Below are 56,554 nucleotides of genomic sequence, written 5' to 3' on the forward strand. Positions count from 1 at the left end.
TCGAGACGCTGCACAAAGAGGCCCTCACCCGAGAGCCCGCACCCACAAAGTAGCGGCAGAGAACCTGGGCCGATTCAGACCGACACCAGCGCCGATGCGGGCGATAGTGGTTCCGGCGGTTCGGATCAGGCGTGCATGTCCGCTGCGTCGGCGAGCGAGGACGCGATCGGGTTGCTGTGCCTGCTGGGCTGGGCACCGGAGACCGCGCGGGCGTCGGTGGAGCATGTCTGTGGGGCGCTGATGCGGGCCGGTACCCGGCAGAGCGCTTACGAGGCGTTGCGGCGAGACCGGCACGCCCGCGCCCTACTCGACCTGCCCCGCGCCTCGTGGACCGTGCTGCTACGGGCACTGCTCGGCAACCCCCACCCCGCCTACGCCGCCACCAGTGCCGGCAAGGGGGTGCTGTTGCGGCTGCTGATCGGCGAGACGCTGCCGGTGCTGCTGCGCGACGACGACCTCGTGCTCTCCCTCTCCCTGGCCGCCCCACGGCGCCGTCCCGCCGGGGGTGAGGCGCAGTGAGTTTCGATCCGGGACACATCGAGCTGGAGTGGACGGTCGAGTCCATCCGGGTCGGCCGGCGGCACCGCACCGAGCTGGGCGACATCGACGAACTCGCCGCCTCCATCGAACGCGACGGACTGCTGCAACCCATCACCGTCACCCCGGACGGCGTGCTCGTCTGCGGAGCGCGTCGGCTCGCGGCGATCAAGCGGCTTGGGGAGAAGAAGGTCAACGTGTGGGTCCGTTCCGGACTCTCCGACCGACTCGGACAGCTCCTGGCCGAACAGGACGACAACATGCTCCACAAACCGCTCACCCAGCGCGAGGCCGCCGCCCTGTACCGGGAGCTGAAGCAGGTCATGGCCGAAGACGCCGCCCGCCGCAAGGTCTCCACGCAGTTCAGCAGCGACTACCAGCCGGGGAGTGACGGTCCCGCAAATTTTGCGGGACCGTCAACCGCTTTGGGGGACTCGCGTGAACAGGCGGCGGCGATGGTCCCCGGCGGCGCCTCGCACACGACCCTAGAGAAGATCGGCTACCTCGAACATCTCGCCGCCGACCCCGCCCAACCCGAGAGCCTGCGCGCTGAGGCACAGGCGGGGCTGGAGCGGATCGAGGCCGGAGCCCCGGTGCATCCCATCTACCTGGCGGTTCGCGACGCGGCGATCGCTGCGCAGGGCGCGCGGGAGGCCGATCTACATCAGATGGCCGACGAGGCCGTCGCCCGCGCCACTGCCGCCAAGAAGCAGAAGGGCAAGCAGCCGGTGCCGCGCCCGGTGCCGCTGACCGGTGTCGATGGGGAGCCGGTGCGGTATCCGGTGCGGGCGTTCATCCACACCTGGGGCGAGCTGACCGAGTGGTGGACCCACTACGACCCCGACCAGCTCGCCGCCGAACTCACCGACGAGCAGATCGCGGGCTTCCTGGACACCGCCGAAGGCACCAGCCGGTTCGCCGAGGAGCTGCGCGCCGCCCGCGACCGCCGGGCAGCCGACGATGCCCCCGCGGCGCGGGGGCATCTGCGCGCCCTCTGACCGGGCCGTGCGCCATCGCCGTCCTCGGGTTCCTCCGTCTGGTCAGGGTGGGCGCACCTGCCGGGTATGAAGACCCCATTCGCCTCGTCTGATCCTCGTTCCCGTCACCGACTCATCGCACTCATCGCCGCGCTCGTGGCGATCGTGGTGCTCGCCGGGATCGGGGTCTACGGCCTGCTGGCCGGGCGACCGAAGCCCGATACACCCGGCGGGGACAGCGGGACGCGGCCGGGGCCGGTGGTCACCTCACCTGGCGAACCCGGCCCGACCGGAACACCGACTCTGCCTGCGCTGCCGGAGGTCGAGGCGTCCGATGACCCGGAGACCTTCGCCGGCAACGTCGCCGAGGCGTTGTTCGCCTGGGACACCGGCAGCGGGTTGATGCCGCTGGACTACAGCTCGGTGATCCTCGCCGTGGGCGACCCCTCGGGTGCGGAGCAGGCCGGGCTCGCCTCCGACGTCGCCGCATACCTCCCGTCGCGGGAAGCCTGGCTGGAGCTTCGTCAGTACACCACCGCCCAGCACCTGACCATCGAGGACGCCTATGTGCCGGAGGCGTGGGGTGAGGCGGTCGAGCAGGCCCAGCCGGGCCAGCTCGCGCCCGGCACCATCGCGTACACGATCGAGGGCACCCGCCACCGCACCGGGGTCTGGAACGACGAGCAAGTCGCCTCGGAGCATGCGGTGGCGTTCACGGTGTTCATCGTCTGCGCACCGACCTACGACACCTGCCACCTGCTGCGGCTGTCCCAGCTCGACAACCCCCTCCAGTAGCCAGGGGGTTGATCGGTCGTGTTGAAGAAGCTCGCCATCGCCACCCTCGCGGTGCTCTTCCTCGCCCCCTCCCTGATCCTGGTCGGGATCGGCGTGGTGATGAACCCCGCCCTCACCGCCACCGGCGCCTGCGTCGTCCCCGGCGGGACGAACCTCACCGTTGGCGACGTCCCCGACGAGCTGGAGGTCACCACCGCGAACGGTGAGACCTTCACCCTGAACCGGACCCAGCTCACCCACGCCGCGACGATCATCGAGACCGGCTCCGGGATCGACGGCGTGAGTCGCGACGGGCTGGTCATCGCGTTGATGGCCGCACTCACCGAATCCACCCTGCGGATGCTCTCCAACACCAGCGCCTACCCCGAGAGCGCGAACTACCCCAACGACGGCGACGGCGGAGACCACGACTCGTTGGGCCTGTTCCAGATGCGGCCACAGTCCGGGTGGGGAACCGTCGCCGAGCTGATGGACCCCGTCTATCAGGCGGAGGCGTTCTTCGGCGGACCCACCGGTCCGAACCACCCCTCGCCGCGGGGCCTGTTGGACATTCCCGGCTGGGAGGACATGGACAAGGGCGAGGCCGCCCAAGCCGTCGAAGTCTCCGCCTACCCCGACCGGTACCGCAACTACGAGCCGGTCGCGGAGGCCATCCTGTCCACCCTCACCACCACGACGGCCGCGGGTGGCGACGCGGTTCCGGTCGTACAGGCTGCCCGGCCGGAGTCCTCGCGGGTGGTGTTCCCGGTCCCGGAGGGCACCTGGGTCCTCACCTCCGAGTACGGGCCGCGGGTGCACCCGATCACCGGCGAGGACTCCTTCCACACCGGGACCGACTTCGCCGCCCCGGACGGCACCCCGCTGCTCGCGGCAGCCGATGGCGCCGTCACGGTGGCGGAGTTCTCCGGCGGCTACGGCGGGCTCATCGTCATCGAGCACACCATCGGCGGTCAGACGGTCGCGACCGCGTATGCGCACATGTGGGAGCACGGCATCCACGTCGCGCCCGGAGACCAGGTGGTCGCCGGGCAGCACATCGGCGACATCGGCAGTTCCGGCAACTCCACGGGTCCGCACTTGCATTTCGAGGTCCGCATCGGCGGCACGAACGGTGAGCACACCGACCCCGCCGCCTGGCTCAACTCCCATGACGCGGCCGACCTGCCCGAACCTGAGACCGGCCCCGGCACCCCCGGCGAGGACTGCGACCCTGAGAATGGCAGCGCTCCCGGTGGGTCGCCGGAGCCGTTCGAGGGCGACCCGAACCGCATGGTCGACGACCCCACGTCGGATGGGCAGATCACCGCGCGGATGCTGCACCTGTATCAGCAGACGATCGTCGCGTTCCCCGACACGAGCTGGGCCTGCTACTCACCCCGCCCCGGCTCCGTCTCCGAACACCCCCTCGGCCGCGCCTGTGACGGCACGTTCGGCAACGCCATCGGCCAGCGCCCGACCCCGGCGCAGCGCGAGCTCGGCTGGGACGTGACGAACTGGATGAAGACCCATGCCGAAGCCCTGGGCGTGGAGTACCTGATCTGGGACGGAAAAATCTGGTCTCTCGCCCGCGACGCCGAGGGCTGGCGTCCCTACGACGGCGGCGGCATGCACGACCCCGACAGCATCACCGGATCGCACGCCGACCACGTCCATGTCTCCGTACGAGCCGGGAGCTGAGCGGTCATGGACGTGTTCCCGGACTTCGACGGGCTCGGCGGCATCGGTGACCTCCGTGCGGTGATCGGTGCGCTGTTGACGTTCGTGCTGATCGTCGCGGTGCTCATGCTGATCGTGTCCGCGATCGTGTGGGCGATCGCCGCCGCAAACGGCAACCACGCCATCGCGAGCAAGGGCCGCACCGGTGTCCTCGTCGCCCTGGGCGCCGCGGTACTGGCCGGCGGCGGGGTCGCGTGGATGAACTGGCTCATCGCCCTCGGCGACCAGCTCTGACACCCCGCACGCCGCCGCCGTCATCCATCGTCGCGCCACGGATGCCGTCTCGCCCTGCCGGGGTGGGGCGGCATCCGTCTGTTGCGCCTCTCGGTGGTCGGACTCGGACACGTGGAGGTGGGGCGCACCTGATGCGTGAACCCCGTCCGTGTTCCCCGCCGTCTCTGGCGGGCTGTTCCTGTCAGGAGCCCATCGTGTTCGACCTCGCCACCACCGTCCTCGCCGCACCGCTCGTGGTGCCGATGGACATCAACATCGACCCCAACAGCGACGGCCTGCCCGGCATCGCGCAGCTGCGCACCATCGTCGGCGCCGTCATGACCGTCGGCCTGATCCTCTCCGTCCTGGCACTCATCATCAGCGCGATCGTGTGGGGCTTCGGCGCCAACTCCTCCAACCCCCACCTCGCGGGCAGGGGCAAGATCGGCGTCCTCGTCTCCTGCGGCGCCGCGGTGATCTGCGGGGCGTCGGTCACGCTCATCAACTTCTTCTGGAACGTCGGCCAGCAGGTCTGACCGCCCTACTCGACCCTGGCGTGAAGGAGTGATCTGCGGTGGGTGTGTGCGATATCCCCCTCGTCTCGACCGTCTGCGACACCGCCGGTGAGGCCGCTGCCAGTCTGGTGTCGGCGCCGTTCGACTGGCTCGCCGGTGCGATGGGCGCCGCCGCCGGGTGGCTGTTCGAGGCCGTCTGGGCGGTGTTCGACACCACCACGCTCGTGGACGTCACCAGCCCGGAGTACGTGAGCGTCTACAACATCCTGTTCGGCATCGCGGTGTTCGTGATGCTGATCTTCTTCTGCCTCCAGCTCATCACCGGCCTCATCCGACGCGACCCCACCGCCTTGTCCCGTGCCGCACTCGGGCTCGCCAAGAGCGTGCTCGGCAGCTTCGTCGTCATCACCCTGACCGCATTGCTGCTGGAGATCGTCGACCAGCTCTGCATCGGGATCATCCAGGCCGCCGGGGAGACCACCGAGAGCATGGGCGACAAGATCGCCCTGCTCGCCGCCGGCCTGGTCGGCATCAACATCGCCGCCCCCGGCGTGGGCGCGATCATCACCATCTTCCTCGCCGGCCTCGCGATCGCCGCCGCCGCCATCGTCTGGCTCTCCCTGCTGGTCAGGAAGGCGCTGCTGCTGGTGGCCATCGTGTTCGCACCCCTCGCCTTCTCCGGGGCGTCGTGGGATGCCAGTCGGGGATGGATCAGCAAGTGGGCGATGTTCGTCATCGCACTGATCTGCTCCAAGCTCGTCCTGGTCGTGATGTTCCTCGTCGCCATCACCCAAGTCAGCGCACCCATCGACGGCGACCTGGCCTCGGTGGCCGATCCGATCGCCGGGATCGTGCTGATGGCGATGGCCGCGTTCGCCCCGTATCTGACCTACAAGTTCATCGCGTTCGTCGGGTTCGACATGTACCACGCCATCGGCTCCGAACAGGACGCAAAGAACGCCCTCAACAGTCCCGTCCCGGTCCCCTCCAAGCCCGGCGGCAACGGCGGCGGTGAGCCGAAGAAGGTCCTCGACGACAACGACGGTGGCGGTGGTGGCGGTGGGAAGAAGCCGCCGGAGCCGAAGAACCCCACACCAGCCTCTTCCAGCGGCACCGCTGGCGCGGGCAGCAAGGCGGCCGCCAGCAGCTCCGCAGGAGCAGGTGCGGGCGGTGGGGCTGGCGCGGGTGCGGCGGCTGGTCCGGCCGCAGCCGCTGTCGTGGCGGCGAAGGTCGCCAAGGACGCCGCCACCGCCGGACCCAAGGCGGGCGAGGCCATCGGCAACCAAGCCGACTCCACCGCCGACTCCGCGGGCCAGACGGGCACCACCCCGCCGCCCGCGCAGGCGCCCCCGCCGTCGACCCCGGCACCCAAGACGCCCGGCGCGGGACCCACGGCGGGGCCGTCCCAGCCGGAGGCACGTCCGCCGAAGCAGCCCCCGCCGCCGGCGCCGAAGCCGACCGGGAAGGAGTGAGCCGCCATGTCCGCGAAGCAGACCGAGCCCGCTGGGTCGTCGGGTGAGCTGGTGCCGGTGAAGTTCTCCCGCCTCACCCGCCGCGGCGTGTTGTTGGGACTGTCGTTGGCGCAGCTCATCACCCTCGCCACCGGCGTCCTCTCGGTCGTCGGTGCCCTCTACGCCGGGGGTGGCATCCTGCTCGCCTACACCGCCCCCATCTGGGTCATCGCCGCCGCCCTGACCTGGATACCGGTCGCCGGACGGCCGGCGGTGGAATGGCTGCCGGTCGCGTGCTGGTGGCTCTGGCGCACCACCGGCGGCCAACTCCTCTACCGCCGCCACGTCGTCAAGCCCCGACCAGTGGGAACACTCGCGTTGCCCGGCGACATGGCGCGACTCCGCGAGTACACCGACCCCGAAACGAACGCGGGGATGATCCACGACCCCACCGCCGCCACGCTGACGGTGGTCTGCGAGGTCACGCATCCGGCGTTCGTGCTCCTCGATCCGGGCGAGCAGGAACGGCGCGTCACCTCCTGGGGCCGTGTCCTGGCGACCGTGTGCCGCTCCGGCCGCATCGCCACCCTGCAAGTCCTGGAACGCACCCTGCCGGACTCCGGTACCGGCCTCGCGGAATGGTGGGAAGCGCACGGCACCGCCGACGACACCTGGGCCGCACAGACGTACGCCGAGCTGATCGACCGCGCAGGTCCCGCAGGCGAGAGGCACGCGACGACGCTGTCGCTGGCGTTGGACATGAACACGGCCGCGCGGCAGATCAGGACCGCCGGCGGCGGCCTGCGCGGCGCGGCCGCGGTCCTGCGCCAAGAGATGAACACCCTCGTCGCGGCGCTGCGCTCGGCCGACCTGGCACCCTCGGGATGGCTCACCCCAGGACAGATCGCAGTGATCCTCCGCTCGGCCTATGACCCGGCGATCGCCGCCACCCTCGAACGCCACGGACAGCTCGGCCAGTCCCTCGCCACCGCCGGGCCGGTCGCGGTCAACGAGTCCTGGTCGCGGCTGCGCACCGACTCGGCGCACCACGCGGTGCTGTGGGTCTCGGAGTGGCCCCGCTCGCTGGTCTATCCCGGCTTCCTGTCCCCGGTGCTGCTCTCGACCGGGATTCAGCGGAGCTTCTCGTTGCTGTGCACGCCGCTGCGCTCCGATGCCGCGGCCCGCGACATCCGGAAGAAGAAGGTCGAGCACATCTCCGACCAGGCTCAACGGGCGAAGATCGGGCAGATCGAGGACGCGGCGCAGACCGCGGAGTACCACGACGTGCTCCAACAGGAAGCCGACCTCACCGCCGGCCACGGCATCCTCCGCTACACCGGCCTCATCGCCGTCTCCGCACCCACCGTCGAGGAGCTGGACGCCGGGGTGGCGGCGATCGAGCAGGCCGCGATCCAAGCCTCCTGCGAGACCCGCCTCCTGGTCGGGCAGCAGGCCGCCGCGTTCACCGCCGCCGCCCTTCCACTCTGCCGCCGCGTATGAGCACGCCCGCAGTCAGGTCCGCTGGTCTGGGAGGGTGCCGTAGCTGTTGGCGTAGGTCTTGCCGGGCTTGGGGTGGGTGAACTTCAGTCCCGACCAGACCTCGTCGATACGCAGGCAGGTGCTCTCGACCATGTTCAGTTCGTAACCGATCGCGATCACCGACTTGATGGTCAGGTCGGTGCCGAGCTTGCCGCCCTTGGGCCACGAAACCCACAGCATCCCGCCCGGACGGAGTCGGTCACGCAGCTCGCCGAACTGCTCACGCAGCCGGTCCTGGGTAACGACGAACAGATGCAGGTAGTCCAACTCGCCCGTCAACGTCTCAGGAACGTCGAGGTCAGGAAGGCCCATCGCCGTGACAGCCGTCGCCGGCGCGTCGCGCAGATACGCACGCAGGCCGGGCTTGACGCCCATCTTCTGCGCGACAGTCCGCGTCTGCTGAATGCTCGTCATGTCATCGACCGTAGACGCCACCACGGACACCTCCTGTCCGCTATCAGTGGCTTCCGTCGATAAGGGACACCCCGCGCACCTGAGAGCACACGCCCTCAATCAGTCTGGGAGACCCCATCATGCCGACGTTCCGCGACCCGCTCACCGATGCCGCCGAGGCGTCCGAAGCGATGCGGGGTCTCGCCCACGCCTCCCGTGTGTTCGATGACCCGGCCGACACCTACACCGTGTTCGGTGACCTCACCGCGACCATGCGATCGCTGCGGCAGGTGCTAGACCAGCTCGCCAATACTCACCTCGCCCACCGGGACCGGGCACAGCACGATGACGGCGACCACCTCGCCGGGGACCGCTCCGCGCTCGCTGCCGCCGACGAGCTGCACCGAGCCGGGACCCTGCTCGACCAGGCCCACGACCACCTCAACACCGCGTTCTCCCACTCCGGGCGAATCGCGTGGCACCCCGAGCCAGTCGTGGATCGAGACGCTGCCCGTGAACGACTGGCCGCGCGCCTCGATGGCGACCCCGCGACCACGACCGTGCAGGCCGGGACACTCACGTTGACGGTGTGGCCCGATACGCCGGCGGGTGAGCATCAGCGCTATGCCTACCGGATCATCGACACCACTACGGGGCGGGAGCTGGAGGGTCGGGACCTGTTCACCGGCGCCGGCCAGCCCGTCGACCCCGACCATGCGATCCGCGACCTCGCCACGTTCCTTGGCGCCGCCGGCGAGGCCCGCCAGTACGCCCTCGACCATCCCGACAGCACGCCCGAGCACACAGGGTTGTTCCCGGAATGGGTGGCCGAGGCAGCCCGCACCAACGCCGACGCGCTCACCGAGCTGACCGAGCCCGCCGAGCCGGCCCCGGCAAGCGAAGCGTCCGGGACGGGCCGGCAGTGGATCAGCGTGGTGTTCCTCCAAGGCGAGGAAGCCGACCAGGTACTCGACGTGATCGACCGGGACGGCACCGCCGCGGCGCTCGAACACCTCGCTGGCTATGACTACGGGGACGAGACCACCCAGGCCGCACTGGAGAACGGCTACGTCTACGACAAGCCCCCGACCGGGCCGCTGGACCGGGTGATCACTGGCGAGGACGGCTACACCCTCACCTACAACCCGTTCGCCGGCCACGTCAGCCTTCTCCGCGAACACCACACCCCGCCCGCCGACGTCCTCGAAGACTCTGGTGTGGTGCCGGCGCGGGAGGCAATCGCCGGGATCGGCGCCCCCGAGCCGGAAGCGAGACAGGCGGCGTCCGTGCCGTCGCGGAGGGCGCCCGATCCGTCGTGGTTCGAGCATCCCGGTGTGGCTGCGGTGAAGCAGTCCCGAGGACTCTCGCTGTGAGCGCGAGTGAGCCCGAGCGGCTGCACACCTCGGTCTTGGTCGCTCCTGCCGCCGAGCGACGCCGGCTGCGCAAGCAACGCCGCCAGGCCGCCGCCCGCCTCCAGGCCGAGCAACGTCGGGCCGAGAAGCAGGCGGCGCGGGCGAAGGCCGAAGCTGAGAAGGCCGAGCGCCGGGCGACGACCTACCTGCCTGCCGTCGGCGAACCCGGACCCGCTGCGCTGAGGTCGCCGGGCCGGTTCCGGCTGCCCCGCCATCAGGACACGTCCGCGACGTTGGCGGGGGCGTATCCGTTCGTCGCCGAAGGCGGCCTCGGCTCCGATGGCGTGTTCGTCGGGCAAGACCTCTACTCCGGCGGGTCATTCGTGTACGACCCCTGGGTGTTGTATGCCCGCGGCATCATCACCGCGCCCAACATCGTCCTGGCCGGGATCGTCGGCTCCGGCAAGTCATCCCTCGCCAAGAGCCTCTACACCCGGTCCCTGCCGTTCGGCCGCCGCGTCTACGTGCCTGGCGACCCCAAGGGCGAGCACACCGCGGTCGCCGAAGCGGTCGGCGGCAGGGCGATCGTCCTCGGTCACGGGCTGCACACGAGACTGAACCCGCTCGATGAAGGCCACCGGCCCTCCGGCCTGTCGGATGAGCAGTGGGCCTCCACGGTCGCCTCCCGGCGTCGCGATCTGATCGGCGCCCTCGCCGAAACCGTGCTGGCGCGCGGGCTGACGCCGCTGGAGCACACCGCCATCGACCTCGCCTTGACCGCGACGGTGCGGGAGAACACGGTGCCGATCCTGCCGATGGTCGTGGACCGCATCCTGTCCCCATCCCAAGACAACGATGGGCGCCTCGGGGAGGATGGCCGGCTCGTCGGGCATGCCCTGCGTCGCCTGGTTGCCGGGGACCTCGGCGGGCTCTTCGACGGCCCCTCCACTGTGGCGTTCGATCCGTCGCTGCCGATGATCAGCCTCGACCTGTCGCGGGTGACGGAGAACTCCACCCTCATCTCGGTGCTGATGACGTGCTCCAGCGCATGGATGGAGTCCGCGCTCCTGGACCCGGCCGGCGGGCAACGGTGGGTGATCTACGACGAGGCCTGGCGGCTCATGTCCCACCCCGCGCTGCTGCGGCGGATGGACGCGCACTGGCGGCTGGCGCGCCATTACGGGATCGCGAACATGCTGATCTTCCACAAGCTCACCGACCTCGACAACGTCGGCGACCAAGGTTCCGCGATGCGGTCCCTCGCCAACTCCTTGTTGGCGAACGCCGAGACCCGGATCGTCTACCGGCAGGAGTCCGACCAGCTCGGCCCGACCGCCGCCGCGCTCGGGCTGACCGGGACCGAGCAGAAGCTCCTCCCCACCCTCGGCGTCGGACAGGGGCTGTGGAAGATCAAGTCCAGAAGCTTCATCTCGCAGCACCAGCTCCATCCCGTCGAGCTGGAACTGTTCCGGACCGATGCCCGCTACCTGGGCGGTCAGTCATGAAGGGCCGCAACCCGCTGCACCACACCCCGTCCCAGCAGCCCGACGAGACACCGGTGGCGCTGCCACACGTCGTCATCACTGTCACTGAGAACGGCGCCCTGAACGTCACCGTCGACGGCACGCCGTTCCCGTCACCTTCCGCGGGTTCGGAGTGGACACGGGGCACCTTCGGGCCGCTGCTGGACGCGGTAACCCACGATCGCACCGTAGCGGTGCGGATCGAGGTCCGCGAGGTCGACGGGACCGTGTTCACCGACCTCATCCGCGCCCGCAAACCCACCCCACCACCACCCGACGACGAACCGGCCGGGCCGGGGACGCAGCGTTCACGCCGCGCCAAGCACACCACGCAGCACGAGCCTCCGGTGCTGATTGAGGTCACCGGGGACGGGTTCGTGCCCGGTGAGGACATCGCCGTCGCCGTGATCGTCGCCCACACCGACGCCACCGGCACCGGGGCCGCCCGAGCCCTGCTCGACCAGCAACAGCTCGACGCCGCGCTGCCTGAGGGCGACGACGCGGGCGAGGCGGTGCTCTACGGGCGTATCTCCGGCACGATCGTGGTCAGGCGGGTGCCGTGAGCAGCCCGCAGGGCCGGCAGGCCGGGTCGTTCGGGGACGAGCTGACCAACGCCGCCCTGATCGGGCTGGTCGGCATGTTCGGCGTCGCGCTCATCCTGCGCGCATCAGGCAGCGTGGCCGCGTTCCTCACCGGCACCAACCAGCCCGCCGCGGGACCGGCGTCGGGGCTCGGGGTGCTGTTCAACCCCGCCGACCCCGCCGCCGCGCTCGACGCCGCAGGGTTGAACCCGGTCGTCTACTGGATCGTCACCGGCCTCCTGCTCGCGGGCCTGTGCGTCGGTGGCGGGTGGGTGTGGGTGTGGCTGCGCCGTCACACCCGCAAGACCGAGACCGACCCCCGCCGCCTGGCCGGCACCGCCACCGGCCACGAAGTCAGTCAAACCGCCTCCGGCAAGGCACTGCTGCGCCGCGCCGGCACACTGCGCCCCTCCGTGGAGCAACCCTCACCAGGCGATGTCGGGTACCTGCTCGGCACCAGCCACGGCAAACAGGTGTGGGCATCGGTGGAGGACTCGATCCTGCTGCTCGGCCCACCCCGGTCAGGCAAGGGCCTGCACGTGGTCATCAATGCCATCTTGGATGCGCCGGGAGCGGTCGTGACCACGTCAACGCGGCCGGACAACCTCACCGCCACCCTGAAAGCCCGAGCGCGGGACGGGCGGCCGGTGGGAGTGTTCGACCCCCAGCACCTCGCCGAAGGCGTCCCCGCCGGCCTGCGGTGGTCCCCGGTGCGGGGGTGTGAGGACCCGTTGACGGCGATGATCCGCGCCACCGGCCTCGCCGCCTCCACCGGCCTGTCTTACGGCGGTGTCGAGTCGGGCGGGTTCTGGGAAGGCAAGACCCGCACCGCTCTCCAAGCCCTGCTGCACGCCGCCGCTCTGGACGGCCGGCCGCCGGCCGAGCTGTTCCGGTGGACCCTGGACCCCTCCATCGCGGCCGAAGCCGTCGCCGTCCTCACGAACCACCCCGGCGCAGCCACCGGATGGGCCGACTCCCTCGGCGCGATGATCGACTCCGACCCCAAGACGCGCGACTCCATCTGGCAAGGCGTCTCCCTCGCCCTCTCAGCATTGGCCGACCCGCGCGTCCTCGACGCGGTGACTGCTCGCGAGGGCGAGGACTTCGACCCCGAAGCCTTCCTCCAACAGCGCGGGACCCTGTTTCTCTTGGCGACGGGTGCGGGTGCCGGGGCGTCCGCGTCCCTCGTGGCCGCGTTCGTGGAAGACCTCGTGGAAGCCGCCCGCCGCCTCGCCGCCCGCTCACCGGGTGCCCGGCTCGACCCGCCCCTGCTGCTCGCCCTGGACGAGATCGGCAACCTCAGCCCGTTGCCGTCGCTGCCGACGCTGATGGCCGAGGGCGGCGGCACCGGCATCACCTGCCTCCCCGTCTTGCAGTCCCTCGCACAAGCGCGGGAGAAGTGGGGCGACAACGCCGCCGGCGCGATCTGGGATGCCTCCATCGTCAAGATCATCCTCGGCGGCGCCTCCAACTCCCGCGACCTCCAAGACCTCTCCTCGCTGATCGGCGAACGGGACGAGTACACCGATTCGGTGACCCTCGGCGACCACGGCACCAGATCGAACCAACGCTCCATCAGAAGGGTGCCGATCCTCCCGCCCGACCGCATCCGCACCCTGCCCTTTGGCACCGGCGTCACCCTGCTGCGGTCCGCCCCGCCGATCGTGACCGGCCTGCGGCCCTGGCCGACACGCCCCAACTCCGCCCAGCTCGGCACGGACGGCGCGGCCATCGAGGCGCTGCTGCGTCGCCCCGCCGACACCTGACCTCCCTTGTCATCTGTGGGGCGCGTGGGTGCACCTGCCTGACACGAGCGGTTCCTAACGGGGGTCGCGTGAGTGTCAGGAGGAGAGTCCGATGGCTATCCAGACTCAGCAGTCGTTCTCGGGGTTTGTCGCGTCCGACCCGCAGCTCAGTCGCACGGAGAACGGTGATGCCCGGCTGTATATGAAGGTCGGCAAGGAGCACTACCGGCAAGAGCAGGACGGGTCGTTCACGCAGTTGGAGACCACCTTCCACAACCTGGTCGCGTTCAAGGCCGCCGCTGAGCAGGGCCACGAACGACTGGCCAAGGGCGACAAGGTCATTGCCGACGGCTATGTCCGCGAGTACAGCTATCAGCGCGACGGGCAGAACGTCGAAGGTGAGGAGTTCGTCGCCCGCCGCCTCGGCCACGACATGGCCCGCACCCGTTACGACGTCGACCGCACACCCCGCCGCAGCCCGCCCGAGCGCGACGCGACCGCGTTCACCGCACCTGAGCACCGCCCGGCCACCGCATCGCCCGCGGCCGTGAGCCTGTGACCGGAAGGGGCTGACGACGATGGATGAGTACACCCCTGAGCCTGACGAGCCCGACCACTTCGACCCGGACGACGGGCCCGACGCCGGAGCGGACGATGTGGCCGAGCCGCCGCACCCGGTGAACTGGAACCTGCTGTCCGCCGACGATCTGGAAGTCGAGTGGCTCGCGCTCAACGACTGGGTGGCGTGGCTGCGCCGCACCTACGGACTACCCGCCAGCGTGGTGCCTCCGTTCTGGCACCGCCACCCCGAGCTGGTGTGGGAGCTGTCGGCTCTGCATCTGCATTGGCTGGGCGCCTATGACCCCGAGCAGGCCGGGTCCGCGCCGTTCGGCTGGCATCGTGACTTCGCCGACGCCCGGAACCGGCTCCGCGAATGGGTCGCCGCCTCCGGCACCCGCCTGGACCGCGACCGACCCACCCGCCAGACCACCTGGCCCGGCGAAGACCCCGCACCGCCTGTGGAGGACGTGATCATCGCCGACCGCGGGGAGGACTTCGTACAGTTCGTCTTCGATCAGGTCGAAGCCCGCCGCGAGGCCGAGGAGGCGTTCTTCCGCAGCCTCGATGAGCGCACCGGAGAAGTCCCGTGACCGGCCGGGCTTCCCGCGACAGGGATGAGCGGCTGCCGGAGAGGATGCGGGATTACCGGATCGAGGCCGAGCCGCGGCAGAGCCCAGACCTGCACAAGCTCGTCCAACTGTTCATCGGCATGGCCCGCTCCCGCGCCGAGCAGGACCGCACCACGCCCGCGACGGACGCCGACACCGTCCTGCCGGCCTCAGAGCAATGTCGGGACGGCGAGGTAGAATCAGAAGCGCAAGAAGCCAACGGCTGAGCTTTCGGGCTTGGTCGTGGTGCGCAGTCCTGTTTGGCCTTCGTGGCTTACCCGGCCGGCTCCTTCGGAGCTGCCGGGTCGTGTTTCCCCATTACGAGTCGCACCGCACCAGCGGTAGCCGCCGCTCGTGCTGGCCCCGACCACCGGGGAAGGGAACACGACCCATGACCGCCACGACCACTGCACAGCAGCCACCCGCCGCCACCGCGCTCGATCGCATCGGCGAGACCACCACACTCGCCGTCTCCTACCTGCGCGTGTCAACCAAAGAGCAGGCCTCCAAGGGCGGACGGGACGAGGGCTTCTCGATCCCCGCTCAGCGCGAGGCGAACCTGCGCAAGGCCCGCGAGCTGAACGCGATCATCACCGAGGAGTTCGTCGACGCCGGCGAGTCCGCCCGCAAGGCCGACCGGCCCGAGCTGATGCGGATGATCGAGTACGTCAAGACCCACCAGGTCGCCTACTGCATTGTTCACAAGGTCGACCGGCTCGCCCGCAACCGCGCCGACGACGTGACCATCCACCTCGCCCTCAAAGAGGCCGGGGTCATGCTCGTCTCCGCGACCGAGAACATCGACGAGACCCCGTCCGGGATGCTGCTGCACGGCATCATGTCCACCATCGCGGAGTTCTACTCCCGGAACCTCGCCGGCGAGGTCTCCAAGGGCATGAACCAGAAAGCCCAGGGTGGCGGGACCAACGGCAAGGCCCCGATGGGCTACCTCAACGTCACCAAGCGTGACGAACTCGGCCGCGAGGTCCGCACCGTCGAAGTCGACCCCGACCGGGCACCACTGATCACGTGGGCCTTCGAGGCCTACGCCACCGGGAACTACTCCACGATCAGCCTGCGCGAGGAACTCATCGACCGGGGCCTGACCACCGTGCCGACCCCGAAGCGGCCCTCCAAGCCGCCGGTGCTGTCCACGATCCACAAGATGCTCACCAACCCCTACTACAAGGGCAGCGTCCGCTTCCGCGGTGCCAGCTACGACGGCCTGCACGAACCGCTGGTCGCGCCCGAGGTCTGGTACCGCGTCCAGGCGGTGCTCACCGCGCACCAGACCTCCGGGGAGAAGACCCAGTCCCATGACCACTACCTGAAAGGCAGCCTGTACTGCGGGCAGTGCGGGTCCCGGCTGACGCTGACCAACGCCAAGAGCCGCCGCGGCGTCATCTACCCGTACTTCATGTGCACCGGCCGGCACGCCCGCCGCACCAACTGCGAACGCAAGTCCATGTTCGTGCCCGACATCGAAGCCGCCGTCGAGGACTACTACCGCCACGTCCAGATACCCGAACACGTCGTCACCGCGCTGCGCGAGCTGGTCACCAGTGAGTTCGACCGACTGCACCAGGTCGCCAAGCACGAGGCCCAGGGGTACAAGGCAGAACGCGACGCGCTCCGTGACGAGCGCACCAAGCTCATGCAGGCTCATTACGCCGGAGCCGTGCCCCTCGACCTGCTCGGCACCGAGCAGGACCGCATCGCGCGGCGGCTCGCGTTCCTCGACGCGCAGATCAACGCCGGCGACATCGAGTACGACCAAGCCAAAGCCCACCTGGACGACTGCCTCGCCCTCGCCGGGGACATGCACGCCATCTACATGAGCATCGACGATTCGCTCCGCAGGATCGCCAACCAAGCCTTCTTCGACAAGCTCATCGTCACTGATGACGACGCCATCCACGGCGAACCCGGCGTCCCGTTCAACGTGTTCCTCGACCGCGACGTCCAGACCCTCGCCGTCCGCCAACAGGGACGGACGGCGGAATCTGGAACTCAAACCGGTGATGTCGTTGGTTTGAACAACGACCTTCTGGTGGAGCTAGGGGGATTCGAACCCCCGACCTTCTCATTGCGAACGAGACGCGCTACCAACTGCGCCATAGCCCCATGTCGCTCGGCGACCGCATCAGATTAGCACCCCACCAGGGATGCTGTCGCATCGAGGCGGGCCTCTTGACGAAGGTCACAGAGCGGACGCTCAGCTCCCGACCCGCAGAGCCTGCAGCTCGTCCTGCAGCGCATCGAGCACCTCGAGCCGCCCCTGGCCGGAGCAGGCGACGTAGGCGGGCTGGAGGTGGTCGGGACGCTCGGCGACCTCCTCACCGGGCCAGGTGCGCAGGGAGCCGCCGGCGCGGCGGACGATGTGGAAGCCTGCCGCGACGTCCCAGGAGTTGATCGCGGTCAGCGCGGTGGCGTCCGCCCATCCCGCGGCGACGTAGGCGAGCTCGAGCGCGGCGGAGCCCAGGTGGCGCACCGCGGAGACCGAGTCCTCGAGGGTGCGGACGGCACCGGCGGCGAACTCCGGGAAGCCGGAGCCCGTGCGCTGGCCGGGGTAGCCGGAGAGCACGAGGGCGTCGGGGGCCGGACGGGTCTCGCGCGGGGTGATCTCCCGGCCGTTCAGGGTCGCGGGCCCGTCGGCCGCGGCGAAGACCTGGCCGAGCACCGGCGTGTCGATCACGCCGGCGACCAGCTCGTCGCCGATCGTGACGCCGATCGAGATGCAGAACAGCGGCAGTCCGGCGGCGAAGTTGCTGGTGCCGTCGATCGGGTCGACGTAGAAGCTGACCTGCTCGGGACCGGAGGGCTCCGCGGCGGGGCGCTCCCCGCCCTCCTCGCCGACGATGCGGGCGCTGGGCAGCAGGCGGCGCAGCTCGGAGACGATGATCTCCTCGCTGCGGCGGTCGTGCTCGGTGACGATGTCGTGGCTGGAGGTCTTGTACTCGCGGGAGAGGTCGTCGCGGTCGAGGCCGCGGAGGTACTCGGCGGCGGCGTGCGCGGCGGTGAGGGCGTGCTCGAGCAGCTGGGCCGGGGACGGGGCGGAAGAAGCGGTGGTGTTCATCACCGCCAGGCTAGTCCGCCCTGGTCAGCCTCGGGGCGACGGACCGGGGCGCGGACTCCTGTCGGCCCGTGACCGGCCGCCCGAGACGCCGCCCGGTCACGTCCCGAGCAGATGGCGCAGCGCAGGGGTCATGAGCTGGCCGTCCGGGTCCGCGGCGCGGCGCACGGCGCGGAAGTCCTCGAAGCGCGGGTAGAGCCGGGAGAGCTCGCGGGCGCCCAGCCAGTGCATCTTGCCCCAGTGGGGCCTCGCCCCGAAGTCGGCGAGGGTGCGCTGGACGAGCAGCAGGTAGGGCCCGGCCTCCTCGCGGTGGTAGCGGTGCGCGGCGATGTACACGGTCTCCCGCTCGAACGCGGTGGAGAGCCAGACGTCGTCGGCCGCGGCCCGGCGGATCTCGAGGGGGAAGGTGACGCGCACGTCCTCGGCCGCGAAGTGGGCGCGCAGCGCCGCGAGCGCCGCCTCGAGGTGCTCGGCCGGCAGCGCCCACTCCGACTCGTGGAAGCGCACCCGGCGCGGCGCGGCGTACACCGCGGCGGAGTCGTCGACGGTGCGCGGCCCGGCGAAGACGTGGGAGGCGATCTCGGCGACGGGCCTCGACAGCGGCGGGGCGAGGGCGGCGGCGCGGCACAGCATCTCCCAGGCGCCGTTGCCGTGCACCTCGCGCTGCAGCAGCTCGGCGGCGCGCGGGGGCCGCTGCCGGGGCGCATCGGCCGGGAGACGGCGCATGGTGCGCACGGTCGCGCGGTCGGTGCGGGGGAACCAGAAGATCTCGTGGTGGTCCGCGCTCTCGCAGGTCGCGAGGAACTCGCCCGCCGCCTCGTCGAGGGGCCGGGTGGTCTCGACCAGCTCGAACCGGTATGCGGGCACGCACTGCAGGGTCACCTCGAGGATCACCCCGATCGTGCCGAGGCCGAGCCGCGCCGCCTCGAAGAGGCCCCGGTCCCGGGTCGGCGAGGTGTCGAGGACGGAGCCGTCGGGCAGAGCGATCCGCAGTGCGCGCACCGTGCCCGCGAAGCCGGTGAAGCGCGCGCCGGTGCCGTGGGTCCCGGTCTGGATCGCCCCGGCGATCGACTGGTGGTCGATGTCCCCCATCGTCTCCAGCGCCAGGCCGTGCGGGGCGAGGAGCTCGGCGACCGACCAGAGCCGGGTGCCGCCGCGCAGGGTGACCAGGCCGGTCGCCGGGTCGGCGCGGACCAGCCCCTGATAGCGGTCGAGGGTGAGGAGCAGCCCGTCGGTCGCCACCAGCGGGGAGAAGGAGTGACCGCCGCCGATCACGCGCAGCGGGAGGCCGCGGGAGCGTGCCTCCCGGAGCGCGGCGGTGACCTCCTCCTCGCTGGTGGGGGCGAGGATCTCGTGCGGGGTGAAGCGGACCGCGCCGGACCAGTTGCGGCGCGGCCGGGGGCGGCCTCATCGCCGACGGCGGCTCGGGCTCGTCGTCATCGACGGCTCCTTCCGGGACAGGGGCGGCGGGGCGCTGAGGGCCGGGGATCAGAGGAAGGTCCCACCCTCGCCGCGATAAGTGGGCATCGGATCCAGGACCTGCTCGCCCTGGACGGGCAGGTAGTGGGAGAAGTGCTCGGCGGGCTCGCCGGCCTTGGCGTGCCGCAGCCACACCGTGTCGCCGATGCGCAGGTCCTCGGCGGCAGGTCCGATCACGGGGGTCTGCACCTCGCCGGCCGCCTCCTGCCGGGCGAAGGCGAGTCCGGGCGGATGGGCGATGGTGGGCAGGCGGTCCGTGCCGGGCGGGCCGGAGGCGATCCACCCGCCGCCGAGCACGGTCGCGACGCCCGGTGCGGGGCGACGCACGACGGAGGTGCCCAGCCACAGCGCGGGCTGCGGGGTGAAGCCGCGGTAACGGTCGAACAGGCCCGGCCCGATCAGTCCCGAGCCGGCGGCGACCTCGGTGACGGCCTCCTCGGCGGCGCTGGACTCGAGCGAGCCGGTGCCGCCGGCGTTGACGAACTCGAGCGGGGCGAGCGCCCGGACGGCGGCAACGACCTCCGCGCGGCGTGCGGCGATCTCTGGGCGGGAGAGGCGCTTCATCGCCCGGACCGCGGCGCCGTAGGGGGTGGGGGCGGCGTCGGTGACCCCGGCGATGTGCCCCTCGTAGGCCATCAGGCCCACCAGCTGGAGCCGGGGCCGGGCGAGCGCCGCGCGGGCCAGGCGGGCGGCCTGGCCCGCCGTGCGCACCGGGGAGCGCAGGGCGCCGAAGCGGATCCCGGGCAGCGGGGCGTAGGAGACGTCGAGCTCGAGCGCCACGCGGATCCTGCGTCCGCCCGTGCGGGGCGTGAGGTCGGCGGTGGCGTCGAGGATCAGGTCCAGCTGCGCGGTCTCGTCGACCATGAGCGTGATCGCGTCCAGCGCCTCCGGCGAGGCGACGAGGCGGCGCAGCGCCCCGCGCTCCGCGGTCGGATAGGCGACCAGCACGTCCCGTGCCCCGTGGGCGACGAGCCACAGCGCCTCGGGGAGGGTGAAGGCGAGGATCCCGGCGATGCCGGGGCGGGCGAGGACCCGGTCGAGCAGTCCCCGCACCCGCAGCGACTTCGAGGCGATGCGCACCGGGGTGCCGCCGGCGCGGCGGAGGAGGTCGTCGGCGTTGGCGTCGACGGCGTCGAGGTCGAGGACCGCGAGGGGGCGCTCGGACCAGCCCGCACCGGCCAGCAGTCCGTCGACTACCGCGAGGTCGCGCACCGGGTCCGCCTCAGGCGCGGCGGCGGGCGAGGATCTCGTCGAGGTGGAGGTCCTGCGCGGGGGCGAAGCTCTCCTCGACCGCCTCCGCCTCCTCGACGTGCGCGCGCTCCAGCGGCACGGACTCGGGGAGCATGCTGCGGCGGTGGGCGGCGTGACGGCTGGCGAGGTCGTCGACCTCGCCGCGCAGGGCGTAGGTGGGCCGCGGCACCGGGCGGGGAGTCCACTCCCCCGGGCGCGTGACCTGCTCGGCCGCGCGCTCCGAGGCGGTCTCGAGCGCCGACGCGGAGGGAGCCTCGGCCTCCGCGGACACGGCGGGATGCTGCGTGGCGGAGACGGCCGACGGGGCGGGCAGCTCGCGGCCGGTGCTCGCGGGCGCCTGCTCGGCGCGTCGACGCGCCGTCTCGGCCTCGGCACGCTCCTGACGGGAGCGGGTCGCGGCGCGGGTGCGGCGGGCCCGACGCTCCAGCTCGGCGCGACGCAGCCCCACCAGGAACACGCCGAGCACGACCGCGCCGAGGACCGGCGGCCACCAGGGCAGCACGTTCGCGACCGCGCCGACGACCAGCGCGGCGGTGAGGACGATCAGCCCGATCAGCACCCCGCGCATGAGGCGGCGCGAACGGCCGCGCTCCTCGCCGAGGTCGACGCGGGTGCCGGGGTCGGTGTCGAAGCGGGGCCGACGGGTCGGGTCGGCGGGACGCATGAGCAGTCGGTCCTGGGGCATGGGGGTGGTCACCTCGGCAGACGAGCGGCGGGCGTGGACGGCCTCGGAGAGATCCCGGGCCTGCGGCGTCATCCCGGCCTCGTCCGCGGCGCGGGCGCGGCCCATCACCTCGCGACGGGCGGCGGTGCGCGGCAGCGCGTACACCAGCCACAGCAGCAGCAGACCGCCGAAGAGGACGGCACCGAGATTGATCGACTCCACACCACCACAGTAATGACACCTATGTGATTCGCCTGGTCACGGAGCGGGCGTGTCGGCGAGCAATTCCGTGCGCCGCGCCACCGCGGGGCTCAGCCGGTCCGTGCGGGGCTCGGATGCTCGCGATGCAGGCGGCGCAGGACCCCGTAGCCGGCGTGGTCGGTCGCGACCTCCTCGACGGTCAGCGCGAAGACGAGGTGGTCGCGCCAGCCTCCGTCGACGTGGATCGCCGCGCGGCGCAGTCCCTCGGGGCGCAGGTTCAGCTTCTGGACCACGCGCAGGCTCGGCGCGTTCTCGGGCCGCACGGTCACCTCGACCCGGTGCAGGCCGAGCTCGGCGAAGAGATGGTCGATCACCAGCGCCGCCGCGCGGGGCGCCAGCCCGCGGCCGGCCATCTCCCGGTCCACCCAGTAGCCCAGCACCGCCGAGCGCACCGCCCCGTACTGGATGGGGCCCGCGGTGATCTGCCCGATCACCCGTCCTCCCACGACCATGGCGAGCGGGAGGGAGGTCCCCAGCCGCGCCTGCTCGTCGGCCCAGCGGCGCAGGGTGCGGAAGTCCGCGGGCCCGCGCTCGCTCAGCGGGTCCGTCGCGTCCCACGGCCGCAGCCAGTCGGCGCTGCGGGCGCGCAGCCGCTCGAAGTCTCCGCGGTCGCGCCGTCGCAGCGGGCGCAGCGTCAGCTCCCCGTCGCGCAGGACCAGGGGCCACACGTGAACCATCGCGTCATCGTAGACGTCCGACGGACTCGCCTGCGCGTTCTCCCGCCCTGTGCGACTCTGGGCCCCGGACGCCCGGCCCCGGCCGATGCGCCGCCGCCCGGGGCCTCCCGCCCCCGGGTCGGCTCGCCGGGCGGAGAGCCGGCGCCTGCGCAGGCGCAGAGCGCGCAGGTGGAGAAGGAGGCACGCGTGGACGAGCAGCTCGTGGACAAGCAGTCGGTGAAGAAGGCGCTGCGCACGACGCTGCGCGCGGACCGGCGTGCCGTGTACGGCGAGGACCCCGCCCGGCGCTCCCGCGAGGCGGAGGCGATCCTCGCGCATGCCGCGGGGATCGTCGCGGACATCGAGGCGCTGGCCGCTCGTCGGGAGGAGGCTGGGGAACCGGTCCCTCGTGTCGCCGCCTTCCATCCCACCCCGACGGAGGCCGACGTGATGCCGCTGGCCTCCGCCCTCGCCGCGCGGGGCGCGGAGCTCGTGTTCCCCGCCGCCGCCGGGGCGGAGCTCGAGTGGATCCGCTGGGACGGGGTCTCCGACTTCACCGACTCCCCCGGCCGCGGCTTCGGGAAGGAGCCCCGGGGCGAGCGGCTCGGGTCCGATGCGCTCTCCGAGGCCGTGCTCGTGCTCGCCCCCGCTCTCTCCGTGGACCGCTCCGGCACCCGGATCGGGCACGGCGCCGGCTACTACGACAGGGCGCTGACCAGCCTTCCGGCCGAGGCGCGGGTGGTGGTCGTGACCCATCCGCACGAGCTGCTCGTCGCCGGGACCCTCCCTCGCGAGGAGCACGACGTGCCGATCCGCGAGGTGCTGACAGCCGACGGGATCGTCTCGCTGGTCACCTCCGATCCCGTCTGAGCGCCGCGCGGTCGTAGACTTTCTGCGGCCGCCCGTGCGCGGCCCGCACATCGACCATCCCGGAGGACCCGCGTGCCCACGTACGTCTATGCCTGCAAGAACTGCGGACATCGTTTCGAGCAGTACCAGAGCTTCAGCGAGGACTCGCTGACCACCTGCCCCGAGTGCACGCAGGAGACCCTGCGGAAGGTCTTCGACTCGGTCGGCATCGTCTTCAAGGGCTCCGGCTTCTACTCGACGGACTCGGCGACCTCGGGCGCCTCCACGATGGGCGGCAGCTTCTCCTCCGACGGCGCGAGCGGCTCCTCCTCGCCCTCCGAGGGCTCCGGCAGCTCCTCCTCGGCCGACTCCTCCGCGGGCGGCTCCTCGACGGGAACCGCCTCGCAGCCCGCCGCCGCGGCCTCCTGACCTCTCCTCCCCATCGCCCCGCCGTCCACTGCGGGGCGCGATCCGTCGCGCCGTCACAGGGTCGGCCCTAGCGTCGGGGCATGCTCACTCGACTGCTCCCCCACCTTCCCACCTGGCGCCGTGCCCTGCGCCGTCGGCGCCGCACCCTGGCCGTGCTCGTCGTGGCCGCCGCCGCGGTGCTGCTGGTGCCCTCGCTCGTGCCGGCCTCGGTGGCGGGGACGGAGGTGGTGGTCGCGGCCGAGGACCTGCAGCCCGGCACCGCCCTGGAGGCGGGGCAGATGCGCACCGTCGAAGTCGCGAGCTCGCTGGTGCCCTCCGGCGCCGCGACCGCGGTGGAGGATCTCGTGGGCGAGCGCCTCGCCGCCCCGGTCGCCGCGGACGGCCCGATCCTCGCCGGGGACCTCCTCGGCACCGGCGAGGACCCCTTCCCCGAGGGAACGGCGCTGCTGGCCGTCCCCGTGCCGGAGGTGCTGCTGCCGCATCTCCGATCGGGGACCCGCATCGAGCTGCTGATGAACGACCCCGTCGACGGGTCCGCGACCCGCATCCCCGCCCAGATCCGCTCCCTCTCCGCCGCCGCGACGGGCACGGGAGCGCTCGGCACGGGGTCCGACACCGGCGTCCAGGCGCTCGTGCTCGTGGACCGGCACCGGTCCGGAGAAGTCGCTCACGCTCTCGGCACGTCGAAGGTCACGGTGTCCGTGATCCGCTAGAGTCCGACCGGGCCGTGACTTCGGTTCTCCCTCATCCCCCATCTTGAGAAGGAACTCCCCATGAAGGGCTTCAAGGACTTCGTCATGCAGGGCAACGTCATCGACCTCGCGGTCGGTGTCGTGATCGGCGGCGCGTTCACCGCGCTGGTCGCCGCCTTCGTCGACAACCTCATCAACCCGGTCGTCGCCGCCGCGGGCGGCGCGGACAGCGTCGAGGGCTTCGGCTTCAAGATCTTCGAGAACAACGAGGCGACCTTCATCAACTTCGGTGCCGTGATCTCCGCGATCATCACCTTCCTGATCACTGCGGCCGTCGTCTACTTCGTCTTCGTGATGCCGATGACCAAGTCCCGCGAGGCGGCCAACCGTCGCAAGGGCGTCGAGGAGGAGGTCGAGGCGGCTCCCGAGGACATCGTGCTCCTCTCCGAGATCCGCGACCTGCTCAAGACCCAGAACCCCCAGGGCGGCAACCCCCAGGTCTGATCCTGGTCCGATCCACCCCGGCGCGGCATCGCCCGCGCACCCCACGACGGGGGCGGCACCGTGCGGTGCCGCCCCCGTCGTCGTTCCCGAGGCGGAGCTCGCTTCCCGGCCAGGACCCGCGCGCGAGACCGGCGCCCGCCGCGGCGCCGTGACAGGATGCGATACCGTCCCCCGGGTGACCCGCTCCCCCACCGCCCCGAAGGGCACGACCCGCCCCGCGGCGCCCGCCGTCCCGGGCACGGAGGACGAAGCCGCCGCGGCCGGTCCGGACCTCGAGGCGATGATCGAGGCGACGATCGCCTGGTACGCGGAGACCGCCCGCGACCTCCCCTGGCGCTCTCCCGACGCGACGGCCTGGGGGATCCTCGTCTCCGAGGTGATGCTGCAGCAGACCCCCGTGGTGCGCGTGCTGCCCCGCTGGCTGGAGTGGATGCAGCGCTGGCCCGAGCCGGCCGACCTCGCCGACGCCCCGACCTCCGAGGTGCTGCGCGCCTGGGATCGGCTCGGATATCCGCGCCGCGCGCTGCGCCTGCAGGAGTGCGCGCGCGAGATCGTGCGCGCGCACGGGGGCGTGGTCCCCCGCGGCGAGGAGCGGCTGCGATCGCTGCCCGGGATCGGCGAGTACACCGCCGCCGCGGTCACCGCCTTCGCCCACCACGACCGCGCCGTGGTCGTGGACACCAACATCCGGCGCGTCCTCGCCCGCGCCGTCCGCGGCAGGGCGCTGCCGGACCGTTCCTACTCCGCCGCCGAACGGGCGCTCGCCACGCACGCGCTGCCCGCGGAGCGTGAGCGGTCGGTGGCGTGGAACCAGGCCGTGATGGAGCTCGGCGCACTGGTGTGCACCGCGCGCACGCCCCGCTGCGCCCAGTGCCCCCTCGCGGGGATCGGCTGCGCGTGGGTCGCCGCGGGCCGCCCCGAGCCCGAGGAGGACACGCGACGCCGTCAGTCCTTCGAGGGGACGGACCGGCAGATGCGCGGGCGAATCATGGCGCTGCTGCGCGAGCAGGGCGCGGCCGCTCCTGCGATGCTCGCAGCGCTGGATCCCGAGGATCCGGTGCGGGTGGAGCGCTGCGTGCGCTCCCTCCTGGCCGACGGGCTCGCAGCGGTGGCGGACGAGGCGGGAGGGGCCGCCGCGGCGGGCGACGCCGGCGCGCGCCCCGGCCTGCGTCTGCCCTGAGGCACCGCGCATGCCCTGAAGCACGGCGCCGACGGGCTCAGGCGCTACGGTCCAGCTGCTTGATCATGCGGGTGTTGCCCAGGGTGTTGGGCTTGACCCGGGCGAGGTCCAGGAACTCCGCGATCCCCTCGTCCGGGGAGCGCAGCAGCTGGCTGTAGATCTCCGGGGCGACCGTCTCGGCCATCTCCTCGAAGCCGTGCCGTGCGAAGAACTCGACCTCGAAGGTCAGGCAGAACACGCGCTCGAGGCCGAGCTGCACGGCCCGGTCCAGCAGCGCCTCGAGCATCCGGTGGCCGAGGCCCGTGCCGCGCACCGTGTCGGACACAGCGAGGGTGCGCACCTCCGCGAGGTCCTCCCACATCACGTGCAGGGCGCCGCATCCCACCACCGTGCCGTCCTCGTCGACCGCGACGAGGAACTCCTGGACGGCCTCGTAGTAGGAGACGAGGTCCTTGCCCAGCAGGATCCCGGTGTGGGTCATCGGCTCGACGATCGCGTTGATGGCGCGGACGTCGGCCGGGAGCGCGGGACGGATGTGTGCGGCGGTGCCTGAGGTCATGCGGGGCTGTCCTCTCCGTGGACGGCGGTGGCGTCGGCCTCGGCGTCCGCGCCGGGGCCGGGGCCGCCGGCGGAACCGGCGCCGACGGCGGAACCGGCCCCGACGCCTGTGCCGGTCTCGACGGCGGAGCCGGCCGCCGCGTCGGCCACGGCATCGTCGCGCTCGGCATCGCGGCGCTCGGCGCGACGGTCGAGCCAGCGGTGCACGGCCGCGATGATCCGCTCGACCACCAGCGCCATCACGATCGCGGCGACGAGCGCCACGGTGATCGCGAGCAGGTGGTTGTTCTCGAACCAGGCGCCGGCGACCGCGCCGATCGCGCAGGAGTACACCGCCCACACGAAGGTGGACAGCACCGAGCGGGGCCAGAACAGGCGGTGCGGGTAGTGCACGGCACCCGCGACGAGGTTCACGGCAGTGCGGCCGAAGGGGATGTAGCGGGCCGTCATGAGGAAGACCAGGGCCCGCTTGCGCAGCCCGTTCTCCGCGGCCTCGACCGCGCGTCGACCCTTGCCCTCGCGCAGGAAGCGGAAGCGCTCCCAGCCGATCTTGTTGCCCAGGAGATAGCCGAGGTTGTCCCCGGTGAAGGCGCCGGCCCAGGCCGCCAGCCCGATCAGGATGATCGAGGGTCTTCCGGAGCTGGACCACAGCGAGGACAGGGACACGATCGTCGACTCGCTGGGGACGGTCGGGAAGAAGCCGTCCAGGGCGGCGAAGGCGTAGACGACGAGGTGGACCCACCAGGCGTCGCCGATCTGGAGGATCCAGTCCTCCAGGACGCCGGTCAGCGAGAGGAGACGATCGAGCAGTTCTCCCATGGGTCCTTCCGGTCAGGGGTCCCGCGGCCCCCGTGGGGGCCGCTGCGCTCCGGGACGTGATCCCGTGACCGGTGATCCCGGTCCGGGAGTGCTCCGCGCTCCGGCGAGCGACCGGAGGCGGGATCGGTCACGGCCCGGCCCCCGCGGACGGGGCCGGGCCGTGACCCGAGCTCAGGAGGCGCTGGCCTCCGCGCTGTCAGGCGTGCTGTCGGCGCCGTCCGCGCCGTCGGCGTGGGTGACGTCCTCGGCGCGGGCCTGGGTCATCGACTCCACGTCGACCACATCGGAGATCGGCTCCAGGGAGCCGTCCTCGGCGCGGCGGGCGAAGGTGAGATCGCCCAGCAGTCCCTCGCCCTCGGCGTCGACCACGATCTGGTCGCCGACCTGGACCTGGCCGAACAGGATCCGCTCGGAGAGCGAGTCCTCGATGTCGCGCTGGATGGTGCGGCGCAGCGGCCGCGCGCCCAGCACGGGGTCGTAGCCCTTCTCGGCCAGGAGGTCCTTGGCCGGCTGCGTGAGCTCGAGCGTCATGTCGCGATCCTGCAGGCGACGCGAGAGCTTCGCGACCTCGAGATCGACGATCTGGACGATCTCGGTCCTGGACAGCTGCGGGAAGACCACCACGTCGTCGACGCGGTTGAGGAACTCGGGCTTGAAGTGCTGCTTGAGCTCCTCGTGGACCTTCGACTTCATCCGCTCGTAGTCGGTGGAGAGGTCGCCGCCCGCGGTGAAGCCCATGGAGACGCCCTTGGCGATGTCCCGGGTGCCGAGGTTGGTGGTCATGATGATGATGGTGTTCTTGAAGTCCACCACGCGGCCCTGGGAGTCGGTCAGGCGACCGTCCTCCAGGATCTGCAGCAGCGAGTTGAAGATGTCCACGTGGGCCTTCTCCACCTCGTCGAACAGCACGACGGAGAACGGCTTGCGGCGCACCTTCTCGGTGAGCTGGCCGCCCTCGTCGTACCCGACGTAGCCGGGGGGCGAGCCGAACAGGCGCGAGGCGGTGTGCTTCTCGCCGAACTCCGACATGTCCAGCTGGATGAGCGCCTCCTCGTCGCCGAAGAGGAACTCGGCCAGGGCCTTGGCCAGCTCTGTCTTGCCGACGCCGGTCGGGCCGGCGAAGATGAACGAGCCGCCGGGACGCTTGGGGTCCTTCAGGCCCGCACGGGTGCGGCGGATCGCTCGGGAGACGGCCTTGATGGCCTCGTCCTGCCCGATGACGCGCTTGTGCAGCTCCTCCTCCATGTGCAGCAGGCGCGAGGACTCCTCCTCGGTCAGCTTCACGATCGGGATGCCGGTGGAGGCGGCGAGGACCTCGGCGATGACCTCCTCGGAGACCGTGGTCACCGCGTCGGACTCACCGTGGCGCCAGGCCTTCTCCTTCTCCTCGCGCTCGGACTTGAGCTTCTGCTCCTCGTCGCGGAGGTTCGCGGCGAGCTCGAAGTCCTGCCCGTCGATCGCCTCCTCCTTCTTCTTCCGCGCCTCCTCGATGCGGGAGTCGAACTCCTTGAGCTCCGGCGGGGCGGTGAGGCGACGGATGCGCAGGCGCGCGCCGGCCTCGTCGATCAGGTCGATCGCCTTGTCCGGCAGGAAGCGGTCGTTGACGTAGCGGTCGGCGAGGTTCGCCGCGGCGACGAGGGCGCTGTCGGTGATGGTCACCTTGTGGTGCGCCTCGTAGCGGTCGCGCAGGCCCTTGAGGATCTCGACCGTGTGCGCGACCGACGGCTCGTCGACCTGGATCGGCTGGAAGCGGCGCTCGAGCGCGGCGTCCTTCTCGATGTGCTTGCGGTACTCCTCGAGAGTGGTCGCACCGATCGTCTGCAGCTCGCCGCGGGCCAGCATGGGCTTGAGGATGCTGGCGGCGTCGATCGCGCCCTCGGCGGCACCGGCCCCGACGAGGGTGTGGATCTCGTCGATGAACAGGATGATGTCGCCGCGGGTGCGGATCTCCTTGAGCACCTTCTTCAGGCGCTCCTCGAAGTCACCGCGGTAGCGGGAGCCCGCGACCAGGGAGCCGAGGTCGAGGGTGTAGAGCTGCTTGTCCTTGAGCGTCTCCGGGACGTCCCCGGCGACGATCGACTGGGCGAGGCCCTCCACGACGGCGCTCTTGCCGACGCCGGGCTCGCCGATCAGGACGGGGTTGTTCTTCGTGCGGCGGCTGAGCACCTGCATGACCCGCTCGGCCTCGCCATCGCGCCCGATGACCGGGTCGAGCTTGCCGTCGCGGGCGGCCTGGGTGAGGTTACGGCCGAACTGGTCCAGCACGAGAGAGCCCGAGGGCTGGCCCTCGGAGGGGCCACCGGCGTTGGCCGGCTCCTTGCCCTGGTAGCCGGAGAGGCGCTCGATGACCTCCTGGCGCACGGCCGACGGCTCGGCCTTGAGGCGGGAGAGCACCTTGACGGCGGTGCCCTCGCCCTCGCGCAGCAGTCCGAGCAGGATGTGCTCGGTGCCGATGTAGTTGTGGCCGAGCTGGAGCGCTTCGCGGAGGCTCAGCTCGAGCACCTTCTTGGCGCGCGGGGTGAAGGGGATGTGGCCCGAGGGGGTCTGGTTGCCTTCGCCGATGATGTCGCGGACCTGCTCGCGCACTGCGTCGAGCGTCACGCCGAGGGCCTCGAGCGCCTTCGCGCCGACGCCCTCGTTCTCGTGGATCAGGCCGAGCAGGATGTGCTCGGTGCCGATGTAGTTGTGGTTGAGCAGGCGGGCCTCGTCCTGCGCCAGGACGACGACGCGACGCGCCCGGTCGGTGAACCGTTCGAACATGTTCCTCCCCCATTCGGTGGTGGTGATGGATCGAGAGTACGCGGAGCGGGCGGGGATTCCCCGTGTGTTCGCCGCTGGCGTGACGTCCGTTCGCCCGGGGCGATCACAGGCTCAGCGGCGTCGTCGGCGCTCGGCGCGCGCCGGTGAGATCCGGTGCCGATGCGGAGCTCGGACGATGCACGCGCACCGCCTCGATCACGACGCCCTCGCCCGCGGTCTCGAGGCGGAGGTGGCGAGGTAGAGCTCGTCGCAGTCGGCGCGATCCTCGTACCCGGGCGCGTGGCGGTCCCACGGGGAGAGGTAGGAGCCGAGCCCCAGGCCATGGTAGCGGCAGGCACCGGCGACCTCGGCGACGAGGTCGCCGTCCCCGCCGCGCCACCGGGAGGAGGAGACGGAGTAGTCGGTCGTCGACGTCGGCCACAGGCAGAACCCGTCGTGGTGCTTCGCGGTGAGCATCACGTACCGCGCACCGAGCTCCGCGCCCACCACGACGACGCCGGCCGCGGGCCCAGGAGCCGCCGCACCCCGCTGAGGGCGATAGTCTGACGGGCGAGATCGCCCGGAGGGTGGCCGCGGCCGACGCCGTCATCCCCCGAAGCGGCACCCGAGCCTCGCCCCGTGCGACGCCCGCACCGGCGCGAGGAAGCATTTCGAACGGAGAGACATGGCAGACCTGGACGTGACCCGCGCGGACGCGGTGCTGATCGGCGGCGGCATCGCCAGCGCGACCCTCGCCGCGATGCTCACCGAGCTCGAGCCGGACTGGGACATCGTGGTCCTCGAGCGCCTGGACTCCCTCGGCGCGGAGTCCAGCGACGCATGGAACAACGCCGGGACCGGGCACAGCGCGCTGTGCGAGCTGAACTACACCCCGCAGGACGTGGACGGCTCCGTCAGCCCCGCGAAGGCCATCGCGATCAACGAGCAGTTCCAGGTCTCGCGCCAGTTCTGGGCCCATCTCGTGGAGAACGACCGGATCGGCGCCCCCTCCCGATTCATCCACACCGTCCCGCACATGAGCTTCGTGCACGGGATGGAGAACGCGGACTACCTGCGACGGCGCCACGAGGCTCTGGTCGCCAACCCGCTCTTCGACCGCATGGAGTTCACCACCGAGCACGCCCGGCTCGCTGAGTGGGCGCCGCTGGTCTCCGAGGGCCGACCGGTCACCGAGACCATCGCCGCGACCTGGTCGCCCGACGGCACGGACGTCGACTTCGGGGCCCTGACCCGGGAGATGCTCGACTTCGCCTCCCGCGCCGGGACCACCGTCGCCACCGGCTCCGAGGTCGTGGACCTGCGCCGCATGGGCAACGACTGGGGCGTCATGGTGCGCAGCACGGCCGACGACTCCCTGCGCGTGGTGCGGGCGCCGTTCGTGTTCGTCGGCGCGGGCGGCTACGCCCTGCCGCTGCTGCAGAAGTCCGGGATCGAGGAGATCCGCGGCTTCGGCGGCTTCCCGATCTCGGGCCAGTGGCTGCGCTGCACCGACCCGGCCGTCATCGCGCGGCACGACGCGAAGGTGTACGGAAAGGCCGCCGTCGGCGCCCCGCCGATGAGCGTCCCGCACCTGGACACGCGGTACGTCGGCGGGAAGCGCTCGCTGATGTTCGGCCCGTACGCGGGCTGGTCGCCGAAGTTCCTCAAGTCCGGCTCCTACACGGACCTCTTCGAGTCGATCAAGCCCTCGAACCTCACCCAGATGATGGCGGTCGCGCCGCCGAACCTCGACCTCATGGTCTACCTCGGCTCGCAGCTCGCCGCGACCACCCACAAGCGCTTCGAGGCCCTGCTGGAGTACATGCCCGCCGCCGACATGTCCGACTGGGAGGAGGTCACCGCCGGGCAGCGCGTCCAGGTGATCGCCCCCGACAAGAAGAAGCACGGCGTGCTGCAGTTCGGCACCCAGCTGATCACCGCGGCCGACGGGTCGATCGGCGGCATGCTCGGCGCCTCCCCCGGCGCGTCGACCGCGACGAGCATCATGCTCACGATGCTCGAGAAGATGTTCCCCCAGCGCATCGAGGCGTGGCGACCCGCGCTGCAGCAGATGGTCCCCAGCTGGGGCACCCACCTCTCGGAGGACGCGGAGCTCGCGCACCGCACCCTCGAGCGGACCGCCGCCACCCTCGACCTCACCCACTGAGAGCCACCCGGCCTCGCCCACTGCGCGTCGACGACGACGCCTCGCCGCCCCAGGAGAGCTCATGCGGATCTCGCTGATGACCACCTGTCTCGTGGACGTGATGGCCCCGGACGTCGCCCGGGCCACCGTCACCCTCCTGGAGCGGCTGGGCCAGGAGGTGGTGTTCGACAGACGGCAGACCTGCTGCGGCCAGATGCACACCAACTCCGGCTACTACACCGAGGCCGCGCCGATCGTGCGCTCCTTCGTGGACACCTTCGAGCCGGCGCTCGAGGAGGTGGACGCGATCGTGATGCCCTCGGGCTCCTGCACCGGCTGCGTCCGCGACCAGCACGCGCTGGTCGCCCGGCACGAGGGCGACACGGCGCTGGAGGAGCGCGCCGCCGCGGTCGCCGCGAAGACCTACGAGCTCTCCGAGCTGCTGGTGGACGTGCTGAAGGTGACCGACGTGGGCGCGTACTTCCCCCATACGGTCACCTACCACCCCACCTGCCACTCGATGCGCTTCCTGAAGGTGGGGCCGCGCCCGCTGAAGCTGCTGCGCGCGGTCGAGGGCATCGAGGTGAAGAACCTGCCCGAGTCCGACACCTGCTGCGGCTTCGGCGGCACCTTCTCAGTGAAGAACGATGCCACCAGCGACGCGATGGTGACCGACAAGGCCGCGAACGTCGTCGCCTCCGGTGCGGAGTTCGTGGTCGGGGGCGATGCCTCGTGCCTGATGAACATCGCCGGGAAGCTGCACCGCACCGGGGCGGCGCCGAGGTCGGTGCATCTCGCGCAGATCCTCGCCTCGACGAAGGAGGACCCCTTCGTCCCGTCGGAGACGATCCTCGGGAGGGCGTCATGAGCACCTGGACCGGTCGACGAACTGCGAGGAACGAGCGGGAGGAGATGGTCGAGAACCGCTCCGCCGGTCGACGAACTGCGAGGAACGAGCGGGAGGAGACGGTCGAATGAGCACTGTCCAGCTGGGCATGCCGACCGTCCGCCCCCAGCACGCCTCGCCCGTCTCGACCCTGCGGGGCGAGCGCGGGTTCCCGGAGGCGGCGCGGGAGGCGCTGGGCGATGCGACCCTGCGCGCGAACATGCGCCACGCGACCTCGACGATCCAGGGCAAGCGCGCCGGGGCGGTGCGCGAGGTGCGCGACTGGCAGAAGCTCCGCAGCGCCGGCAGCGCCCTGAAGTGGCAAGTCACCGATCATCTCCCGGAGCTGCTCGAGCAGCTCGAGGAGTCGGTGGCAGCCGCCGGGGGTGTCGTGCACTGGGCCCGCGATGCCGAGGAGGCTTCCGAGATCGTCACCCGCCTCGCCCTCGAGCGCGATGCCCGGGAGGTGCTGAAGGTCAAGTCGATGGCGACCCAGGAGATCGGCCTGAACGAGGCGCTCGCGCATGCGGGCATCCGGGCGATCGAGTCCGATCTCGCCGAGCTCATCGTCCAGCTCGCGGACGACACCCCCTCCCACATCCTGGTCCCCGCGATCCACCGCAACCGCGCGGAGATCCGCGAGATCTTCCTGGCGGCGATGCCGGATCTCGATCCGTCGATCACCGACGACCCGGCCGAGCTCGCGGAGGCGGCGCGCCGCTTCCTGCGCGAGAAGTTCCTGGACATGCCCGGCTCGGTCGCGATCTGCGGGGCGAACTTCGCGGTCGCCGAGACGGGCACGCTGGTGGTCGTGGAGTCCGAGGGCAACGGGAGGATGTGCCTGACCCTGCCGCGGACCCTGATCTCCGTGGTCGGGATCGAGAAGATCGTCCCCACCTTCCAGGACCTCGAGGTGTTCCTGCAGCTGCTGCCCCGCTCCTCGACCGGGGAGCGGATGAACCCGTACACGACTCTTTTCACGGGCGTGCACGAGGGCGACGGCCCCGAGGAGTTCCACCTGGTGCTGCTGGACAACGGGCGATCGTCGGTGCTGGAGGACCCCGAGGGGCGCAGCGCCCTGCACTGCATCCGCTGCTCGGCCTGCCTGAACGTGTGCCCGGTCTATGCGCGCACGGGCGGCCACGCCTACGGCTCGACCTATCCCGGCCCGATCGGCGCGATCCTCTCCCCGCAGATGACGGGCATGAGCGGCACCGACGACCCGAACTCGACCCTCCCCTACGCCTCGAGCCTGTGCGGCGCCTGCTACGACGTGTGCCCGGTGAAGATCGACATCCCCGAGATCCTCGTGCACCTGCGTGCGAAGGACGTGGACCGGCGCCGCGAGGCGCGCGGCGAGTTCCACGGCAGCTGGGACCTGGCGCTGAAGGGCGCGAGCCGCCTGATGTCCTCCCCTCGCGCCTACGACCTCGCCGTCCGCTCGGCGAAGCCGCTGTCCTCGCTGCTGCCCGGCGCGAACATCGGACGGCTCCCGGGGGCGCTGCCGATCATCCCGGGCTGGACCGACCACCGCGATCTGCCCAGTCCCTCGCAGTCCTTCCGGTCCTGGTGGGACGAGCGCGAGAAGGAGCGCGTCGCTCGGGGCCCGGAGCGACCGGCGTCCGACGGGCCCGGCGAGAGGGGCCACGCGAGGTCGGTCGACGGCCCCGCCCCGGACGGTGATGCATCGCCCGTCGGCACCCCCGACGGGGAGGAGCAGCCGTGAACGACTGGACCGACGCCCGCCCCGCCCGCACGCCCGGGATGAGCGCGAAGGAGGAGATCCTCGCGCGCGTGCGCACCGCGCTCGCGGCCCCGCGCCGCGATGCGGTGACGGACGCCGAGGACGTGCCCCGCGACTACCAGCGCTCCGACGACAGGCAGGAGCTCGGCACCGCCCCGGAGAAGGTGCGCGACGTGCTCGTCCAGCGGCTTCAGGACTACACCGCGGTGGTGCACCGCACCACGGCGTCGGAGCTCCCGGCCGCGATCGCCGCGGCGCTCGGCGACGCCGCCTCGGCGGTGGTCCCCGCCGGTCTGCCGCCCCAGTGGATGCCGCCGCCCGGCGTCGCTGTCACCGTCGACGACGGCACCGCCTCGCCCCGCGAGCTCGACGGGATCGACGCCGTGCTCACCGGCTGCCACACCGCCATCGCGCTGACCGGCACGATCGTGCTGCGGGGCGACGCTCTCGGCGGCCGGCGCGCGATCTCGCTGGTCCCGGACCGGCACGTCGTGGTCGTCGAGGCCGAGCAGGTGGTGCTCGGGGTGCCGCGCGGCATCGAGCGCATGGCCGAGGATCCCCGTGCCGCGTGGACGATGATCTCCGGGCCGAGCGCGACCAGCGACATCGAGCTCGACCGGGTCGAGGGCGTGCACGGGCCGCGCCGTCTCGAGGTCGTGCTCGTCGAGCCCGAGCCGACGCCGACACCCGAGCCGGAGACGTCACCCGCACCGGAGCCCGGCCCCGACGCCCCCGCCCGCCCTCCGGCCGACAGCGGCCCCACCACCCCCACCTCCCAGGAGAGCAGCCGATGACCACTCCCCTCACGCCCGCCGACCTCGACGCCCCCGCCGACGCTCCCGGGGACGCGGGCCGTGCCGCCCGCGATCGCGGCGACCTGCTTGTCATCGTCGCCGGGGACTACCGCGCCGAGATCTCCACCGTCGGCGCGACGCTCGAGTCCCTCACCGTCGGCGGTCGGGATCTCGTGCTCCGCAGCCCCGAGGAGGGGCCGATGCTGTTCTACCGGGGCGCGATCGTGGCGCCCTGGCCGAACCGGATCGGGGACGGCACCTACGTGTGGGACGGTGAGGAGCTGCGCACCCCGCTCAGCGAGCCCGAGCGCGGCAACGCCCTCCACGGGCTCGTCTCCTTCCAGTCCTTCACCCCCGCGTCGGTGGGCGAGGACGAGGTGGTGCTGCGCACCGAGCTGTTCCCCACCCCCGGCTATCCCTTCCACCTGCTGCTCACGGTCCGCTGCGCGCTCTCCCCTGAGGACGGGCTGACCACCACGGTCACCGCCCGGAACCTCGGCCGGCGCGACGCCCCCTACGGGGTGTGCCCCCATCCCTATCTCGTCGCCGGCCCCGAGCCGCTGGACGAGTGGTCGCTGCAGGTCACGGCGGGCACGGTGCTGACGGTGACCGAGGACCGGCTGCTGCCCACCGGCACCGCACCGGTCCCGCCCGGTGATCCCTTCGACTTCTCCGCTCCGCGCGTTCTCGGCGACCTGTTCATCGACCACGCCTTCACCGACCTCGCCCGGGACGCGGAGGGGCGCCTGGATGTCGCCGTCACCGCTCCCGGCGGCACCGGGGTGGAGCTCACCGCCGGTCCCGAGTGCCCGTGGCTCCAGATCCACACCGGGGACCGCCCGGAGCCGGACCACCACCGCCGCGGCCTCGCGGTCGAGCCGATGACCTGCCCGCCGGACGCCTTCCGCAGCGGCACCGACGTGGTGCGCCTTGCCCCGGGCGACGAGCACGCCGCCTCCTGGAGCATCCGCGGCTGGTGACCGGCCGGTCGGCGCGGCCGGCCCGACAGCGGGCGGGGGACGCCGCGCCGGCGCGCCGCCCGAAGCGCGGCCCAGGACAGGACGAGGGCCCGTGACCATGACGGTCACGGGCCCTCGTCGAAGGCGTCGGCGGCTCACGGCCGCCGTGCGGGGATCACTCCCCGTGGGCCTCCTCGTACGCCTTGCGGATCGCGCTGGAGATCCGGCCGCGGTCGGGGACCTCGTAGCCCGCCTCACGCGCCCACTCGCGGATGCGCGAGGAGTCGTTCGAGCTCGCACGGGAGCCGGAGGCGGTGCCGCGGGTGCGGCGACCCCCGACGCGGCGCGCCTTGCCGACCCAGCCGCTCAGCTCCTCGCGGAGCTTCTCCGCGTTCTCGGCCGTCAGGTCGATCTCGTAGGCGACGCCGTCCAGGGCGAAGCTCACCGTCTCCTCGGCCTTGTCACCGTTGATGTCGTCGATGAGCTCCACGTAGGTCTTCCGTGCCATAGGGGTTCTCCCTCGCTGGTGGTTTCCGGACTTCATCATGAACGCAGGGGGTGTTCACGATATCGCACAGTATCCATTACGAGGCCGATCATTTCAATCTGGTTACGAGGTGTATGGACGAAGGGATGTTCTCATTCTCGTCCGCCGCCGCATCAGGGGTCTTTCCGGGGCTGCTTCCGCTCGAGCAGCTCCTGCTCCGCCTGACGCTCGGCCTCCCGCTCGCGGCGGTCGGCCCGCAGCAGCGCACGGATCACGAACCAGAACAGCAGCCCCACGCCGATCGAGGGCAGAAGCGCACCGGCCTCGAACCAGAACCCGGAGTCCATCTCAGGCCCCCGGCTTCACGAGCGGGAACAGGATCGTCTCGCGGATGCCGAGCCCCGTCAGGGCCATGAGCAGGCGGTCCACGCCCATGCCCATGCCTCCCGTCGGCGGCAGCGCGTACTCCATCGCCTCGAGGAAGTCCTCGTCCAGGCGCATCGCCTCGTCGTCGCCCTGGGCGGCGAGCTCCGCCTGCTGGGCGAAGCGCTCGCGCTGGATGACGGGATCGACCAGCTCGGAGTAGCCGGTGGCGAGCTCGAAGCCGCGCACGTACAGGTCCCACTTCTCGACCACGCCGGGCGTGCTGCGATGGGCGCGCACCAGCGGGCTGGTCTCCACCGGGAAGTCGCGCACGAAGGTCGGCTCGTGCAGGTGGTCGCCCACGCGATGCTCGAAGAGCTCCTCGACGAGCTTGCCGTGGCCGTACTTCGGGTGGTCGAGGTCCAGCTCGAGCGAGCGGGCGATCTCCCGCAGGCGCGCCGGGGTGGTCTCCGGAGTGATCTCCTCGCCGAGGGATTCGGAGAGCGAGCCGTAGACGGTGATCTTCGCCCATTCCCCGGAGAAGTCGTATTCGGTGCCGTCGGCGAGGGTGACGATCTGGGAGCCGGTGGCGGCCTCGGCGGCCTCCTGGATCAGCGACTGCGTGAGCTCGCCGATCGAGTCGTAGTCCCCGTAGGCCTGGTAGGACTCGAGCATCGCGAACTCGGGCGAATGCGTGGAATCGGCGCCCTCGTTCCGGAAATTGCGGTTGATCTCGTAGACCTTCTCGAGCCCGCCCACCGCGGCGCGCTTGAGGAACAGCTCCGGCGCGATCCGCAGGTACAGGTCCAGGTCGAAGGCGTTCATGTGGGTGACGAACGGCCGTGCCGCCGCACCCGAGGGGATCACCTGCAGCATCGGGGTCTCGACCTCGACGAAGTCGCGCCCGCGGAAGGACTCGCGCAGGGAGTGCATGACCTCGGAGCGCAGGCGCACCGCGTCCCGTGCCTCCTGGCGCACGATCAGGTCGACGTAGCGGCGGCGCACCCGCGACTCCTCGGAGAGGTCCGCGTGGAGCACCGGGAGGGGGCGCACCGCCTTCGCGGCCATCTGCCAGGAGTCGGCGAAGATGCTCAGCTCGCCGCGCCGGGACGCACCGACCCGGCCGTGGAAGAAGACGTGGTCGCCGAGATCGACGTCGGCCTTGAGAGCGGCGAGGCGCTCCTCGCCGATCACGGCCTGCGAGGCCATGACCTGCAGACGCTCACCGGCGCCGTCCTGGAGGGTGACGAAGGCGAGCTTGCCCGTGTTGCGCTGGAAGACGACGCGGCCGGAGACGCCGACCTCGTCGTCCGTCTCCACGCCGGCCTCGAGGTGGCCGTACTCCGCGCGCACCTCGGCGATCGTGGCGGTGACGGGGACGGAGACGGGATAGGGCTCCTCCCCGCGCGCCAGCAGGCGCTCCCGCTTGGACCGTCGGACCGCGATCTGGTCGGAGCTGTCGGTCACCTCGGAGGCAGGGGGGTTCTCGCTCATGGCTGCGATTGTCTCATCACCGCGCGCGTGACGGCCTCCGGGATCAGGGTGCTGTCGCCACCGCCACAGCGGCGTCCAGCAGCCGGGTGCCCTCGACGCGTCCGGCGAGCACGACGAGCACCTCGCCGCGGTGGTCGGGAGCGGCGGGCTCGAGGGTCGCGGGGTCCAGGACGAGCGCGTAGTCCCAGTCGATCTCGGCCCGCTCCCGCGCGGCCTCCAGCGCGTCCTGGATGCCGGAGAGGGAGGGGGCGGCCGCGAGCGCCGCGGCGATCGTGCGGGACAGGGCCAGAGCCCGCTCCTTCCCGTCCGCGGAGAGGTAGGCGTTGCGGCTGGAGCGGGCGAGGCCCGTCTCCTCCCGCTGGATCTCCACGGGCTCGATCCGCACGGGCAGGTCGAGGTCGGCGACCAGGCGCTGGATGATCGCGAGCTGCTGGGCGTCCTTGCGCCCGAACACGCTCAGGTGCGGGTCCGTCAGGCGCAGCAGCTTCGCGACGACGGTGACCACGCCGTCGAAGTGGCCGGGCCGGGCGGCGCCCTCGAGGACCGTGCCGGCGTGGCCGGCGCTGACCGAGACCGTCGGCGGCATGACGGGGTACATCTCCTCCACGCCCGGAGCGAAGACGAGGTCGACGAGCCCGTCGACGAGGGCGAGATCCGCCTCGAGGTCGCGGGGGTAGGCCTCGTAGTCCTCCCCGGGACCGAACTGGAGGGGATTGACGAAGTCGGTGAGGATCACGTGGTCGGCGAGCTCGCGGGCCTTCTCGACCAGGGCCAGGTGCCCGGCGTGGAGGGAGCCCATGGTGAGCACCGCCGCGACCGTCCCGTCCATCGCGGCGCGGTGCTCGCGCAGCGCGGACTTCGTGGTGACGAGCGTGGTGCGCGGGGTGCTCTCGGGCACGGCGGGGTCCTTCCTCAGCTCTCCTCCGGGGGCGGTGCCGCCTCCAGCAGCGCCCGGATCGTCTCCCGGTCGCCCTCGGCGAGTCTTGCACGCGCGAGCGCCGCGAGCGCGAGGGCGCGGTAGGTGTCGCTCACGTCGCCGGGCTCGACCGGAGCGGCGGTCGCGTCGAGGTCGGCGAGGGCCTCGAGGTGGGCGGCGACGGTGCCGGCGTCCCCGCGGACCACCGGTCCGGTCAGCGCCCCGCTCCCACGCTGCAGCGACTCCTCGAGCGCCGCCTCGAGCAGCGGTCGGAGGTAGGCGCCGGGGTCCTCGATGCCGAGCCGGGCCAGCGCCCTGCGGGACTGGTCCACGAGGACCACGAGATGGTTCGCGGCGTGGGCGAGGGAGGCGTGGTAGAGCGGTCGGTCGCCCTCGGCGATGACGACGGCCTCGCCGCCCATCTCCACCACGAGCGCGGCGGCGACGGGCAGGAACTCCTCGGTGGCGGTGATCCCCATCGGGCAGCCGACCAGCCGGGGCAGGTCGGTGCGGGTGCCGGTGAAGGTCATCGCCGGGTGGATCGCGAGGGTCGCGGCGCCGGCGCGGGCGAGCGGGGCGAGCACCTCGGTGCCGTAGCGGCCGGAGGTGTGGACGACGAGCTGTCCGCCGGGGGCGAGGCCGGTCGCGGCGATCCCGCTCGCGAGCGATCCGAGCTGGTCGTCGGGCACGGCCAGGAGCAGCATCTCGCTGCGCTCGACGAGCGCGGGGACGTCCAGCAGCGGCACCCCGGGCAGGAGCTCCGCGGCCCGCTCGCGGGAGGCGTCGGAGACGGCGTAGGCGCCGGTGAGCGCGTGGCCCTCGGCGCGCAGCGCGGCGCCGAGGACTGCGCCGACGCGTCCTGCGCCGATCACGCCGATGCCGAGGCGGGGCGGGGTCATCGGGTCTCCTGCCCGCCGGGGCACGGGCCGGGGGCGGGTGCGGCGGGCGACTCGTGCTCGGGGTCGCTCCCGGGGACGCTGGCGGGGTCACTGCCGGGCGCCGGCGCGGCGGCGCCGACGGGCGCGAGCGCGGGACGGGGCCAGCTCTCGCGATCCCGGTAGCGGCGCAGGGTGCGGGCGTCCGCGGCGAGCACGGCGTGCACGGCGAGGGCGTCCTCGCGGCGCAGGTTCTCCAGCAGGAGCGAGTCCCCCGCGCCCTCGACATGGAGGTCCAGCACGCCGAGACGGCGGGCGAGCGGGCCGTCCTCGAGCCTCAGCTCCTGGATCCTCTCGCGGGGCACGATGCTGAGCTTGCGGGACACGAGGCCGCTGCGGTGCACGAGCGCTCCCGGCAGCAGGATGCTCACCTCGGTGCGGCGGGCGATCCAGTACCAGCGCACCGGGGTGCGAAGGCCGGGCAGGTCGCGGGCGCGGGCGGTCAGCAGGTGCTCGAGGGTCGCGAGGTCGTCGTCGGTGCCCAGCGGCGCGCTGAGCCGGCCGAGGGTCTGCCGCAGCTCCTCGCGGGTGCCGACCGGGAGCACGCTGGTCGCGCCGTTCTCGTCGTCGTCATCGATCCCGGCCACGGTCGCGGAGACGGCGGTCCAGCCGGGGCCGCGCCACAGGAAGGGTCGGCGCAGGTCGAAGCGCTGGATGCGACCGGCGGCGATGTTGTCGGTGCGCGTGTTGGCCAGGCCCCGCCGCATCCGCAGCCCGCGCTCGCTGAAGCGGGAGACGAAGCCCCAGCCGGAGTCGATCCGGCCGAAGACGTACTTCGGCACCGCGATCGCGGTGGGTGCCAGGGCGACCAGGATCGCGATCGAGAAGCCCTCCTGCCACAGGGCGAGGAGCACCGCGACGACCACGCCGACGACGCTCATCACGATCCCGGTGAGGAAGCCGAGGTCCCGCACGAGGGAGCGGACGAGCCGCTCGGTGGGGATCCTGGCGATGAGCTCGCCGTCGGTCACCCCGTCGTACAGGACCTCCTCGAGACGACCGCCGTGCTCGCGAGCGGCGTCGCCGGAGTCCTGGCGGCCTGGGGCGGAGGAGCCCGCGGTCGGGCCGCCGACGAGGGCCGTGGAGGCCACCGCGCCCGTCCCGGCGGCCGCGGCCCCCTCCTCGGGAGCGGCGGTGCGCGGGGCCGGCGTCCCGGCCGCGACCTCGAGGATGCCCAGGCGCAGCTCCTCGGCGCGGGCGGAGGAGACGTACTCGATGTCGAGATACGACTCGCCGCCGCCGGCGACCTCGACGCGCACCTTCGCCAGTCCCAGCAGGCGGGCCAGCAGCGGGCGCTCGATCGAGACGGACTCGATGCGGGCCCGCGGCGCGTACTCGCGGGAGCGGCTGATCATGCCGCTGTGGACGGAGACGCCGTCCTCGTCCACCGCGTAGGTGGTGAACCACCAGCTGAGGGCCGACAGGACGATCGCCACGAGGACGACGACGAGCAGGATGCCCAGTCCGATCAGCGCGCGACGGATCGTGAACTCGTTCGCCAGCTGGGCGATGTTCTGGGCGGTGAGCACCGCGATGATGCCCACGACGACCTTCCAGCCGGTCACCAGCGGGGTGATCGGATGGGTGCGGTGGCGGGGCGCGGCCGTATCGCTGGCAGGCCCCTCGGGGGCCTGCGGGTCCGGGGTCGGGGTCCCGCTCGCCGCGGGGTCGGGGCCGGGGGCGGTCACAGCGCCGCCATCAGCTCGACGCCGCGCGCGGTGAGCAGGGCGCGCAGGCGCTCGGCCTCGTCCTTCGGCAGGCCGGGCAGGGTGACGCCGGCGCCGTCATGGGCGGTGCTGAGCGTGAGCTTCGCGAGGCCGTAGCGGCGGTCCACCGGCCCCTCGTCGATCTTCACCGACTGCACGCGGCCGTAGGGGATCGTGTGCACGGAGCGGAACATGATCCCGAGGGCGACGGTGAGGTCCTCCTCCCCCTCGCGATAGCCGATCGCCCGCACCCGTCGCGGGGTGAGCGCGAGGCCCTGCACCACCAGCACCAGCGGCACGATGGCCGTCAGCCCCAGCCACCACCATCCGGTCAGGACCGCCGCGACGATCGCGCCGATGGTCAGCAGCACCCCGATCACGTAGCCGGGGATCCCCGCGAGATAGCGGGCCGGGACGAGCTTCGGCGAGACCGGCTGCAGCCCCTGTTCGCCGAGTCGCGCCCCGGGGGCGTCCGAGACCTCGGGCGGCAGGGCGTCGTGGGGCGTCACCGTGGGCAGCGGCGGTCGGGCATCGTGCGCGGAGGAGGTCATGGGGACATCGTGTCATCCCGGGCCGGAGGCGCTGTGCGACGCTCGGCGCTGCTCGCTCCGCCGAAGGTCGGTCCTCGCCCGCGCCCCGCTCCGCCGACCGGCAGCTCGCAGGCCCGCCTCGCTGCGGGGTCGGAGGGCTCGAAGCTCTCGGTCAGGACCCGGCTTCCGCGCCCTCGGCGGAGCCGTCGCCGTCGGGCGGGAGCTTTCCCCATCGCTCCACGATCACCCCGAGCACGCCGAGCACGATGCCGGAGACCGCGGCGGCGGCGGTCGGAAGGATCGCGCCGAGCAGGTCGCCGGTGCCGGTGATCAGCAGGAACAGCGCCTGGCCGGTGAAGATCCCGCCCATGATCGCGCCGGTGTAGGCGCAGGCCCGGGCCAGCAGGACCGTGCGATAGGCGGTGGGCAGGTCGATCTGGTGCCGTCGAGGCGTGTAGGACGGCCTGTTGCGGCGCTCCTCGCTCTCCTGGAGGTAGCGGCGCATCGGGAGGCCGTAGGCGAGCAGCACCGCGGCCAGGGCCAGCAGCACCAGGGTGGTCAGCCAACCCGCGATCGGGAGGGAGTGGCCGCGGGCGGCGAGGGTCTCGAGCATCTGGGCCCCGAAGCCCGCGCCGATCACGAGGATCAGCCCGAGCACCGGGATGTTCAGGGGCCTCACGTCTCCGCCGCTCCCGCCCCCGTCCGGGAGGCCGGGGTGTCGAAGCCCTCGAGGACCGGGCCCGGGCGCAGGGCCTCGCGGTCCGCGGCGCGGGCGAGGAGCGCCTCGACCGGTCCGCGGCCGGGCAGCTCAGCGGAGGGGTCCGCGGCATGCCAGGGGCCGAGCACGAAAGCGCGCTCGTGGGCGCGGGGGTGGGGCACGGTGAGGTCGGGGTCCTCGCTGCGCCAGTCGCCGTAGGCGATCACATCGACGTCGAGGGTCCGCTCGCCCCAGCGCACCAGTCGCTGCCGTCCGGCGGCCCGCTCGGCGCGGTGGGCCAGGGCGAGGAGGTCGTGGGGACCGAGCTCGGTGGTCACGCCGACCACGGCGTTGAGATAGGCGCCCTGGCCATCCGGCCCGCCGACGGGGGCGGTCTCGAGCACGGGCGAGGTCCAGGCGATCTCGGTGCCCGGGTGGGAGGCGAGCGCATCGAGCGCCCCGCGCAGATGCGTCTCGCGGTCGCCGAGGTTGCTGCCGAGCGCGAGCACGGCGAGGACGGGGCGCGCGTCGCGCTCGATCGCGACGGCCACCCCGCCGACGGGCAGTCCGACCGGGGCGGCGGGCTTGTGCACGCGCACGCCGACGCGGCGCACCAGCGGGTGGCCGGTCTCCTCGAGGATCTTCGCGGCGATCCGCTCGGCGAGGGTCTCGACGAGGTCGTGGGGGGCGGCGCCGATCTCCTCGTGCACGGCCGTGACGACCTCGGCGTAGTTCACGGTGCGGGAGAGGACGTCGCTGCGGCCGGCCGCGGCGGTCGAGAGGTGCAGGACGACGTCGACCGCGAACTCCTGGCCGATCTCCTTCTCCGCGGCGAGGACGCCGTGATGGCCCCAGGCGCGGATGCCGGTGACCTCGATGCGGTCCAGGCGTCCGATCGACGCCGTCGCGGAGCCGTGATGCGCGCTGCCGTGGCCCGCTCCGTCGTGGTGCGCCCTGCCGTCGTGCGGGCTGCCGTCGTGCGGGTTCATCGGCGCCTGCTCCGGCGCAGCCGGTCCCCGACCCGCACCGCGGCGAGGTTGGAGGGGACCTCGTGGACGCGCACCGCCCAGGCGCCGTGCTCGGCGCTGTAGGCGCTGATCGCGGCGGTCGCCGCGTCGCGGTCCACGTCGAGGGCGCTGACGAAGCGCTTGCGCGAGGCGCCGATGAGGACGGGCAGGCCGTGGGAGGCGATCGCGTCCCAGTCCGCCAGCAGATCCCAGTTCTGCTCCCCCGTCTTGGAGAAGCCGAGGCCCGGATCGGCGACCAGGAAGCGGTCCTCGATCCCGGCCTCGCGCAGCGTGGTGAGGCGGTCGCCGAGCTCGGCGGTGCTGTCGTGAGCGACGTCCTCGTACCGGGCGAGGTCGTTCATGACGTCGCTGTGGCCGCGCCAGTGCATCGCGATGAACACCGGCGGGGTGCCCAGACGCGTGCGCAGCTCGGCGACCTGCGCCCCCATCCGCACGTCGGCCTGGCCGGCGGAGACGTCGTTGACGATGAGGGCCCCGGCCGCGATGCTCGCGGCGGCGACGGAGGCGCGCATGGTGTCCACGCTGAGCACGACGTCCTCGGCGGCGAGAGCCTCGACCACGGGGATCACCCGGCGCAGCTCCTCCTCCTCGGGGACGCGCGGGGCGCCGGGGCGGGTGGACTCCCCGCCGATGTCGATGATCGCGGCGCCCTCGGCGACCAGGCGGCGGCCGTGGGCGATCGCGTCGGGGGCGCTGTCGTGCTCCCCGCCGTCGGAGAAGGAGTCGGGGGTGACGTTCAGGACCCCCATGACGAGGGTGTCGTCCCCGCCGAGGCGGTCCGGCAGGCCCTCGGGGCGGCGCACGGGGATGGTCACGACCTCACCGTCCGTTGATCAGGGCCATGGCCTCGCTGCGGGTGCTCGAGCTGTCCCGGAGCATGCCGCGCACGGCGCTGGTGATGGTGCGGGCCCCGGCGGCGCGCACGCCGCGCATCGACATGCACATGTGCTCCGCCTCGATCACGACGATCGCGCCGGCCGCACCGAGCTCGTCCATCAGCGCATCGGCGATCTGGAAGGTGAGCCGCTCCTGCACCTGCGGCCGTCGGGCATAGACGTGGACCAGGCGGGCGAGCTTGCTCAGCCCCGTGACGGCACCGCCGCCCGGGATGTACCCCACATGCGCCATCCCGTGGAAGGGCAGCAGGTGGTGCTCGCACATCGAGTGGAAGGCGATGTCGCGCACGAGCACCAGCTCCTGGTGCTCGATGTCGAAGGTCGTCGACAGCGGCTCGTGCGCGTCCTGCTCCAGCCCCTCGAAGACCTCCGCGTACATCCGCGCCACCCGCGCGGGGGTGTCCAGGAGGCCGTCGCGGTCGGGATCCTCGCCGATCCCGGCGAGGAGCTCCCGCACCGCCGCCTCGACCCGGGGCCGGTCCACCGCCATCTCAGCGCTCCGTCTCGTCGCGGTCGCCGTAGCCGTAGCCCTGGCCGGGACCGGGCTGGCCGGAGCCGCCGGGGGCACCGCCGTGCGGGGCGCCGGGGATGCCGGGGCCGTCGCCGCCCGGATGGGGCAGCTCGGGGGCGCCGGGCTGCAGCGGCTCTCCCGCGTCGTGCTCCTCGGTGCCGGTGCCGGTGGTGGTCGAGCCGACCGACGGCGCCTCCAGGGAGGGCCGCTCCTCGCTGGAGACCCACACCTCGCGCGGCGGCAGCTTGGTGACGTCCGCGAAGATCGCGGCGAGCTCGTGCTCGTTCAGCGTCTCCTTCTCCAGCAGCTCCTCGACCAGGCGGTCCAGCACGTGACGGTTCTGCACGATCACGGACCAGGCCTCGTCCAGGGCGTTGTCCAGGAGCTTGCGCACCTCCTGGTCCACGATGCTCGCGGTCTCGCCGGAGAAGCGGGGGCCCTGCCCCTGCTGCATGCCCACGAACACCTCGTCCTGGTCGCCCGAGAGGGCGACCTGGCCGACGGCCGCGCTCATGCCCAGCTGCATGACCATGGTGCGGGCGATCTTGGTGGCGTTCTGGAGGTCGGAGCTGGGGCCGGTGGTGACGTCGTGGAAGATCGACTCCTCCACCGCGTAGCCGCCCATCGCGTAGGCGAGGCGGTCCAGCAGCTCGTTGCGGGACTGGTAGTTGCGGTCCTGGGTGGGGACCACCATCGTGTAGCCGCCGGCCTGACCGCGCGGCAGGATCGTCACCTTGGTGACCGGGGCGGAGTTGTTCATCGCCGCCGCGACCACGGCGTGACCGCCCTCGTGGTACGCGGTCATCTGACGCTCGCGCTCGGTCATCACCTTGGAGTAGCGCTGCGGGCCCATGGAGACGCGGTCGATCGCCTCGTCCAGGGCTCGGTTGTCGATGATCTGGTTGCCCGAGCGGGCGGTGAGCAGCGCCGCCTCGTTGAGCACGTTGGCGAGGTCCGCACCGGACATGCCGATGGTGCGCTTGGCGACGGCCTCGAGGTCCACGTCGTGGGCCAGCGGCTTGCCCTTGGCGTGCACGCCGAGGATGTGCAGGCGGCCCTTGAGGTCCGGGGCGGTCACCGCGATCTGGCGGTCGAAGCGGCCCGGGCGCAGCAGCGCCGGGTCGAGGATGTCCACACGGTTGGTCGCAGCGATGAGGATGACGTTCTGGTTCTCGTCGAACCCGTCCATCTCCACGAGCATCTGGTTCAGCGTCTGCTCGCGCTCGTCGTGGCCGCCGCCCATGCCGGCGCCGCGATGGCGGCCGACGGCGTCGATCTCGTCGATGAAGATGATCGCCGGGGAGTTCTCCTTCGCGGTGTTGAACAGGTCGCGCACGCGGCTCGCGCCGACGCCCACGAACATCTCCACGAAGTCCGAGCCGGAGATCGAGTAGAAGGGCACGTTCGCCTCGCCGGCGACGGCCTTGGCCAGCAGCGTCTTGCCGGTGCCGGGCGGGCCGTAGAGCAGCACGCCCTTGGGGATCTTCGCGCCGACGGCCTGGTAGCGGCCCGGGTCCACGAGGAACTGCTTGATCTCGTCGAGCTCCTCGACGGCCTCCTCGGCGCCGGCGACGTCGGCGAAGGTGACCTTCGGGGCCTCCTTGTTGAACAGCTTCGCCTTGGACTTGCCGAACTGCATCGCCCGGCCGCCGCCCTGGGCGTTCATGATGAGGAACCAGAACAGGCCGATGAAGATCAGCAGCGGCAGGAAGGACAGCAGCAGCGTGGACCACCACGAGCTGGTGGCGATCTCGTCGGTGTAGCCGCCGGAGGGGGCGGACTCCTCGACCGCGGAGACGATCGACTCGCCGCGCGCGTCGACGTAGGCGAAGCGCACCCGGGTGCCCTTGTTCTCCTCGCCGTCGGTGAAATCCTCGGTCAGGACCAGGTCGACGCGCTGCTGGTTGCCGCCGATGATCTTCGCCTGCTCGACGGTGTCGCCCTGCAGCAGCTCGAGGCCCTGCTCGGTGTCGATCTGCTGGTAGCCGTCACGGCCCAGCAGGGAGAACAGCGCCATGCCCAGCAGCAGCGCGACGACGATCCAGAGGGCGACGGAGGTGAAGGGGCGGCGCTTCCTGCCGCCCGAGCCGCGGCCCGTGCTCTTGGGGGAATCTGCCACCGGTTCAGTCCTCGTAGACCGAGCGTGCGAGGACGCCCACGTAGGGAAGGTTGCGGTAGTTCTCCGCATGGTCGAGCCCGTACCCGATGACGAACTCGTTGGGGATGTCGAAGCCGACGTACTTCACGTCGATCTCGACGCGCGCGGCCTCGGGCTTGCGCAGCAGCGTCGCGATCTCCACGGACTTCGGCCCGCGGGAGCGGAGGTTGGCCAACAGCCACTTCAGGGTCAGGCCCGAGTCGATGATGTCCTCGACGATCAGGACGTTGCGCCCGGTGATGTCGCCGGAGAGGTCCTTGAGGATCCGCACCACGCCCGAGGACTTCGTGCCCGAGCCGTAGGAGGAGACCGCCATCCAGTCCATCTCGACCTTGAGGTCGATGGAACGGGCGAGGTCCGCCATCACCATCACCGCCCCCTTGAGGACGCCCACCAGGATCGGGGGCTCCTCGGCGTAGTCCGCGGCGATCTGCGCGCCGATCTCGGCGAGCCGGTCACGGATCTGCTGTTCGTCTAGCAGCACGCGGTCGACATCGGGGTGGGGGTGCGTCTGGGGCACGCGGATCTCCTCCAGGTGATGTGGTGGGTGCGTCCGCCGCGGCTCACAGAGCGGGACGGCGCCACACCAACAGGCCGTCACGGCGAGCGACCTCGATCCTACCCGGAACGGGCACCGCTGCCTGACCGTGCCATGAGACGACCAGCGCATCCAGCGCGAGCACCTGCCTGCGCAGCAGCGATTTCGTGGATCCACCTGCGTCACCTGCATCGATTGCGCGTTGAGCGGAACGGGAGGCGTCACGCAGCACGCGGGTGCGCACGGGGGCGGGGACGGCGGCGAGGGCGTGGACGTCGAGGTGCAGCAGGTCTCCCTCCTCGGCGAGCTCCCCGGCGTCGCGGCGCAGGGCGGGCAGCAGCGCCCGTGCCTCCTCGTCGAGATGGTCCACATCAGGGCGGACCAGGTCGGCGCTGCGGGCGAGGTTCTCGTCGATCTGCTCCCCGAGGATCTCGCGCAGCAGCGGCAGGGCCCGGTGGCGCACCCGCGAGCGCAGCAGCTCGGGATCCGCGTTCATCGGGTCCTCCCACCACTCGAGGTCGTGGAGGGTGCAGATCTCCTCGGTGTCGGCGCGTCGCAGGGCGGTGGTCTCGTCGCGGCCGGTGCCGAGGAAGGGGCGCAGCAGGTGGCCGCGGCTGCGGCGGATCCCGGCGAGCGCCCGGGGCCCGGCACCGCGGGCGAGGGCCATCAGGACCTGCTCCGCCTGGTCGTCGAGGGTGTGGCCCAGCAGCACGGCGAGCGCACCGCGCTCCCGGGCGAGGTGCTCGAGGGCGTCGTGTCGGGCGGTGCGGGCGGCGTTCTCGAGACCTCCGGGCGCGGCGAGGTCGACGGACGGCGTGAGCACGTGCGCCTCGGCGCCCAGCCGCTCGGCCTGCGCGGCGGCGCGCGCGGCGACGGAGGCGGAGCCGTCCTGGAGCCCGTGGTCGACGATCGCGGCCTCGGTCACGAGCCCCATCCGCTCCCCCACCCAGCAGGTGGTCGCCAGCAGCGCGAGCGAGTCGGCGCCCCCGGAGACGCCGACCAGCAGGCGCGGGGCGAGGTGGCCGGAGCCGGTGTCGTCGGCGAGCTGCTCGAGCCGCTCGGCGAGGGCGGCGCGGACGGCGCGGCGGGCACGGGCGACCACGGGAGGAGGGCCGGCCATCAGTCGATCTGCACCATCTCGGCGGCGACGTCGTCGACCGCGGCGCGGGCGGTGTCCGCGTCGGCGCCGTCGAAGCCGTGGACCACGATCGAGTAGCCGACGGTGCGGCCGTCGGGGAGCACGGTCACGCCGGCGAGGGTCGCGGCGCCGCCGAGATAGCCGGTCTTGCCGCGCACCTGCCCGGCGGCGGCCTGGTCGTCGCCGTGGCCGAAGCGGTCCGCGAGCGTGCCCGAGAGCGCCGCGACGGGCACGTCGTAGAGGATCTGCTCGAGGGCGGGCACCTCGCCGGAGGCGACCTGGGCGAGCACCGCGGCGAGCAGCGCCGGCGGGACCCGGTTCTCCCTCGAGAGGCCGGAGCCGTCGCGGAGGTCGAGCCCGGCGAGGTCCTCCTCGGGCAGCCCCATCTCGGCGCCGAGCTCGCGGATCTCCGCCTCGACGGCGGCGGCGGCGCCGGCGGGGGTGGTCTCCTCGCCGCGGGAGAGCGCCACCAGGTGCGCGAGCAGCTCGGCGGTGGTGTTGTCGGAGATGAGCAGGGTGTGGCGCACGATCTCCGAGAGCGGCTCGGAGGAGATCTCCGCGGCGGGAGCGCCCTCCGGGGCGGCGGCCGCGGTGATCCCGCCGGCCACCTCGAGACCCTCCTCGCCGAGCAGCTCGGCGAAGCGCCGGGCCGCGTCGCCTGCTGGATCGGTGGACTTCGGGCCGTACTGCTCCCCGTCGAGCCATCCCTCCTCGAGCGCGAGGGAGGCGGTGGGCGTGACCCAGCCGCCCGCCGTGCCGTTGTCACCCCAGGCCGGGTTCGCCCCGCCCACGAGATACGAGTCGTCCAGGGCGAGGGAGACGGAAAAGGTCCCCTGCTCGGCCGCCAGCGCCGCCGTCTGCGCGGCGAGCTCGCGCAGATCCTCCTCGGTGAGGGTCATGTCACCCTCTCCCGCCAGGGTCACCACGCCGTCCTGGACGGTCGCGCGGGTGACCAGCACCTCATCCCCCGTGAACTGCCGCAGCACGGCCGCGGCGGTGAGCAGCTTGAGGGTCGAGGCGGGCACGAGGGCGCTGGACGAGTCCCGTTCGGCGAGCACCTGGCCGTCCTCGGCCCCGACGACGCTGAAGGCCAGGCCCCCGCCCACGACGGGCAGCTCCGCCTTCGCGGCCATGCGCTGCTGCAGGTCGGCGGGGTCGACCGACGAGGGCGAGGAGCCGACGGGGGCCACGGCCTCTGCCGGATCGACCCGCTCCCAGTCCTCCGCGACGGCGCGGGGGCCGGAGCCGGGGTCCTCCTCGGCGCTCCACACGGTGAGCACGCCGGGGAAGGCGTCCATCAGGTCGCCGAGGACGTAGAAGCTCACGGGCAGTGCCGCGCACATCACGACGGCGACGGTGCGCCACATGCGCTCGGATGCTCGAAGGGCCATGCCACCACGATATGGTGTCCCGGTCATCGGAAGCGGCCCCTGGGGCCGGAGCAATGAAGTGGCCCACGGGGCCGGAGCAATGGAGCGGCTGTCGTGGAATTCGACGTGACCATCGAGATCCCTCGCGGGAACCGGAACAAGTACGAGGTGGACCACCACAACGGGCGGATCCGCCTGGACCGGATGCTCTTCACCGCGACGCGCTATCCGGACGACTACGGCTTCATCGAGGGGACCCTCGGTGAGGACGGCGACCCGCTGGACTGCCTGGTCCTGCTCGAGGAGCCGACCTTCCCGGGCTGTCTGATCCGCTGCCGCGCGCTGGGCATGTTCCGCATGCGCGACGAGGCCGGCGGCGACGACAAGATCGTCGCGGTGCCCGTGGGCGATCGCCGTCAGGTGCGCCGCCAGGAGCTGACCGACGTCTCGGAGTTCCACCGTCTGGAGATCCAGCACTTCTTCGAGGTCTACAAGGATCTCGAGCCGGGCAAGAGCGTCGAGGGCGCGCACTGGGAGGGCCGCAGCGACGCGGAGGCGGAGATCCGCCGCTCCTACCAGCGTGCTGTCGGCACCGAGCACGCCAACGAGTTCACGCAGGAGGTCTGAGCGCGGTCCGTCCGCGCAGGACGCACGACGACGGGGCCGGTCCTGAGGGACCGGCCCCGTCGTCATGTGCGGGCGGGACTGCGGGCGCGACGCCCGGGCCTCCCGCTCAGCGCCGGGTGAGCTCGCCCTCCGGGCCCTGCGTCCCCTGGCCGAAGATCTCGAGCATCGCCTCGACCACGGAGCGTGCCACGACGCGGGCGCCGAGTCCGCCGAGGACCGCGCCGATCCCGAAGGGCACCAGGCGTGCGAGCCACAGACCGCCGGTGCGGGCCACGACCCGGCGCCGCACGTACTTGTTGACCTGCTTGGTGACGAAGCCGGGCAGGAGTCCCCCGCCGCCGAGGACCGAGTTCCAGCGCATGCCCTGCCGGCCGAGCGCCTTGCCGATGATCTCGGCGCCGCGCTCGCCGCCGAGCACGCCCAGCAGCACGAGGCGTCGGGTCTCGCGGTCGGTCATGTCGACGCCGTGGATGTCGGCGGCGGCGAGGGTGAGGAAGGCGCAGGACTCCGCGAAGGAGAGCCCCTCCCCCACGGTGAGGCCGATCGCGGCGGCGGTGCCGAGGCCCGGCAGCGCCGCGACGCCGCCGATGCCGGCGCCGGTCGCGGTGGTCAGCGCGGTGAAGCGCGAGGTGACCTTCTCCAGCAGCTGACGGTCCGTCGCCTCCGGGTGCTCGGCGCGCAGGTGCTCGACGTAGGTGCGGGCCAGCGGCGCCTGGACCTTGAGCGCGGCGTCGATCAGCGAGAGCCAGCGCTCGTCGAGCTGCTCGTCGAGGGAGCCCTCCTCGAGAGGGAGGTCGTCGGGTCGCGTCGCGGCGGCGCCGTGGTCGCGCGGGACGGGCTGCGGGGAGTTCGTGGCCACCTGGGCCTCCATTCGTCGGGGTCCTGAACAGGGCAACGGTATCGCGCACGGGGCCGCGCTCCTGGACGGCGGGTGCGCACGGCGGACGCCCGGTCCGCGGTCGGCTCCCCGCCCGACGGGGACATGGCGACGCCGCGGATGCCGCACAGCCCCGGCGCGGACCGGGCAGTGCGGACCGGGCGGCGCGGCGCCTCAGCGGCGCAGCACGACCTCGCCCTCGCCGAGCTCGGCGATGTCGCCCCTCAGACCCAGTCGGCGCACGGCCTCGCCGAGGTCGGCGTAGCGGTGGACGTAGCCGGCCTCCACGAAGGAGCGGGGCACCATCCGGTCATGGCAGAGGATCCCGCCCAGGTGGTCCGTCTCGTGCTGGAGGATCCGCGCGGTCCAGCCCACATGCTCCTCGTCGATCTCGCGCAGGGAGCCGCCGGGCAGCAGCTCCTGGGCGCGCAGGCGCACCCGGCGCGAGCGGGGCACGATCGACTGCCAGCCGTCGACCGAGAGGCAGCCCTCGAAGGCGAAGACGGTCTCGTCCCCGACCGGCTCGACGACGGGGTCCAGCAGGGCGCGCAGCGCGAGCGGGCGGCGCTCGAGCAGCTCGTCCTCGGGGTCCTCCCCCTCCTCGGCGGCGAAGGGGTCCTCGACCACGTAGAAGCTCAGCGGCAGACCGATCTGCGGGGCGGCGAGACCGACGCCGGGCGCGTCCCTCATCGTCACGGTCATGGCGTCCGCGAGCTCCGCCAGGAGCGCGGGCTCGAGGCGGTCGCGGGCGGCGACGGCGGTGTGGCGGAGGGCGGGATGCCCTGCCTGCACGATGCGCAGCGGGGCGCCCTCGCGGGGGCGTCGGTCCAGGATCTTCCGGGTCAGCTCAGCAGTGTCCACCGCCCCAGTATCCCGTGCCCGGCGCTGTGCACGGGAGCGCACCGGGCCGGGTCCTGCCGAGGAGCGGACGCGGCGGAGGGACGGTCCCGTCGAGGCGCGGCCGGGTAGGCGGCGCGCCGCCGGTGGCAGGGCGGACCGGAAGGGTGAGACGTGGGATACACTCTGCCGTGCCGGTGCGATGGAGCACCCCCGAGGAGCTCCACGAACCGGTGTCACAGTCACTTCACAACGGATCGTCCGGCACGTACCTGCCGGTGAAGGAGAACCACCATGGCAACAGTCACGTTCGACAACGCCTCCCGGATCTACCCGGGCCAGGAGCGCCCCGCGGTCGACAACCTCAACATCGAGATCGGCGACGGCGAGTTCCTCGTCCTCGTCGGCCCCTCGGGCTGCGGCAAGTCGACCTCCCTGCGCATGCTCGCCGGTCTCGAGGAGATCGACGCGGGCCGCATCCTCATCGGCGATCGTGACGTCACCGACGTCCCGCCGAAGGACCGCGACATCGCCATGGTGTTCCAGAACTACGCGCTGTACCCGCACATGACGGTCGCCGACAACATGGGCTTCGCTCTGAAGATCGCCGGCACCCCGAAGGCGGAGATCCGCAAGCGCGTCGAGGACGCCGCGGCGATCCTGGACCTCACCGAGTACCTCGACCGCAAGCCGAAGGCGCTCTCGGGCGGTCAGCGCCAGCGTGTGGCCATGGGCCGTGCGATCGTGCGCTCCCCGCAGGTGTTCCTGATGGACGAGCCGCTCTCGAACCTCGATGCGAAGCTGCGCGTCTCGACCCGCACCCAGATCGCCTCGCTGCAGCGTCGTCTCGGCGTCACCACCGTGTACGTCACGCACGACCAGACCGAGGCGATGACGATGGGCGACCGCGTGGCCGTCCTCGACCGCGGTGTGCTCCAGCAGATCGACTCCCCGCGCCGCATGTACGACCACCCGAACAACGTGTTCGTGGCCGGCTTCATCGGCTCCCCCGCCATGAACCTGCTCGAGGAGAAGCTCACCGACCAGGGCGTCCAGTTCGGCGGCGCCGTGCTGCCCGTGGACCGTGCGACCCTCTCGGACACCGACCAGTCCACCGTCACCGTGGGCGTGCGCCCCGAGGACCTCGAGCTCGTCGGCGACGAGCAGGGCATCGCGGTCGAGGTCGATGTGGTCGAGGAGCTCGGCGCGGACGCGTTCATCTACGGTCGCCGCGCCGGCAGCGACGAGACCGCCAAGCCGTTCATCGCGCGCGTCGACGGCCGCCGTCCCCCGGCCAAGGGCGAGACCGTCTACTTCCGTCCCAAGGAGGGCCACCTGCACCTCTTCGACGCGAAGTCGGGCAAGCGCCTCGGCGACTGAGCACCCCCGCTCCGCACGACGGGCGTCCGGCTCCGGCCGGGCGCCCGTCGTTCGTCCCGGGCGGCTCCGTCATCCGTCCACGGCGGGCTCGTCGTCCGTCCCCGGCGGGCTCGGCGCCGCCGCCCCCGTCGGCCCCAGGACGGTTCCCGGCGACCTCGGGGCCGCGACGACACGAAGTCCCGAGCCGTGATCTTCCCGTCGGTCCGACGTGATTTGTGGAAGCGTAGGGGCCTGGCCCTCGCGCTCGGGAGAGAATGGACCCATGGCACCCCTGGAGATCACCGCGTCCCGTGCAGACCCTGCACTGCTGGATCTGCCCTGGGAGACGCCGCTGGAGCAGTGGCCCGACGAGATCCTGGCCGCGCTCCCCCGCGGCATCTCCCGCCATGTGGTCCGCTTCGTGCGGGTCTCGGGGCGGGTGCTCGCGCTCAAGGAGATCAACCACCACCTCGCCCAGCGCGAGTACGACACGCTCAAGGTGCTCGGCCGGATCGGCATCCCCTCGGTCGAGCCCTTCGCCGTGGTCTCCGGTCGCACGGGCCGCTCCGGCGAGGCGCTGGACGCCGTGCTGATCACCCGTCATCTGCAGTTCTCCCTCCCCTATCGGGCCGTGTTCAGTCAGGTCTCGCGCCAGGACACCGCCCAGCGCCTGCTCGACGCGCTCGCCGTGCTGCTGGTGCGGCTGCATCTGGAGGGCTTCTACTGGGGCGATGTGTCGCTGTCGAACACGCTGTTCCGCCGTGACGCGGGGGCCTTCGCCGCCTACATCGTCGACGTCGAGACCGGTTCCCTGTACGAGACGCTCACGGCCGGGCAGCGCCATTACGATCTCGACCTCGCCCGCACCAACATCATCGGCGAGCTGATGGACCTGCAGGCCGGCGACATGATCGACCCCGAGGTCGACCCTGTCGAGATCGGCGACGACCTCGTGGCTCGCTACGAGGAGCTGTGGGAGGCGCTGACCTCCTCGGAGCGCTTCTCCGCCGACGAGCGCTGGCGGGTCTCCGCCCGGATCGAGCGGCTGAACAAGCTCGGCTTCGACGTGGGCGAGCTCGAGATCACCACCGACCTCGACGGCACCACCCTCTCGATCCGCCCCAAGGTCGTCGACGCCGGTCACCACTCGAGGCGCCTGCTGCGCCTGACCGGCATCGACGCCCAGGAGAACCAGGCACGTCGACTCCTGAACGACCTCGACCAGTTCCGCGCGGACACGGAGCAGCAGGCCGAGGAGGAGGAGTTCGTCGCCCACGAGTGGCTCAAGGATCAGTACGAGCCCGTGGTCCGGGCGATCCCCCGGTCGATGCGCTCGAAGCTCGAGCCGCCGGAGTTCTTCCACGAGGTGCTCGAGCACAAGTGGTTCCTCTCCGAGCAGGCCGGCGTCGACGTGAGCCTCGACGACACCGTGCGGCACTACATCCTCAACGAGCTCATCCACCGGCCCGACGAGAAGTCGCTGGTGACCACCGAGACCTCGGCCCTGCCGATCGTCGAGGCCTGAGCGGGTCGGGAGGAGACCGAGACGAGACGTGGCTGCGTCGCAGCGGCGCCGGCATCCCCGGCTCGACAACCTGTCCCTGCGCGATCAGCTGGGCGTGGACCGGCTGGCGCGTCGGCTCGTGCAGATGATGATCGGGCTGACCGGCTTCGGGCTGTCGCTGGCGATGCTGCTGCGCTCGGGGCTGGGCGGCGCGCCCTGGGACGTCTTCCACGCGGCGCTCGCCGAGCGGCTCGGCGCGACCGTGGGGTCGATGAGCATTGCGGTGAGCTTCGTGCTGCTCCTGCTGTGGATCCCGCTGCGCGAGCGGCTCGGGATCGGTACGGTCGCGAACGCGATCTGGGTGGGGGTCAGCATCGACCTCGGGATGCTGGTC

At 72.0% G+C, this 56,554-nt stretch carries 54 protein-coding genes, 1 tRNA gene and 3 pseudogenes (1 of these 58 cut by a window edge); 30 read left to right on the forward strand and 28 right to left on the reverse strand.

Annotated features, from left to right (window positions below; all coding sequences use genetic code 11):
- Nucleotides 1-108: 108 nt before the first annotated feature.
- The 8 genes and pseudogenes from L3K22_RS10090 to L3K22_RS10125 form a co-directional block, all read left to right on the forward strand.
- Nucleotides 109-519: pseudogene (locus tag L3K22_RS10090) on the forward strand (hypothetical protein); the annotation flags it as partial.
- Entirely contained in the window at nt 516-1,535 is a 1,020-nt protein-coding gene (locus L3K22_RS10095; protein WP_135446908.1) for a ParB N-terminal domain-containing protein, read from the forward strand. The pseudogene L3K22_RS10090 and the gene L3K22_RS10095, both read left to right, overlap by 4 nt.
- A gap of 66 nt (nt 1,536-1,601) precedes the next feature.
- The gene (locus L3K22_RS10100; protein WP_135446906.1) at nt 1,602-2,309 is read left to right on the forward strand and encodes a hypothetical protein; all 708 of its coding nucleotides are present in this window, start codon (nt 1,602-1,604) and stop codon (nt 2,307-2,309) included.
- 18 nt (nt 2,310-2,327) lie between these two features.
- Complete coding sequence (locus L3K22_RS10105; protein WP_135446904.1) at nt 2,328-3,986, forward strand: M23 family metallopeptidase; 1,659 nt, start codon at nt 2,328-2,330, stop codon at nt 3,984-3,986.
- A gap of 6 nt (nt 3,987-3,992) precedes the next feature.
- Nucleotides 3,993-4,259 (forward strand): DUF6112 family protein, encoded by a 267-nt coding sequence (locus L3K22_RS10110; protein WP_135446902.1) that lies wholly within the window; start codon nt 3,993-3,995, stop codon nt 4,257-4,259.
- A gap of 194 nt (nt 4,260-4,453) precedes the next feature.
- Nucleotides 4,454-4,774, forward strand: a complete 321-nt coding sequence (locus L3K22_RS10115) for a DUF6112 family protein (protein WP_135446900.1) — start codon at nt 4,454-4,456, stop codon at nt 4,772-4,774.
- 38 nt (nt 4,775-4,812) lie between these two features.
- Complete coding sequence (locus L3K22_RS10120; RefSeq protein WP_135446898.1) at nt 4,813-6,225, forward strand: conjugal transfer protein TrbL; 1,413 nt, start codon at nt 4,813-4,815, stop codon at nt 6,223-6,225.
- A 6-nt stretch (nt 6,226-6,231) separates the two neighbouring features.
- Entirely contained in the window at nt 6,232-7,704 is a 1,473-nt protein-coding gene (locus tag L3K22_RS10125; RefSeq protein WP_182495687.1) for an SCO6880 family protein, read from the forward strand.
- Between the two features lie 12 nt (nt 7,705-7,716).
- On the opposite strand, the gene L3K22_RS10130 is transcribed toward L3K22_RS10125, so the two are convergent.
- Nucleotides 7,717-8,157, reverse strand: a complete 441-nt coding sequence (locus L3K22_RS10130; protein ID WP_135446894.1) for a hypothetical protein — start codon at nt 8,155-8,157, stop codon at nt 7,717-7,719.
- A gap of 119 nt (nt 8,158-8,276) precedes the next feature.
- Between L3K22_RS10130 and L3K22_RS10135 the strand changes: the two genes are divergently transcribed.
- The 8 genes and pseudogenes from L3K22_RS10135 to L3K22_RS16740 form a co-directional block, all read left to right on the forward strand.
- The gene (locus tag L3K22_RS10135) at nt 8,277-9,509 is read left to right on the forward strand and encodes a hypothetical protein (RefSeq protein WP_240689143.1); all 1,233 of its coding nucleotides are present in this window, start codon (nt 8,277-8,279) and stop codon (nt 9,507-9,509) included.
- The gene (locus L3K22_RS10140) at nt 9,506-10,993 is read left to right on the forward strand and encodes a putative type IV secretion/conjugal transfer ATPase (RefSeq protein WP_135446892.1); all 1,488 of its coding nucleotides are present in this window, start codon (nt 9,506-9,508) and stop codon (nt 10,991-10,993) included. Before L3K22_RS10135 ends, L3K22_RS10140 begins: the two co-directional genes overlap by 4 nt.
- On the forward strand, nt 10,990-11,574 hold the full coding sequence (locus L3K22_RS10145) for a hypothetical protein (RefSeq protein WP_135446890.1): 585 nt from the start codon (nt 10,990-10,992) through the stop codon (nt 11,572-11,574). Before L3K22_RS10140 ends, L3K22_RS10145 begins: the two co-directional genes overlap by 4 nt.
- Nucleotides 11,571-13,358 (forward strand): type IV secretory system conjugative DNA transfer family protein, encoded by a 1,788-nt coding sequence (locus L3K22_RS10150; protein ID WP_135446888.1) that lies wholly within the window; start codon nt 11,571-11,573, stop codon nt 13,356-13,358. Before L3K22_RS10145 ends, L3K22_RS10150 begins: the two co-directional genes overlap by 4 nt.
- A gap of 91 nt (nt 13,359-13,449) precedes the next feature.
- A complete protein-coding gene (locus tag L3K22_RS10155; RefSeq protein ID WP_135446886.1) occupies nt 13,450-13,896 on the forward strand; it encodes a single-stranded DNA-binding protein in 447 nt (148 codons plus the stop codon).
- 19 nt (nt 13,897-13,915) lie between these two features.
- Nucleotides 13,916-14,488 carry a hypothetical protein gene (locus tag L3K22_RS10160; protein WP_135446884.1) on the forward strand — a complete coding sequence of 191 codons (573 nt, stop codon included), beginning with the start codon at nt 13,916-13,918 and terminating at the stop codon, nt 14,486-14,488.
- Nucleotides 14,485-14,733 (forward strand): hypothetical protein, encoded by a 249-nt coding sequence (locus L3K22_RS10165; RefSeq protein ID WP_135446882.1) that lies wholly within the window; start codon nt 14,485-14,487, stop codon nt 14,731-14,733. Before L3K22_RS10160 ends, L3K22_RS10165 begins: the two co-directional genes overlap by 4 nt.
- Before the next feature lie 164 nt (nt 14,734-14,897).
- Nucleotides 14,898-15,956: pseudogene (locus L3K22_RS16740) on the forward strand (recombinase family protein); the annotation flags it as partial.
- 598 nt (nt 15,957-16,554) lie between these two features.
- On the opposite strand, the gene L3K22_RS10175 reads toward L3K22_RS16740, so the two are convergent.
- The 6 genes and pseudogenes from L3K22_RS10175 to L3K22_RS10200 all read right to left on the reverse strand — a co-directional run bounded on the left by L3K22_RS10175 (nt 16,555) and on the right by L3K22_RS10200 (nt 21,911).
- Nucleotides 16,555-16,630, reverse strand: a tRNA-Ala gene (locus L3K22_RS10175).
- Nucleotides 16,631-16,721: 91 nt separating this feature from the next.
- Entirely contained in the window at nt 16,722-17,582 is an 861-nt protein-coding gene (locus L3K22_RS10180) for an inositol monophosphatase family protein (RefSeq protein WP_263311281.1), read from the reverse strand.
- A gap of 96 nt (nt 17,583-17,678) precedes the next feature.
- A pseudogene (locus L3K22_RS10185) lies at nt 17,679-18,956 on the reverse strand (D-arabinono-1,4-lactone oxidase); the annotation flags it as partial.
- A 111-nt stretch (nt 18,957-19,067) separates the two neighbouring features.
- The gene (locus L3K22_RS10190; protein WP_263311282.1) at nt 19,068-20,270 is read right to left on the reverse strand and encodes an alanine racemase; all 1,203 of its coding nucleotides are present in this window, start codon (nt 20,268-20,270) and stop codon (nt 19,068-19,070) included.
- Between the two features lie 10 nt (nt 20,271-20,280).
- Nucleotides 20,281-21,195: a hypothetical protein gene (locus L3K22_RS10195; protein WP_263311283.1), complete on the reverse strand. Its 915-nt coding sequence runs from the start codon at nt 21,193-21,195 to the stop codon at nt 20,281-20,283.
- 89 nt (nt 21,196-21,284) lie between these two features.
- Nucleotides 21,285-21,911 carry a GNAT family N-acetyltransferase gene (locus L3K22_RS10200; RefSeq protein WP_263311284.1) on the reverse strand — a complete coding sequence of 209 codons (627 nt, stop codon included), beginning with the start codon at nt 21,909-21,911 and terminating at the stop codon, nt 21,285-21,287.
- A gap of 186 nt (nt 21,912-22,097) precedes the next feature.
- Between L3K22_RS10200 and L3K22_RS10205 the strand changes: the two genes are divergently transcribed.
- From L3K22_RS10205 to L3K22_RS10225, 5 genes are all read left to right on the forward strand, one after another.
- Nucleotides 22,098-22,760, forward strand: a complete 663-nt coding sequence (locus L3K22_RS10205; protein ID WP_263311285.1) for a 5-formyltetrahydrofolate cyclo-ligase — start codon at nt 22,098-22,100, stop codon at nt 22,758-22,760.
- A 72-nt stretch (nt 22,761-22,832) separates the two neighbouring features.
- Complete coding sequence (locus L3K22_RS10210; RefSeq protein WP_263311286.1) at nt 22,833-23,168, forward strand: FmdB family zinc ribbon protein; 336 nt, start codon at nt 22,833-22,835, stop codon at nt 23,166-23,168.
- A gap of 80 nt (nt 23,169-23,248) precedes the next feature.
- The gene (locus L3K22_RS10215; protein WP_263311287.1) at nt 23,249-23,881 is read left to right on the forward strand and encodes an SAF domain-containing protein; all 633 of its coding nucleotides are present in this window, start codon (nt 23,249-23,251) and stop codon (nt 23,879-23,881) included.
- Between the two features lie 60 nt (nt 23,882-23,941).
- Complete coding sequence (mscL, locus tag L3K22_RS10220; RefSeq protein WP_263311288.1) at nt 23,942-24,364, forward strand: large conductance mechanosensitive channel protein MscL; 423 nt, start codon at nt 23,942-23,944, stop codon at nt 24,362-24,364.
- Between the two features lie 175 nt (nt 24,365-24,539).
- Nucleotides 24,540-25,544, forward strand: coding sequence for an iron-sulfur binding domain-containing protein (locus L3K22_RS10225; RefSeq protein ID WP_373318029.1), 1,005 nt, complete (start codon nt 24,540-24,542; stop codon nt 25,542-25,544).
- A gap of 37 nt (nt 25,545-25,581) precedes the next feature.
- On the opposite strand, the gene L3K22_RS10230 is transcribed toward L3K22_RS10225, so the two are convergent.
- From L3K22_RS10230 to L3K22_RS10245, 4 genes are all read right to left on the reverse strand, one after another.
- Nucleotides 25,582-26,103 carry an amino-acid N-acetyltransferase gene (locus L3K22_RS10230; RefSeq protein WP_263311289.1) on the reverse strand — a complete coding sequence of 174 codons (522 nt, stop codon included), beginning with the start codon at nt 26,101-26,103 and terminating at the stop codon, nt 25,582-25,584.
- Nucleotides 26,100-26,921 (reverse strand): DedA family protein, encoded by an 822-nt coding sequence (locus tag L3K22_RS10235; RefSeq protein WP_263311290.1) that lies wholly within the window; start codon nt 26,919-26,921, stop codon nt 26,100-26,102. Before L3K22_RS10235 ends, L3K22_RS10230 begins: the two co-directional genes overlap by 4 nt.
- 171 nt (nt 26,922-27,092) lie before the next feature.
- The gene (locus tag L3K22_RS10240) at nt 27,093-29,681 is read right to left on the reverse strand and encodes an ATP-dependent Clp protease ATP-binding subunit (RefSeq protein WP_263311291.1); all 2,589 of its coding nucleotides are present in this window, start codon (nt 29,679-29,681) and stop codon (nt 27,093-27,095) included.
- A 195-nt stretch (nt 29,682-29,876) separates the two neighbouring features.
- Nucleotides 29,877-30,170 carry an alpha-L-fucosidase gene (locus L3K22_RS10245; protein ID WP_308445924.1) on the reverse strand — a complete coding sequence of 98 codons (294 nt, stop codon included), beginning with the start codon at nt 30,168-30,170 and terminating at the stop codon, nt 29,877-29,879.
- A 175-nt stretch (nt 30,171-30,345) separates the two neighbouring features.
- Between L3K22_RS10245 and L3K22_RS10250 the strand changes: the two genes are divergently transcribed.
- From L3K22_RS10250 to L3K22_RS10270, 5 genes are all read left to right on the forward strand, one after another.
- Nucleotides 30,346-31,827 carry a malate:quinone oxidoreductase gene (locus L3K22_RS10250; RefSeq protein WP_263311293.1) on the forward strand — a complete coding sequence of 494 codons (1,482 nt, stop codon included), beginning with the start codon at nt 30,346-30,348 and terminating at the stop codon, nt 31,825-31,827.
- A 61-nt stretch (nt 31,828-31,888) separates the two neighbouring features.
- Nucleotides 31,889-32,674, forward strand: a complete 786-nt coding sequence (locus L3K22_RS10255) for a (Fe-S)-binding protein (RefSeq protein WP_263311294.1) — start codon at nt 31,889-31,891, stop codon at nt 32,672-32,674.
- A gap of 106 nt (nt 32,675-32,780) precedes the next feature.
- On the forward strand, nt 32,781-34,418 hold the full coding sequence (locus L3K22_RS10260; RefSeq protein ID WP_263311295.1) for a lactate utilization protein B: 1,638 nt from the start codon (nt 32,781-32,783) through the stop codon (nt 34,416-34,418).
- Complete coding sequence (locus L3K22_RS10265; RefSeq protein ID WP_308445925.1) at nt 34,415-35,230, forward strand: LutC/YkgG family protein; 816 nt, start codon at nt 34,415-34,417, stop codon at nt 35,228-35,230. Before L3K22_RS10260 ends, L3K22_RS10265 begins: the two co-directional genes overlap by 4 nt.
- Nucleotides 35,227-36,210, forward strand: a complete 984-nt coding sequence (locus L3K22_RS10270; RefSeq protein ID WP_263311296.1) for an aldose 1-epimerase family protein — start codon at nt 35,227-35,229, stop codon at nt 36,208-36,210. Before L3K22_RS10265 ends, L3K22_RS10270 begins: the two co-directional genes overlap by 4 nt.
- 154 nt (nt 36,211-36,364) lie before the next feature.
- Here the strand turns inward: L3K22_RS10270 and L3K22_RS10275 are convergent, their stop codons facing one another.
- From L3K22_RS10275 to L3K22_RS10345, 15 genes are all read right to left on the reverse strand, one after another.
- Complete coding sequence (locus tag L3K22_RS10275; protein ID WP_263311297.1) at nt 36,365-36,697, reverse strand: histone-like nucleoid-structuring protein Lsr2; 333 nt, start codon at nt 36,695-36,697, stop codon at nt 36,365-36,367.
- A 152-nt stretch (nt 36,698-36,849) separates the two neighbouring features.
- Nucleotides 36,850-37,023: a hypothetical protein gene (locus tag L3K22_RS10280; RefSeq protein WP_168165377.1), complete on the reverse strand. Its 174-nt coding sequence runs from the start codon at nt 37,021-37,023 to the stop codon at nt 36,850-36,852.
- Between the two features lies 1 nt (nt 37,024).
- On the reverse strand, nt 37,025-38,533 hold the full coding sequence (gene lysS, locus L3K22_RS10285) for a lysine--tRNA ligase (protein ID WP_263311298.1): 1,509 nt from the start codon (nt 38,531-38,533) through the stop codon (nt 37,025-37,027).
- A 43-nt stretch (nt 38,534-38,576) separates the two neighbouring features.
- A complete protein-coding gene (gene panC, locus L3K22_RS10290) occupies nt 38,577-39,431 on the reverse strand; it encodes a pantoate--beta-alanine ligase (RefSeq protein ID WP_263311299.1) in 855 nt (284 codons plus the stop codon).
- 14 nt (nt 39,432-39,445) lie between these two features.
- On the reverse strand, nt 39,446-40,348 hold the full coding sequence (locus L3K22_RS10295; protein ID WP_263311300.1) for a Rossmann-like and DUF2520 domain-containing protein: 903 nt from the start codon (nt 40,346-40,348) through the stop codon (nt 39,446-39,448).
- Nucleotides 40,345-42,072 carry a PH domain-containing protein gene (locus L3K22_RS10300; RefSeq protein ID WP_263311301.1) on the reverse strand — a complete coding sequence of 576 codons (1,728 nt, stop codon included), beginning with the start codon at nt 42,070-42,072 and terminating at the stop codon, nt 40,345-40,347. The genes L3K22_RS10295 and L3K22_RS10300 overlap by 4 nt, the downstream gene beginning before the upstream one ends.
- Nucleotides 42,069-42,641, reverse strand: a complete 573-nt coding sequence (locus L3K22_RS10305) for a PH domain-containing protein (RefSeq protein WP_263311302.1) — start codon at nt 42,639-42,641, stop codon at nt 42,069-42,071. Before L3K22_RS10305 ends, L3K22_RS10300 begins: the two co-directional genes overlap by 4 nt.
- Before the next feature lie 151 nt (nt 42,642-42,792).
- Nucleotides 42,793-43,299, reverse strand: a complete 507-nt coding sequence (locus tag L3K22_RS10310) for a DUF3180 domain-containing protein (protein ID WP_263311303.1) — start codon at nt 43,297-43,299, stop codon at nt 42,793-42,795.
- A complete protein-coding gene (gene folK / locus L3K22_RS10315) occupies nt 43,296-44,306 on the reverse strand; it encodes a 2-amino-4-hydroxy-6-hydroxymethyldihydropteridine diphosphokinase (protein ID WP_263311304.1) in 1,011 nt (336 codons plus the stop codon). The genes L3K22_RS10310 and folK overlap by 4 nt, the downstream gene beginning before the upstream one ends.
- Nucleotides 44,303-45,160 carry a dihydropteroate synthase gene (gene folP, locus L3K22_RS10320; RefSeq protein ID WP_263311305.1) on the reverse strand — a complete coding sequence of 286 codons (858 nt, stop codon included), beginning with the start codon at nt 45,158-45,160 and terminating at the stop codon, nt 44,303-44,305. Before folP ends, folK begins: the two co-directional genes overlap by 4 nt.
- Nucleotides 45,161-45,164: 4 nt before the next feature.
- On the reverse strand, nt 45,165-45,731 hold the full coding sequence (gene folE, locus L3K22_RS10325; protein ID WP_010551040.1) for a GTP cyclohydrolase I FolE: 567 nt from the start codon (nt 45,729-45,731) through the stop codon (nt 45,165-45,167).
- Nucleotide 45,732: 1 nt separating this feature from the next.
- Entirely contained in the window at nt 45,733-47,871 is a 2,139-nt protein-coding gene (gene ftsH / locus L3K22_RS10330) for an ATP-dependent zinc metalloprotease FtsH (protein WP_263311306.1), read from the reverse strand.
- Between the two features lie 4 nt (nt 47,872-47,875).
- The gene (hpt, locus tag L3K22_RS10335) at nt 47,876-48,430 is read right to left on the reverse strand and encodes a hypoxanthine phosphoribosyltransferase (RefSeq protein WP_010551038.1); all 555 of its coding nucleotides are present in this window, start codon (nt 48,428-48,430) and stop codon (nt 47,876-47,878) included.
- Nucleotides 48,431-48,473: 43 nt separating this feature from the next.
- Complete coding sequence (tilS, locus tag L3K22_RS10340; RefSeq protein WP_263311307.1) at nt 48,474-49,568, reverse strand: tRNA lysidine(34) synthetase TilS; 1,095 nt, start codon at nt 49,566-49,568, stop codon at nt 48,474-48,476.
- Nucleotides 49,568-50,977, reverse strand: a complete 1,410-nt coding sequence (locus L3K22_RS10345) for a D-alanyl-D-alanine carboxypeptidase (RefSeq protein WP_263311308.1) — start codon at nt 50,975-50,977, stop codon at nt 49,568-49,570. Before L3K22_RS10345 ends, tilS begins: the two co-directional genes overlap by 1 nt.
- A gap of 93 nt (nt 50,978-51,070) precedes the next feature.
- Between L3K22_RS10345 and L3K22_RS10350 the strand changes: the two genes are divergently transcribed.
- Nucleotides 51,071-51,583 (forward strand): inorganic diphosphatase, encoded by a 513-nt coding sequence (locus tag L3K22_RS10350; RefSeq protein WP_010551035.1) that lies wholly within the window; start codon nt 51,071-51,073, stop codon nt 51,581-51,583.
- Nucleotides 51,584-51,689: 106 nt separating this feature from the next.
- Here the strand turns inward: L3K22_RS10350 and L3K22_RS10355 are convergent, their stop codons facing one another.
- Nucleotides 51,690-52,442 carry a hypothetical protein gene (locus L3K22_RS10355; protein ID WP_263311309.1) on the reverse strand — a complete coding sequence of 251 codons (753 nt, stop codon included), beginning with the start codon at nt 52,440-52,442 and terminating at the stop codon, nt 51,690-51,692.
- Nucleotides 52,443-52,634: 192 nt separating this feature from the next.
- Nucleotides 52,635-53,321, reverse strand: a complete 687-nt coding sequence (locus L3K22_RS10360; RefSeq protein WP_263311310.1) for a peptide deformylase — start codon at nt 53,319-53,321, stop codon at nt 52,635-52,637.
- 270 nt (nt 53,322-53,591) lie between these two features.
- Here L3K22_RS10360 and L3K22_RS10365 point away from each other — a divergent pair, with 270 nt between their 5' ends.
- From L3K22_RS10365 to yczE, 3 genes are all read left to right on the forward strand, one after another.
- Nucleotides 53,592-54,677 (forward strand): ABC transporter ATP-binding protein, encoded by a 1,086-nt coding sequence (locus tag L3K22_RS10365; RefSeq protein ID WP_070499370.1) that lies wholly within the window; start codon nt 53,592-53,594, stop codon nt 54,675-54,677.
- A 262-nt stretch (nt 54,678-54,939) separates the two neighbouring features.
- The gene (locus L3K22_RS10370; RefSeq protein WP_263311311.1) at nt 54,940-56,181 is read left to right on the forward strand and encodes a DUF4032 domain-containing protein; all 1,242 of its coding nucleotides are present in this window, start codon (nt 54,940-54,942) and stop codon (nt 56,179-56,181) included.
- 28 nt (nt 56,182-56,209) lie between these two features.
- On the forward strand, nt 56,210-56,554 hold the 5' portion of the coding sequence (gene yczE / locus L3K22_RS10375) for a membrane protein YczE (protein ID WP_263311312.1). It continues 342 nt past the right edge of the window; 345 of the gene's 687 nt are visible here — the first part of the coding sequence; its start codon is at nt 56,210-56,212; the stop codon falls past the right edge of the window.

This window comes from Brachybacterium atlanticum, assembly GCF_025669985.1.
In the GTDB taxonomy this organism is placed as follows: Bacteria; Actinomycetota; Actinomycetes; order Actinomycetales; family Dermabacteraceae; genus Brachybacterium; species Brachybacterium conglomeratum.

Bases quoted from the DNA above. Each gene is read 5' to 3' on its own strand.
- L3K22_RS10100 (WP_135446906.1), top strand. From the start codon at position 1,602: ATGAAGACCCCATTCGCCTCGTCTGATCCTCGTTCCCGTCACCGACTC.
- L3K22_RS10110 (WP_135446902.1), top strand. From the start codon at position 3,993: ATGGACGTGTTCCCGGACTTCGACGGGCTCGGCGGCATCGGTGACCTC.
- L3K22_RS10125 (WP_182495687.1), top strand. From the start codon at position 6,232: ATGTCCGCGAAGCAGACCGAGCCCGCTGGGTCGTCGGGTGAGCTGGTG.
- L3K22_RS10130 (WP_135446894.1), bottom strand. From the start codon at position 8,157: ATGACGAGCATTCAGCAGACGCGGACTGTCGCGCAGAAGATGGGCGTC.
- L3K22_RS10135 (WP_240689143.1), top strand. From the start codon at position 8,277: ATGCCGACGTTCCGCGACCCGCTCACCGATGCCGCCGAGGCGTCCGAA.
- L3K22_RS10145 (WP_135446890.1), top strand. From the start codon at position 10,990: ATGAAGGGCCGCAACCCGCTGCACCACACCCCGTCCCAGCAGCCCGAC.
- L3K22_RS10155 (WP_135446886.1), top strand. From the start codon at position 13,450: ATGGCTATCCAGACTCAGCAGTCGTTCTCGGGGTTTGTCGCGTCCGAC.
- L3K22_RS10160 (WP_135446884.1), top strand. From the start codon at position 13,916: ATGGATGAGTACACCCCTGAGCCTGACGAGCCCGACCACTTCGACCCG.
- L3K22_RS10180 (WP_263311281.1), bottom strand. From the start codon at position 17,582: ATGAACACCACCGCTTCTTCCGCCCCGTCCCCGGCCCAGCTGCTCGAG.
- L3K22_RS10200 (WP_263311284.1), bottom strand. From the start codon at position 21,911: ATGGTTCACGTGTGGCCCCTGGTCCTGCGCGACGGGGAGCTGACGCTG.
- L3K22_RS10215 (WP_263311287.1), top strand. From the start codon at position 23,249: ATGCTCACTCGACTGCTCCCCCACCTTCCCACCTGGCGCCGTGCCCTG.
- mscL (WP_263311288.1), top strand. From the start codon at position 23,942: ATGAAGGGCTTCAAGGACTTCGTCATGCAGGGCAACGTCATCGACCTC.
- L3K22_RS10230 (WP_263311289.1), bottom strand. From the start codon at position 26,103: ATGACCTCAGGCACCGCCGCACACATCCGTCCCGCGCTCCCGGCCGAC.
- L3K22_RS10235 (WP_263311290.1), bottom strand. From the start codon at position 26,921: ATGGGAGAACTGCTCGATCGTCTCCTCTCGCTGACCGGCGTCCTGGAG.
- L3K22_RS10240 (WP_263311291.1), bottom strand. From the start codon at position 29,681: ATGTTCGAACGGTTCACCGACCGGGCGCGTCGCGTCGTCGTCCTGGCG.
- L3K22_RS10250 (WP_263311293.1), top strand. From the start codon at position 30,346: ATGGCAGACCTGGACGTGACCCGCGCGGACGCGGTGCTGATCGGCGGC.
- L3K22_RS10255 (WP_263311294.1), top strand. From the start codon at position 31,889: ATGCGGATCTCGCTGATGACCACCTGTCTCGTGGACGTGATGGCCCCG.
- L3K22_RS10260 (WP_263311295.1), top strand. From the start codon at position 32,781: ATGAGCACTGTCCAGCTGGGCATGCCGACCGTCCGCCCCCAGCACGCC.
- L3K22_RS10270 (WP_263311296.1), top strand. From the start codon at position 35,227: ATGACCACTCCCCTCACGCCCGCCGACCTCGACGCCCCCGCCGACGCT.
- L3K22_RS10275 (WP_263311297.1), bottom strand. From the start codon at position 36,697: ATGGCACGGAAGACCTACGTGGAGCTCATCGACGACATCAACGGTGAC.
- L3K22_RS10280 (WP_168165377.1), bottom strand. From the start codon at position 37,023: ATGGACTCCGGGTTCTGGTTCGAGGCCGGTGCGCTTCTGCCCTCGATC.
- lysS (WP_263311298.1), bottom strand. From the start codon at position 38,533: ATGAGCGAGAACCCCCCTGCCTCCGAGGTGACCGACAGCTCCGACCAG.
- L3K22_RS10295 (WP_263311300.1), bottom strand. From the start codon at position 40,348: ATGACCCCGCCCCGCCTCGGCATCGGCGTGATCGGCGCAGGACGCGTC.
- L3K22_RS10305 (WP_263311302.1), bottom strand. From the start codon at position 42,641: ATGACCTCCTCCGCGCACGATGCCCGACCGCCGCTGCCCACGGTGACG.
- folK (WP_263311304.1), bottom strand. From the start codon at position 44,306: ATGAACCCGCACGACGGCAGCCCGCACGACGGCAGGGCGCACCACGAC.
- folE (WP_010551040.1), bottom strand. From the start codon at position 45,731: ATGGCGGTGGACCGGCCCCGGGTCGAGGCGGCGGTGCGGGAGCTCCTC.
- tilS (WP_263311307.1), bottom strand. From the start codon at position 49,568: ATGGCCGGCCCTCCTCCCGTGGTCGCCCGTGCCCGCCGCGCCGTCCGC.
- L3K22_RS10345 (WP_263311308.1), bottom strand. From the start codon at position 50,977: ATGGCCCTTCGAGCATCCGAGCGCATGTGGCGCACCGTCGCCGTCGTG.
- L3K22_RS10365 (WP_070499370.1), top strand. From the start codon at position 53,592: ATGGCAACAGTCACGTTCGACAACGCCTCCCGGATCTACCCGGGCCAG.
- L3K22_RS10370 (WP_263311311.1), top strand. From the start codon at position 54,940: ATGGCACCCCTGGAGATCACCGCGTCCCGTGCAGACCCTGCACTGCTG.